The following is a 57,671-nucleotide window of genomic DNA, read 5'->3' as shown; positions in this document are numbered from 1 at the left end:
GGACGTCGTACATGTTTTGCCTCCCAACCGTGATAGGATGGCGCCTATCTGTTTTCCGCTTCTGAAATTGGCGTTCCGCCTACGCCCCAATGGCTTTTGGGGATTTCCGCGACGATGACGCGAATGCGGTCCCTGGGGGAACCCAGTTCGGCCGCCACCGTTTCCGTTACATGGGCAATCAAGGACCTGATCTTTTCCTTCGGTCTTCCCTCCAGGATTTGAATGGTGATAATGGGCATCTGCCTTTCTCCCTCCCTGCAAACGAATTACGCCCGGACGAGAAAGCCGACCGAACCCAGCCCATCCAGTCTTGCGCTGACGGCGTCTCCGGGCTGCAGCATCACCGCACCGGTAATGCCCCCTGTTAAAATCGTTTGTCCGGCCTTCAGCTTCAATCCCTTGCGTGCCAGCATATTGGCCAGCATCGCCACCGAGTTGGCGGGATGCCCCAACACAGCCGCTCCCGCTCCCATCTCCTTCAGCTCACCGTTGATCGACAGCGTGACCCCCACCAGATCCAGCTCCAGTTCGTCGGGCCGCTTCAGCGTCGTTCCAAACACCACGCGGGAAGAGGAAGCGTTGTCTGCGATCACATCGGGAAGGGTAAAGTGAAAGCGTTCATACCGGCTGTCGATGATCTCCAGCGCGGGCATCACATGCGCTGTCGCTGCCAGCACCTGCGCGCCCGTAACGCCCGGCCCCTCAATATCCCGGCCGAGAACAAACGCGATTTCCGCTTCGACCTTGGGATGAATCAGGTCGCGGAAGGAGATCTCGCCGCCGGATACGACCATGTAGTCAAAAATGAAGCCATAGATCGGTTCCTCCACATTCATCTGCTTCATCTTCGCCCGGCTGGTCAAGCCCATTTTGGGGCCGACAATCCGGTATCCCTGTTCCAGCTTTTTTCCCACCAGAACTTCTTGAATCTGATAGGCATCTTCCACCGTAAGCTCCGGGTATTGTTCCGTAATGCGGGTCACTTCCCGTTTTTCCACCTCGGCGCGATTCAGCCATTCTGCAAGCGAAACAGCAGTCGCTCTATCCATACCGTTCCTCCTGGTTGACGGCAGCGCCCGTTTTTTGCCTTGCCAATTCGGCGGCGATGTCCACGATCATGTCTTCCTGACCGCCTACCACTTTGCGCCGTCCCACTTCCATCAAGATATCGCGGGAGTCGAGCGAAAACGTTTGGGCCGCTCGCCGGGCATGCAGCAGAAAACTGGAATAGACGCCGGCGTAGCCCAACACGAGACTGTCCCTGGTGATCTCCTGCGGCGCTGCCAGGATGGGCGCCACGATCTCTTCCGCCGCATCCATCAGCTTGTAGACGTCAATGCCGGTTTTGATGCCCATTTTCTCCAAGACGGCCACCAGCACTTCCGTCTGCGTGTTTCCTGCGCCCGCCCCCAGGCAGCGCATGCTGCCATCGATGCGGGTGGCGCCTTCTTCAATGGCCGCCAGGGTATTGGCCATCGCCAGTGACAAATTGTTATGGCCGTGGAAGCCGACATGGACGCGCAGGCGCTGCCTTAGCGCACGAACCCGTTCGCGAACCTGATGGGGAAGGAGAGCGCCGGCCGAATCCACGATGTACACCGTTTCCGCTCCGCAGCTTTCCATCAGGGCGGCCTGTTCGACCAGCTTCTCCACCGGTGCCATGTGCGCCATCATCAAGAATCCGACGGTTTCCAAGCCCAATTCCCTGGCCGTCTGAAGGTGCTGGGCAGACACGTCGGCTTCGGTCACGTGCGTCGCAATCCGCGCCATTTTCACCCCCAGCTTCGCCGCTTCCTTCAGTTCCCGTACCGTCCCGATCCCCGGCAGCACCAGCACGGCCACTTTCGATTCCCCAGAGACGGAGACGGCCGCTTCGATCAGCTCCATTTCGTTTGTGCGGGACAACCCGTACTGCAGGGACGAGCCGCCCAACCCGTCGCCGTGCGACACTTCGATATAAGGAACATGGGCTTCTCCCAATGCCCGGGCTACACGCGTCACCTGCTCGACCGTAAACTGATGGGCAATGGCGTGGCTGCCATCGCGCAGGGCCACTTCCGTGATGAACAAATCGCGCTCCATGCTCATCCGCAATTCCTCCCCCTTTTCCCGCACGCTACACGACCGTGTTGGACAGTTTGTGTTTGGCGATTTCTTCGGCGACTTTTACCGCTGCCGCCGTCATGATGTCCAGGTTGCCTGCATAGGTGGGCAGGTAGTCTCCCGCCCCCTCCACCTCCAGAAAGACCGTCACCTTGTTTCCGTCAAAAAGCGGCTCGCTGCGCAGACGGTACCCGGGCACATACGACTGGATCGACTCCACCGTTTGATAAATGGACCGGGTGATCGCATGCCGGTCCATCCGCTCCGGATCAACCAGCGCATACACCGTATCCCTCATCAGGATCGGCGGCTCAGCCGGGTTCAGGATGATAATCGCCTTTCCCCGTTTCGCTCCCCCGATCAACTCCAGGCCGCGGGCGGTGGTTTGCGTGAATTCGTCAATGTTGGCGCGTGTTCCGGGTCCCGCACTCCTGCTGGCAATCGTCGCCACGATCTCCGCATAGTCCACGGGAGCCACCCGGTTTACGGCATGAACGATGGGAATCGTGGCCTGCCCGCCGCAGGTGATGAGGTTGACGTTGGGTTCGTCCAGGTGGGCATCCATGTTGACCGTCGGGACGACAAACGGGCCAACCGCAGCCGGCGTCAGGTCAACAGCCGTTTTCCCCGCCTGTTTCAACGCTTTGGCATGCCGGATGTGAGCCTTCGCCGAAGTGGCGTCAAACAAGATGTCCGCCAGTTCAGGCCGCTCCAAAAATCCGCCGAGTCCGGAAGCAATCGCCGCGTACCCCAGCTCGCGTGCCCGCTGCAGCCCATCCGATTCCGGGTCAATCCCGATCACGGCGGTCAGCTCCAACACAGGTGACCGGCGCAGTTTCATCATCAAATCGGTGCCAATGTTTCCCGAGCCGAGAATGGCTACCTTCACCTTAGCCAATTCAATCCCGTCCTTCCCCTTGTTCTATTTCAAAGAGGCAAACCTCACGCTGACTTCTCCCAGGTGGGCAAACCTGGCCTGAAAATGATCGCCTGGCGCGGCATTTACGGCTGCTGACAAAGCGCCGGAGAGAATCACTTCTCCCGCCTTCAGCGGAATGCCGAATTCGAATAATTTGTTCGCCAGCCAGGCCACGCAGGCTGCCGGGCTGCCCAAGGCGGCGGCGCCGACGCCGGTGTTGGCGATTTCCCCGTTTTTGTAGAGAACCATTCCGATCTGAGCCAGATCAACCCGATCCACCGGAACCGGTTTTCCCCCCAACACATAGAGACCGGAGGAAGCATTGTCGGCAATCGTATCCGGCAGGGTAATCTTCCAATCCGCCACCCGGCTGTCGACAATCTCCAGAGCCGGAAGCACGTAATCCGTTGCCAGCAGCACGTCAAGCTCGGTCACCCGCGGCCCGATCAGATCGCGTTTCAGCACGAAGGCGATTTCGCCTTCCACTCGCGGCTGCAGGACACGGTGAAACGGGATTTCTCCGCCATTTTCCACGACCATGTCATCCAACAGGTGTCCGTAATCGGGCTGGTCCACCCCCAGCAGTTTTTGCATGGCCAGCGAGGTGAGCCCGATTTTCTTGCCCACCACCCGCCTGCCTTCCTGAATCTTTCGTTGAATCGTCACCAACTGCACGTCATACGCTTCCTTCTCGGTGATCGCGGGGTCGAGCGCGGTGATGGGCTGTACCCCACGCCCTTCGGCTGCGGCCCTGGCCAGATGGTCGGCCAACTCGACGGCTTTTTGCGAAGCGCTCATCGCCGGTGTCCTCCTTTTTACAGCTTGATGCAAATGTTGGTCAGCTCCGAGTAGAATTCAAAGCTGTGAACGCCGCCTTCCCGCCCGATGCCGCTCTGCTTCATCCCGCCAAACGGGGTGCGCAGATCGCGGAAAAACCACGTATTCACCCAGATGATTCCCGCTTCGATCTGTCCCGCGACGCGATGCGCGCGCCGCAAATCGTTGGTCCAGATCGTCGCGCTCAGTCCGTAGTGGGTATCGTTTGCCTGTTCAATGACTTCTTCCTCGGTATCAAACGGCGTAACGGTCACGACCGGACCGAATATTTCCTCCCGCACCACCCGGCAGCTTCGATCCACTCCCGTGATGATGGTCGGTTCCAGGTAGTAGCCTTTTTCCAATCCTTCCGGACGGCGTCCGCCCAGCAAGATGGTGCCTCCTTCCTGCCGGGCCAGCTCGATGTACTGGGTAACGCGCTGATAGTGCTCCTCGCTGATCAACGCCCCCACCTTCGTCTTTTCATGGAACGGGTCACCCACCAGCAGTTCCTTCGTTTTGGCGGCGAATTTATCGAGAAATTCCTGATAGGCGGCGCGTTCCACATAGATTCTCGAGCCGCACAGGCATACTTCCCCCTGGTTGACAAAACTTGATTTCAACGTGGTGTCGATCACTTCATCCAAATCGGAATCGGCGAAAATGATATTCGGATTTTTTCCGCCCAACTCATAGGAAAGGCGTTTCAGCGTTTTGGCGGCGGCCTGCATGATGATTTTTCCGGTTGTCGTTTCACCGGTAAAGGTGATGCCGTTTACATCCGGATGTTCCACCAGCGCGGAACCGGCGGAATCAGGCCCAAATCCATGCACGACGTTCACGACGCCGTCAGGGATTCCCGCGTCGCGGCAGATTTCAGCCAGCACCGTGGCCGTCATGGGCGTCAGCTCTGCCGGCTTCATCACCACCGTATTACCCGCAGCCAGGGCGGGAGCCAATTTCCACGTCAGCAAAAGCAGCGGCAGGTTCCACGGATTGATGAGTCCCACCACGCCCAAGGGACGGCGAATGGCATAATTGATCGCCACGTCATCCGATTGGGAGGCCTCCGTGCCGATCGTGCGCACATAATCGGCGAAAAAGTGGAAGTTGTAGGCGGCACGCGGGATGTCCACGCTTTTCGAGAGCCACAAGGGTTTTCCCGTATCCAGGGATTCCAGAATGGCCAGCTCCTCTTGTCTCTCCAGGATGAGATCCCCGATGCGCCGCAGGACTGCCACCCGTTCATTGGCCGTCATGCTGCGCCAGGGGCCGCGCAAGGCTTTCCGGGCCGCCTGCACGGCGAGATCGATCTCCTCGGGACCGCCTTCCGCCACCGTGCCCAGCACCTCTTCCGTTGCCGGGTTGATATTTGGAAACACCCTGCCGTTCACGGAAGGAACAAATTGACCGTTGATAAAATGCAAGCAGTCGATCGCTTTCGTTTTTGGCTGCAGACCAGTGGTTGACATCGATTTCCCTCCAAATTGTTTTTATATTGTTTTGATTCCGGCAATTCAGGATGCAAAGGTAATCACCGCGTTCCCGCTTCCCGATGACTGCGCATACCCCAGGAATCTGGCCTGGTACCGACTGTCTAGGACACCCAGCAGCGCGGCCAAATGGCGCCCGCCCGATTCCACGCCGGCAAGCCGGGCGTATTGGGTGAGCATCTCGCGGGCCCGATCGTATTCCCCCGTGAGGAGATACTGGATAAACTGATTGTCCATCGCCTGTTCCGACAAGGTCGGCATTTTGTCCGGCCCTCTGACCAGATTGTGAGACAAGGCCCCGCTGCTTACAAAGACAGCGCGTTTGCTGCTCGACCGCAGGACCTTCCCGATTTGCTGCCCCCACAGATGGCTTTCGTCCAGACTGGATGCCAGGCATACCGAGAGATCGACAACGGGTACATCTCCCTGGGGAACCAGATACCGCAGCGGGACAACGGTACCGTAATCCCAGGTATACGTCGGGTCGTGAAATCCGATCACGGGTATCCCGGCGCTTTTGCCCGCTTCGACAAGCTGGCCTGCCAGCTCCGGGTCCCCCGGATAATCGTAGGGAACATTGGCGATCAGATCGGGGCATTCCACCGCGGTCAATACCCCTTTATGGCGCGGAGCCACATTCACGTAATGATGGAAAGTTGCCGGAAAATGACACGACATCAGCACAATCACGTCTGCCTGAACCTCCCGGATCGCAGCGGCTGCCTGGCGCATCCCCTCGACCAATGCCTTTTGAAAATCGGGAGCCTTCTCCTCATGGCAAATGCGCGGCACATGAGCGGCCAACATCCCCAAAGATAGCGGCATCATGCTCACTCCTTGCTTTCGGTAATGGTGTGGGATGAGATTGTATTCCTACTATAGCTCGCTGAAACCGCTAACAAAACGTCCGCGTTCTGATATGGTGAACGCGGACAAATTTTTTCCCACATTTTTTTCTAGCGTTTTCACTTTAAGTCAAAATATTCGAAATATATTGATATAATGGAGGCAAAATCAGGAGGGAGGTCTCTCGATGGCAGGGAACCACGAAAAACGAATGCTGTCTTCACTGACGAATGCCCTTCGCATCCTTCGCTCGTATTCCCTTGACAAACCCAGTCAGGGGATCACCGAATTGGCCGCTTCTCTCAAGCTGGGAAAAAGCACGGTACACCGGCTCGTATCAACCCTTTCCCACGAAGGATTCCTCGTGAAAGACGCCGAAACGCAAAAATATCGGCTGGGTTTTTCCGTGTTGGCGCTGAGCGGAGTGGTCACGTCTACACTGGACGTTTATCACGAATCCTCGCCCGTTGTTCGCAAACTGGTGGACACGGTGGGGGAAACGGCGCATATCGGGATCTTGGAAGGCAGCGACGTGATCTACATCATGAAAATCGAATGCAATCACCACGTCCGCTTTTTAACCCACGTCGGAAGGCGAAATCCGCTGTACTGCACCAGTTCCGGCAAAGTGCTGCTGGCCCATAAGGAACTGCCCTTTATTCAAAAGGTCATCGAAAACGGTCTGGTCAAACACACGGCCAACACCATCACCGATCCGGCCCTGCTCCTGCAGCACCTGCAAAAAGTCAAAAAAGATGGCTGTGCGACCAGCTACGAGGAGCTGTTGGAAGGCGTCCACTCCATCGCCGCTCCCATCCGGGATTACACAGGACAGGTCGTCGCCGCCATCACCCTCGTGGGTCCGAAACAGCGGATGACCCGGTCCAAAATTCCTTTTCTGATCAAGAAGGTGAAAGAGGCCGGGCAGGAAATCTCGGAAAAATTGGGGTACTATAAACGGCAGTAAAACGAAACAAGCCGACGCCAGTCGAGTGCCGGCGTCAGCTTGCCAACTAGGTGTTTTTCCCAACGTCTGCGAGACAGGGTCTTGCCCACTGCTCTGTTTTCTTCCAATAACCAACGAGAACGGCGGCTACCAGTCCCCATGCACCGGCAAAATAAAATCCCGCTGCCAGCCCCATTGCCGAATTCAGCACGCCGGCACAAAACGGTCCGGCGAACATGCCGATCGCGTACAGCGCCTGATACATCCCCATCGCCGTGGCTCGTTTTTCATGGGGAATGGTTTCGATCGCCATCGCCAACAGCGGCGGAAAAAGCAGTCATCGTGCCCAGCCAGAACGGCGCATGCCATCCCCATTGATTCACAAGATAACCGCTGACACACATACCGGTGAGCTGCGCCAGGACCACCACAAACGAAATCCTGCTCATTGCGCGATGAACGTCCCGGTCTGTAAAGTAGCTGGAATACAGGACGGTGAAAGCCACCCACGTTGCCGCGGCCACTCCGGCCAGAGAGCGGGATACCAGTACCCATCCCAGACTGTCCGTTAGCGCAAACAGCAGACAACTGCACGTACCGATTGCCAGTCCCACGCGAATAAACGGCATCCTTGCCTTCACAAGATCCGAGAAGATGCCAAAGGGCACACGGCATGCACATTGCGCGAGCCCGTAGCTGCTCAACACCAGACCGATCCACGCATACGTGCCCCCCAACGATTCCAGGTAGGGAGACAGAATGGGAACATAGAGAAAATGCGAAACCCAAAACAAAAACGAAACCGCCCGAAACATGTATCGGTCTCTTGCTCGTGAATCCTGCGCCATCCGCTTTACCACTTGTGACAATCCGCTTTTCCCGAAGACCCGAATGCGCGCATGTTCCGCTTCACCGTCTCCCTGACTGCCTCTCTTGCCCGCCCCAGATAGATTCGCGGATCGTACAGCTTCGGATCGTCTTCCAGGGCACGGCGAATCGCTTCGGTACAAGCCATCTGATTCTCGGTGTTCACGTTGATTTTCGCCGTCCCCAGGGAGATGGCTGTCTGGATATCCGGGACGGGAATGCCTGTGCCGCCATGCAGTACCAGCGGAATCCCCGTCGCTTTTTGAATGTCTTTCATGCGGGCAAAGCCGCCCAAATGGGAAAGATATCCGGGACTCACGGCCAGAATGACAGGGGATCGCTCCTCTTCCGCAGCCTGCAGGATCGCTTGCGTGAATTCCAGGTTGTTCAGGTTGAAATGACCAACGGCATAGTGTTCGTCCAGCGCATGCTGCAGCATCTGTTTCATGGAAACCAAAGGCATGCCTCATTCTCCTTCCCCGCTCCGGCACTTCCGGATATAGCGTTCGATCTGCTCCACCGTCGGCATCGCCTCCGAGCAGCTGTGGGAGGAAATGACAATCGCGGCGGCGGCAGCGCCGTATTCCATTGCTTTTGGAATGTCCCATCCCTGCATCAGCCCGTAGATCACAGCGGCTGCATAGGCGTCTCCCGCCCCAAACGTCTTGACCACCTTCGCCGGAAAAATCGTCCCTGCAAAACACTGGCCGTCGTTGGTGTACGCGATGGAACCGTCTTTTCCGTGTTTGATCAAGACGATCCTGGCCCGGCAGTCAAACCACCTTCTCGCCGTGACGGCGTCATCGTGACGATCGTTGCGATCGAAGCGCTCCATCCTGTCGAATTCTTCCAGGGTGCCGAAAATGACGTCGCACTTTTCGGCGGCCAGTTTGTAGTAGATCGCCGTTTCTTCCGGAGAGGTCCACGTGTACGGACGGTAGTCGAGATCAAAAAACGTCACGACGCCGTGCCTTCTCGCATAGTCCAGGGCGAGAAACACCGCTTCACGCGACGGGCTTTTCGCCAGCGCCGTACCGGAGATCAAGATCGCTTTGGCATTCCTGATCGCCTCTTCGTTCACGTCGTTCGGTTCCAGCCGCAAATCCGCCGCATTATCCCGGTACATCAGGATGCTGCATTCGGTCGGGCTCTTGATTTCGGTAAAGGCGAGCCCGGTTACGCTGCCCGATTGGTCAATGATCACCTGGGAGGTGTCAATCTGATTTTGTTTCAGGTAGCCGACGATAAACCGCCCCATCTGATCGTCCGCCACCCGTCCGATAAACCCCGTTTTCATTCCCAACCGGGACAAGCCGATGGCGATGTTGGCCGGGGAGCCGCCCACATATTTGGTGAAGGTCAGCGTTTCTTCCATCGGGCGGTTGATTTCATTGGCATTCAAATCGATGCACAGCCTGCCGATTGCGATGAAATCGGTCGGTTTGCGGCTGTCAAACGTCAGATTGTTCATGGTCACATCCCCTTCCCTTCCAACCCTACCGGCCGGCCTGTTTGCTTGCCATCACCCACTCGTGGGCCGGATCGTTCCGAAACTTCCACGTGCGAACCGGTCCCGCCATGACGTTCAAATAGTAGACGTCATAGCCGGGCGGGGCGGAAACGGGGTGGTAGCCTTTGGGAACCAATACCGCATCACCGCTGTGCACGATCAGCGTCTCGTCCAGCGAACGGTCGTCCGTGTACACGCGCTGTACGGCGAAGCCGTGACCGGGATGGATTTTGTAATAATACGTTTCCTCCAGATGGGATTCATGAGGCAGATTGTCCTGATCATGCTTGTGCGGAGGATAGCTGGACCAGTGTCCTTCCGGTGTGAACACTTCGACCACCAGCAAGCTGTCCGCCGGTTGTTGTTCCGGCAGAATGTTGTGAATTCTTCTCTCGATGTTGCCCGCTCCCCGCTCCTCAACGCCGACGTCTGCGGGAGGAATCAGGCGGGCGGGGTACGTTCCCTTTCCCGGAGCCAGACAGACCGCCAGTTCAACATCCGTTACGGCTTCCACTTCATAGAAATCGCCCGGGGGGACATAGACGGAATAAGGCGGGATTTTTTCAAACACATTCATGCGCTGGCCGATGCTTTCCCACGCTGCGCGGCCGGTGGTGACATGGGCGATGCCCGTCAACAGAACGATGCACACTTCCTGATCGCCGGTTTGCCTTTTCAAGGTCTGCCCTTTTGGCAGCGCGTACACGTCGAATCCGACGTACCTCCACCCTGCCGATTCCGGAGTAACGCATAGAACCTTCCCTTCTTCGTCCGGTCGGGAACCGGGAACAATCAACGTGCTCATCTTCTCCCCCCCTCCTAATTCTTGGTTCACCGCTTTGACTGCCCGGATGGTTGCCTCGAGATAGTCCTTCGCCCTTTGCGCATAGGTGTAGGGATGGGCGGCGGCCGGGTCCTGTTCCGCTTCGACAATCAGCCAGCCCGTGTAGTTGTTTTCCATCAGCTTCTGAATGATCGGCGCAAAGTCAATGCATCCATCGCCCGGCACCGTGAACATTCCCTTCTTCACCGCACTGCGAAAATCGATGTTCTGCTGCCGGACGTGCTCCAGAACATCCCGGCGGACATCTTTCAAATGGACGTATTGGATCCGGTCCCCATGGTTCTCTAAAAGCTCCAGCGGATCGTATCCTCCGTACAGCGCATGCCCGGTATCGTACAGCAAATGCACCAGGGCCGGATCCGTCATCTCCATGATCCGATCGATTTCGTCCGCCGTTTCCACCACAGTGCCGGCGTGGTAATGATAGACGAGCTTCATGCCGTGTTCCCGGCACAGCCGGGCCGCCCGATGCAGCCCCTCCACCAGCGATTCCCATTCGTCTTCCGTCAGTTTGTGGATCGCCATATCGTCCGGCGAACGCCGGGGATCCCAATGCATCGACCCGCCCATCTCGCATGCGATCACATGCTCGCAGCCCATTTCCTTCAGGTACCGCACCCATGTGCCAAAGGCCTGCAGTTCCTCTTCCAGGCGATCGGCGTCCGAAAACAGCGTCCCCACAAACTTGCTGGCAAGCTGTATGCCGTACGCGTCCAGTTTGGCCTTCAGCGTCGAAGGATCCTGCATGAAAAGGCGTCCCATTTCGGTGGAAACATACCCGAGAGCAGACATTTCGGACAAGACCTGATCCTGCGTGTAGTGGTCGCCGAGGCCGGGAATATCGTCATTGACCCAGCCGATGGGGGCGATTCCGATCCGGAAGGGATTGGTTTGCCTCATCTCATACACCCCTGTTCTGGATTAGTATTGTCGTGCGTGTTTCAGGTTCTCTTCCTTTTCCCGATAAGCCGCTCTCACCCTGGGATTGTGCGAAGCCCCCGCGATGCCGACATGCCACCATGATTCATACCCGCCGGTCATCGTCTTCGGCAGCACCTTGATGTCGATCAAGGTCGACACGGTTTGCTGTTTCGCGTCCGCGATGGCTGCCCGGAGTTCATCCGTCGTCCGAACCCGGTATGTTTTCACGCCGTATCCGGCGGCGCTTTGGGCGAAATCAACGGTCATCAGGCCGCCGTCCAAGCGGCCGGTTTCCGGGTTCCGATATCGGAATTCCGTTCCGAAGCTGCCCATGCCGTTTCCCATTTGCAGGTTGTTGATGCACCCGAACGAGGCGTTGTCAAACAGCAGCACATTGATTTTTTTGCCTTCCTGGATGCTCGTCACCAATTCGGAATGCAGCATCAGGTAGCTGCCGTCCCCCACCATGGCATAGACTTCCTTGTCCGGTTCCGCGATTTTGACGCCGAGCGCCCCAGCTATTTCATACCCCATGCAGGAGTAGCCGTATTCCATGTGGTAGGTGTTCGGCCGGCGGCATTCCCACATTCGCTGCAGATCGCCGGGGAGGCTTCCCGAGGCCCCGACGATAATCGCGTCCTCCTCAATCAGGGCGTTCACCAGGCCGATCACTTCGGTTTGCGTGAGGCAGGATTGAAAGGTGTCCGCAAATTCGGGCAGCACCTCATCAAGCTGGCCGGCCACTTCCGGCTTGAACCCTTCCTTCCGGTACTGAACGCGGCGCAGGCGGTCCCGCTCGACTTTCCACGCCTGTTTGGCCTTTTCGATCTCATCCGTGTACCCGGATCGGTATCCGATCTTTTCCAGCTCTGTTTCCAGCGCAAGGAGGGCCAATTTGGCGTCAGCCACGATTTTCACCGCGTCCAGCTTGCTCGCGTGATAATCGGAAACGTTGATGGTGACCACATCCACTTCCGGATGCTGAAACAAGCGCTTGGAGCCCGTTGTAAAGTCGGTAAACCTGGTGCCGATCCCGATTATCACATCCGCCTCTTTGGCGATCAGATTGGCCGCCAGGTTTCCGGTCACGCCAATGCCTCCCAGATTGTACGCATGACCGCTGTCCACCGCACTTTTCCCGGCCTGGGTCTCCCCGTACGGGATGTGAAACTTCTCGGAAAAGCGCCGCAGCGCATCAGCCGCGTCGGCGTAACGAACCCCTCCGCCGCAGATGATGATCGGCTTTTTCTTGTTTCGCAGCAGGTCCACCGCATCGTTCAGCGCCGATTCGCTCGGAACGCGGCGGTCAATCCGATGGACGCGCTTTTGGAAAAAATACTCGGGAAAGTCATAGACTTCTCCCTGTACATCCTGGGGGAGGCAAATGGTTACGGCCCCTGTATCGGCCGGATCGGTGAGCACGCGCATGGCGTTGATCATGGCGGTCATCAATTGTTCCGGCCGGTTTACCCGATCCCAGTATTTGCTGACAGCGCGGAAGGCGTCATTGGTGGTGAGGGTCAAGTCATGGCCGTGTTCAATCTGCTGCAGAACGGGGTCCGGCTGCCTGGTGGCAAACGTATCGCCCGGCAAAAGCAAGACCGGTATCTGATTGGCGGTAGCCGTCGCAGCGGCTGTAATCATGTTGGCCGCTCCGGGACCAACGGACGACGTGCATGCCATGATTTGCCGGCGGTGCTTTTGCTTGGCGAACGCCACCGCGGCGTGTGCCATGCCCTGCTCATTTCGTCCCTGGTACACTTCCAGCTCTCCCGCATCTTCTTCCAGCGCCTGGCCAAGACCCAGTACATTCCCGTGGCCAAAAATGGTGAAGATCCCCTTTACCAACCGCTCCTGCCTGCCGTCCCATTCGACATACTGCTGCTGCAAAAAGGCTACCAACGCTTGCGCCGTTGTCACTCTCCTCGTCTTCATCCCGTTCGTGTCCCACCTTTACTCTGGTGTTGCGCATTCTGCCGGAACTCATCCGATTTCGAAGTATTTGCGCACGATGTTTTCCGTCGTTTCTTTCGCCACTCGGATCGTTCTCTCCACATCCCATTCCCAGTATTCCGGGCGAAACAGTTCGATCGACACCATGTCCCGATAGCCGATCTCTCGCAAGGTACTGAGGATGGATTCCAGATCGATGGCGCCTTCTCCCGGCCATACCCTGTGATGATCCCGCAATGCGCCAACAGGCAGATCTTCACAGTCATCGATATGAACCACAAACAATTTCGTCGGGTCTGCGTTTTGCAGGTCCTGTATGCGGGAGTTCATCGCGTGGAAGTGAAAGCAATCCAGCACGATTCCCACATTGTCTCTGTTCACTTCTTTTACAATGTCATACGCTTGATCAAACGTATTGACGGAACAGTTCGGATATCCGCAAAACTCCAGGGCTAATCTGGCGCCGTACGGTTGGGCCAGCTCTGCCAGCTCATGCAGGACTCTCGCGGTTTCCTCCTTAATCTGTGAGCGGGTATAGTCTCCAATGTCAAAGGTGGGAACAACGACAATGGTGCTGCAGGCGAGGGTTTCGCCCATTTGACACAGGAATTGCAAGTCATCGATGATTTGTTGATACCCGGCCTTGTCTCTGAACGTGACAAACTCCAAGGCATTAAAGGCGTAGGGCTTGATTCTGTGCGTGTCGAAGAAGGATTTCAAATCTTCTGCCGCATGTTCCCGCAAATAGTCCCTTAGCTTATCCAGCCTGATTTCAATGTAGTCATACCCGTACGTTTCACACAGCTCCAGATCGTTTTGAAGCGTCGAGTATTTCATGGTCGTCGCCTGGTTAAACGCTACTTTCATACATCCTCCCCGGTTCCGTTTCAGGATTTTTTGTTTTTCCGGGCATCGAGAAAGACAGCCGTGACAATGATCGCGCCCTTCAAGATCTGCTGCCAGTACGAGGATACGTTGAGCAGGTCGAGACCGTTGTTCATCACGCCGATGATGAGCGCCCCGATAATGGTGCCGCCAATCGTTCCGATCCCGCCGGAAAGGCTGGTACCGCCAATCACCGCTGCGGCGATCGCGTCCAGTTCATACATGACGCCTGCCGTCGGCTGACCGGACGCGATCCGGGACGTCAGGATGATCCCCGCGATCGAAGACAGCAAACCGGCGTACGCGTAAATCATGATTTTATACCTGTCGACCGGGATCCCCGCGATCTTCGCCGCCTGTTCATTCCCGCCCATCGCATAGACGTATTTGCCGAATTTGGTTTTGGTGAGCAGGAGATAGGAAACCAGACCGACCAGCGCAAAAATGAGGATGGGAACCGGTATCCCGAAAACAGCCCCTTGGCCGATGAACTTGAAGGAATCCGATAGATTCCCGATCGGCCTTCCGTCACTGAAAAGCAGCGCCGCCCCTCTCGCCCCGGTCATCATCCCCAGAGTGACGATAAACGGCGCAATATTGCCTTTGGCAATAATCGTTCCGTTGATGACTCCCGCAAGAAGCCCGATTCCCAGTCCGATGGCGATCGGAACCACGAGCGGATAGCTGTCCGGATGCGCGAAGGTGGCGACTGCCACGGACACAAGAGCAATCACCGAACCGGATGAAAGGTCGATCCCCGTGGTGATAATGACCATCGTGACGCCGATCGCCACAATGCCGACGATCGACATCTGCCTCACGATATTCAGCAAATTGCCGGACGTAAAGAAGGTGGGCGACAGAATCGACATCACCAGGATCAACGCGATCAGAATGAAAAGCATCCCGTATCGCCCGAAGATGCGGAAGGCCGTTTCTTTCCAGTGGCGTTTCCCGGCTGCTTCGGACTTTTTTGGTTTGTTTGCGATCGTCACTTCACTGTTCATCCGCACGTCCCCCAGACTTGTATGAATCTAGCTGGCGATCAGTTCTCCGGTCGCCAACTGCATGATTTTTTCCTGGGTCGCCTCCTCTCGGCGCAATTCCCCCATTTTTCGTCCTTCGTGCATCACGATGACCCGGTCGCTCACGCCCAAAATTTCCGGAAGCTCGGAGGAAATCACCACGATGGCTTTGCCTTTTTTGGCCAGATCCGCAATCAGTTGGTAGATTTCAGATTTGGCCCCCACATCAATCCCGCGTGTCGGCTCATCCAGGATCAAGATGTCGGGATCGTGAAGCAGCCACCGGGCAAGCAGCGCTTTTTGCTGATTTCCGCCGCTCAGATACTTGATCGTTTGATGCAGGCCCGGCGTCTTGATGGCCAGTTGATCACACTGCTGCCGACAATCGGCCTGGATCCGCCTGGTATCGAGAAATCCGCAGGTTGTGTAGCGGTCGATGTTCACGGCAATCATGTTGTCCTGCACCGAGAGCGGGAGGAACAAGCCCGTTCCCTTTCTATCCTCTGTCAAAAATCCCATCCCGCACCGAATCGCATCGCGCGGCGAACGAATCACCGTTTTCTCGCCTTTCACCACAATGTCACCCGAATCGGGAGGAACAATCCCGAATACGCTTTCCATTACCTCCGTTCGGCCGGAACCCATCAACCCCGCAAAGCCGACAACCTCTCCTCGGCGAACTTCAAAACTGACGTCCTCGAATTTCCCCTTTCTGGTCAGATGGTTGACTGCCAGCACAACGTCTCCGATTTCCGCACGCTTTTTCTGAAACACGTGATGCAGTTCCCGTCCGACCATCATTTCGATCAAGTGATCTTTGGTGATGCGATCACTCGGTTTTGTGCCCACGTACTTTCCATCGCGCAATACCGTAATCTCGTCCGTGATTTGCGCCAGTTCTTCCATTTTGTGCGTAATGTAAATGATGGACACGCCCTCTTTTTTCAGCGATCGAATGATGGCAAAGAGATGTTGGACTTCTTTTTCGGTGATCGCGGAGGTCGGTTCGTCCATGATGATGAGCTTGGATTGGCGGGAAATCGCCTTGGCGATCTCGACCATTTGCGTATGGGCAATGCTGAGGTCAACCATCTTTGCTCGCGGGTCGATGTCAATCTCCAGCCGCTCAAACAGCCTTCTCGTGTTTTCCTCCAGCTCCCTTTCTTTCACCCACCCCGTAAAACCGTAACTGGGCTCTCTTCCCAAAAAAATGTTTTCGGCGACCGTCATGTAGGGGATCGGGCTGAGCTCTTGGTGAATCATCGAGATCCCTTTGTCGAGCGCGTGTTTTACGTGGGACAGCTTCAGCTCTTCCCCGTCGAAGGTAATGACCCCGCTGTCCGGGCTGTACATCCCGATCAGTATTTTCATCAGCGTTGATTTGCCCGCGCCGTTCTCCCCCAGCAAGGCGTGTACAGTCCCTTTCCTCACCTTGAGCTGTACGCGGTCCAGAGCTTTTACTCCCGGAAATTCTTTTGAAATATTCTCCATTTCCAGGATGTACTTGCTATGCATGACGCCTCCCCCGCTTTACTGCCATTTTTTCACGTACTCGTCCACGTTCGCTTTGGTTACCAGTTCGTACGGAATCCAGTTGAACTTTTCCACCTTTTCGCCTTTCGCGGCTTTGATCGCCACTTCCAGTCCGCCTTGTCCCTGCCCGGTCGCATTTTGAAAAACGGTCACCTGCAATTTTCCGGCTTTTACGTATTCCAACGCATCCGGTGTGGCATCGACGCCCGCCACGACAACGTCTTTCAGTTTTCCTGCCGCTTCGAGCGCCATGATCGCTCCGATCGCCATCTCATCATTGTTGGACACGACGGCATCAATTTTCTTTCCGGACTGGAGCCAGTTTTCCATCAAGGCCATGCCTTTCGCCCGATCCCATTCTCCCGTTCCTTCCAAGACCACCTTCATGTCCGGATACTTTTCAATGACCTGCTTGTTCCCTTCCGTTCGCTTGATTTGCGCCTCATGACCCATCTGGCCATTCATGATCGCGATGTTCCCTTTTCCGCCAAGCAGTTTTGCCACTTCCTCCATTTCCATGAGACCAGCCTTGATGGACTCGGACCCCACGTAGGCGGTAGCTGCTTCCACCCCGTCGTATTGTCGGTTCACGACCACGATCGGCAGATTGGCCTGGTTTGCTTTTTCGACCAGATTGGGCGCGGAGGTGGTGTCGACGGGGATCAGCACGATCGCATCCACTTTCTGCTGGATGAAGTTCTCCACCTGGGAGAGCTGCTTGCTGGCGTCATTCATCGCATCCACGTAAATGACTTCCACATTTTCCTGCGTTTTTTCATACTGTTTCATTCCATCCTGCAGGTAGCTCAACCACTTGTCATCAAAGTCGGGAAGCGCTGCGCCGATCACAATCTTGTCCTTCTTTCCAGAGGTTCCCTGCTGCGCTGTCTCCTGCTTGGCGCCGCACCCCACAACCAAGACAGTCACAAGGCATACCATCATCCACCATGCACCCTTCTTTTGTTTCCTCATGAATGGACCCCTCCTTATTTGCAGGTGACCCTGCCTGTTTGCACGCCAATTTCCTTCACTGACAGGAAAACCCGATCCGCTCGTTTATCCCGGACTTCCCCCCTCTATCTTGACTTTTTTCCCGCTGTCAAATGATTCGGTGGCGGCGATGGCGATTTGCAAATTGCGTCTGCCGTCTGCTTCCGTAACGCATGGCGTTTGCTTGTGTTGGACACAGTGGATGAAATGAACCAGTTCCAATCGGTAGGCATCGTGAAAGCGGGTCTGGAAATCGGGGATGATCTCGTAGTGGCTTCCCTTGTGGTTCAGGTACGTCACATGCTGGTTGCGAAGAGTTCCAATAAACAGCGATCCTTCCGTTCCAATAATTTCCGTCCGGATGTCGTGACCGTAGGGCGAGTTTCGGCTGGCCTCGATATCCCCCGCTGCACCGGAGTCAAATTCGACATACGTGATCGCCTGATCCACATCGTCGAATTCTTTCATGAACGGATGAAGAAGCACTCTCCCGTGTGCGGAAACCGCGCTGATTTCCGCTCCCATCAGATATCGCGCCATGTCATAATCATGAATCGATACATCCAGAAACATCCGCCCGCTGTGCTTGATAAACGCGGCGGGAGGTGAACCGGCGTCACGGGTAATCCCCTTGAAGTAGAGGGGTTTTCCAATATCCCCTGCGTCTATCCTTCGTTTTGCCTCGGCGTAGGCCGGGTCGAACCGTCTCATAAAGCCCACCTGGCAGATCACCCCACTCTCCTTGATGGTTTGGATGATCTCGTCCGCCTCTTCGATATGCTGCGTGAGCGGCTTTTCCACAAACATGGGCTTGCCGTGTTTCGCCGCCTGTTTGATCATGTCGGCATGGGTGCTGGTCGGCGTCACGATAATGACCGCATCGACATCGGGATCCTCGAATACCTCATCCGGATTCTTCGTCCATGTTTCCAGGCCCAATTCTCTTGCAACCTGTTCCGCCCGTCCCTCCATCGGGTCGGCAACACTCACCAGTTGGGCCCCGCTCACTTGATGGGCGGCGATATTTTTCGCATGGTGATAACCCAGGCGGCCCAACCCCAGAACCGCACAGCGAATCGTCATGGAATCACGCACCTTTCCGTGTGGAGTAGTGGAGTAAGCGCTTTCTTTCGGGTATGCCGTTTTTCAGCGCATGCTTTGTTCCTTGAAACCCGGTAAATTACCTGTATATTCAGACACTTTAACCCATTGTCCGGTTTGGACGGATTGTTCAACCGCCTCCAGCACGATCTGGTTGCGTACGCCGTCTTCGAAGTTGGGAGACGGACTGACTCCTGTGGAAATGCCGTTCATCATTTCTGCCAACAAGTTGATAAACGTGTGCTCATACCCGATGATGTGACCGGCAGGCCAGTACGCTGCCGCAAACGGATGCTCCACCTCCGTGCAGGAAATGGTGCGGAATCCCTGCAAGCCGGGTTCGTCCTCTTCCAGATACACCTGCAGGTGGTTCAGATTCTCCATGTCCCAGCGAATCGAGCCTTTTTCCCCATTGATTTCAAACCGGTTTCCCGCGCGGTTCCCTCTGCTGAAACGGGTGGCTTCGAACACGCCCAACGCGCCGTTTTCAAAGCGGGCCAAAAAGGCGGACGCATCGTCAACGGTTACGTCCTCCCGTTGGCCGCTGTCCGCGCGCCCCTTCAAGTGAATGTCCATGTCGCCGAGAGGGCGCTGCTTCACGAATGTTTCCATCATGCCGGCCACTTCGCTGAATTCGCCGACCAGGAAGCGCGCCAAGTCGATGAGATGGGCACCGAGATCACCGAGGGTGCCGGACCCGGACACTTCCTTGCGAAGCCGCCAGGTCAGCGGAAAATCGGGGTCCATCAGCCAATCCTGCAGGAATGTCGCGCGGATGTGGTAAATCCTGCCCAACCGGCCGTCCGCGATCAGTTTTTTTGCAAACTGCACAGCCGGCGCGAACCGATAATTGTGGCAGATCATGTGGACGACACCGGCTTTCTTGACCGCTTCCAGCATGTGCAGGGCCTGCCCGACGGTTAGCGCCAGCGGCTTTTCGCAGATCACATGCTTGCCCGCCTGCGCCGCCGCTATCGCAATTTCCGCATGCGTGTTGTTGGGGGTGACGATGTCGATCAGATCAATATCGTCCCGTTCGATCAGACGGCGCCAATCCGTTTCCCAGGAGGCCCAGCCCATCTTTTCCGCCGCCTCTCGGACCCCCGCTGCATCGCGCCCGGCGATTGCCTGCAGGACCGGAACCGCCTCCGTATCGAAGTAGAACGGAAGATCCCGAAACGCATGACTGTGGGCTTTGCCCATGAACTTGTACCCAACCATTCCGACCCGAACCTGCTTCTTGTTCACAGCCTTCCGCCACTCCCTTCCCGATCCCCGGTCATGGTTAACGTGCCGCTTGGCGAAAATCGATGCGCTTGCCCGTTTTGGCGCTTTCATACACGGCTTCCAGCAGTTGAATCGAACGGAATCCGTCTTCCGCTGTCACGGGCGGCTTCGTCCCATGGACAATCGCGTCAATGAACAGCCGATCTTCCTCCACATACCCCCACTTCTCCTCCATCGGCAGTTGGAAGTAGTCGTGGACGTGTGCCGGCTGTTTCAAGCCAGGGGCGTACATCACCTTCTCCAATTCCTGTGTGGCGACGGTCGCGTATGTTCCGTACACCTCCAGGCTCTCGAACGGAAAGCTCCAACCGGCGTGGGCGTACGTGACAAACGTGGCGACCGTTCCCGATTCAAACGTCAGCAGGATGGCAAACGTGTCCATTTCCGACGCGGAGATATGCTGTCTTCCCTCGCAGGTGACCGATTGGACTTCTCCGAATAAATAACGGCTCAAGTCCATGAGGTGAAAAGGCGTTTCGTACAGGAACCCGCCGGTAACCTTCGGGTCGGCGGTCCAGGCGGGATGCAGCAGTTCTCCCCGGTTCATTTTGAGATGCGCCAGGTACGGGGTGACTTCGCCGGAGCCAATCCACTCCTTCACGCGTTTGTACACGGACGCATACCGGCGATTCATCCCCAGATTGTACACCGCTTTCGACGATGCCGCCGCCTCTCTGATTTGTTCCGCCTCCGCCAACGACGTGGCCATCGGTTTTTCGGAGAACACGTGGATGTTCTGTTTCAAACACGCAAGTACCGGCTCCACGTGCAGCGTATTGGGGGTGGTGACATACACCGCGTCGACGCCAAGATCAAACAGCTCTTCCAGGCTTCCGACCGCTTTCGCCCTCCCCGCCTCAGCCGCCAGGGCCATCGCCCGTTCTTCCAAGATGTCGGCCACGCCCACAATCTCCACCCGTTCATCTCGCTTCAGGATCGAGGCATGTACCTTGGCAATCCCGCCCGCTCCCAAAATGCCAACCTTCACCAGTGCCATGCAGCATGTCTCCCTTCTCTCCACACATATCCCGTATTTCACCAAACCAGAAAGCGCTTACACTTTTTCCATGACAAATCGCATCCTGCTCGTTTTTTCTCCTCGATCGAAACTGATTGACCGGATGGATCATGCCGCGATGTCACCGCGCTCATGGCTGCAGGACACTCCGGGCTGCGGGTTGCGCAAGCGCTTTCTCTAATTTGTCTTCATTTTACATCCTCCGCCCGCGCCTTGCAACATATTTTTTAGAAAATAAAAAATTGAATGAAAAGTAATGGAACTTGCGCATCTGTGACAAAAAAAGCGCTCTGCCATCCCCTGCACGTTCGTGAGGAGAGGCAGAGCGCGTGTGTCCGTCAGGATCGTGATGCTTTCGGAAAACCGCCGGCCCGTCTACGGTATGGCCTTCGTGGACTGGCGAATGATCAGTTCGGGCGGTAAAATGACACGCTGCTTCGTCTTTTTTTCCCCCTCGATTTCACGTACCAGCAAATCCATCACCTGACGTCCCATCTCGTCAATCGGCTGGGCGATGGTCGTCAGCGGCGGATCTACGATGGACGCCAATATCGTGTTGTCGAATCCGACAACGGACACATCGTCAGGGATGTGCAGCCCCAGTTCCTTGGCTGCCTGGTAGACGCCAATGGCCAGGAAGTCAAAACAAGCAAAAATCGCTGTCGGCCGTTTGGGTGACGTCAGCAGTTCCCGCGCTGCCCGCTTCCCGTCCTCCAGCGAATAATCCGTCCGGATCACCAGGTCTTCCTCCAGCTCCAAGCCGTTGTCCTCCAGCACCTGCCGAAACGCCTGCAGTCGATATTTATCACTTGTTCGATTCATGTTTCCCAGCAAGATGGCAATCCGTTTGTGCCCCAGCGAAACCAGATGGGAGGCGGCCTGATACCCCCCCAGATAATCGTCGACGGATACCACGTCGATCGTCAATTCCGGGATGTCCTGCGCAATCAGCGCCACCGGCAGATTCTCCTGCAACAGCTCCTTCAAGACGCGATGATTTCTCGTGGTGGTGCCGATGATGATGCCGTCGACGCTTTTCTGCTTCAACAAGGACAGGTACATGTCTTCCGTTTCCGGGTTGTTGTCCGTGTTGCACATCAACAGGTTAAAGCCCAGTTCCCTTCCCCGGTCCTCCACCCTCCGCGCGACCGCGGCAAAAAAGGGATTGGCAACGTCCGGGATGATGAGGCCGATCGTACGCGTACGCTTTCCCGTCAACGCGGATGCGACCACGCTGGGCTGGTAGCCCAACTGCTCAATCACTTCCAGGACCCGTTTCTTCGTCTTCGCGCTGATCCGGCCGGTATTATTGATCACGCGGGAAACCGTGGATATGGACACGCCCGCTTTCTCCGCAACGTCATAAATGGTTGTCTTCATTTCTCATCCACTTTCGTATCATTCTTTGGCGATTCGAAAATAGGGAAAGCGCTTGCTCTCCTTTCTGTCTTCAGTTTACAGGGTCCCTTTTTGTTTCGCAATTGGATTTTGGGGGAATGATCCCAATTTTCGGGGAATGGTGACGGTCATCGGCGGGATTTTTGCCACAGTTTCCGCCATGCGCAGATGGACTACCCACATACGCATAGAACCCTGGTAACGGATTCGCTCCGGCTCTTGTCGAATCCCTGAATCCCTTGACGAAGGATGGGGGGAATCCTGGGAATCCACTCCATCCATTCGTAAATCGACATGCTTCTCTTCGATTGAAAACAAAAAATACGGATAAAAATAGTAATGGTTTACAATAACGAATGATGGCGGTGTGAAATGGACTCACATATCTTTGACATCGTTCTTCGATCTGTTCTTGCATTTGCTATTATGATGGTCATTGCTCGTACGCTTGGAAAACCGACGGTTGCCCAACTGACGTATCACGATTTTGTAGCTACGATTACATTGGGCGCGATAACAGCCAATTTGACATTTAACAAGCAAACGAGTGTTTCGGAGTTGATCACCGCATTGCTCACTTTCAGCGGCATTGCGTATTTCCTCATGTATCTAGCACTGAAAAACCGAACGCTCCGTAAATGGTTTTCAGGTCAGCCAACGGTTCTCATCCAAGACGGAAAAATCTTGGAGAATAACATGCGAAAATTGAAACTGACATTAGATACGCTAAATCAGGAATTACGGGAAAAAAATATTTTCAACCTTGAAGAAGTTCAATATGCCGTACTTGAACTGAATGGAAAAATTTCCGTACTTCGAAAACCGAAATACCTACCGGTAACACGAAAAGACTTAAAACTGAAACCCAACATAAGGCAACATTTCCCAATTGAACTGATCATGGACGGCCAAATCATTGAGGACAACTTGAAAGATAACGGGATTACAAAAGAATGGCTCCTATCGCAAGTGAGAAAGCGAGGGCTCTCCATCGAGAAGATTAATTATGCCGTAAAAAGTTCGAATGGATCTTTATATATTGATCCATTCGAAGATCACATTAGCCAACCGATCGATCAGGAATAAGAATCTGCCAAGCGATAGGCCTCCTGCCTCAAGATCACCGGCATACGGTCACGGATGTCTGCGCCAACCTTGTTGGGCCGGCTGGCCGGAACCATTCGCCCCCGCTTCCGGGTCAGGCAGGTAAAACAACATTTCCCTTCGACCCGTTTGTGGATTGCGTGCCATATCAACTCCTTTACACAGTGGTATCGACTGGTCGTAACCCTGTGTAAAGAGATTGGTAGCAAGTCCGCTTTCCTATTTTTTATTGTTCCGGAATCGGATACTCTCTATCCAATATGTCATCCTTGTCACAAACATCCGAATCCTCATCTTCTCCGGCCTGTCTTATTCGATTTCTTTCCTTTTTGATCAGGGAATCAAGATTATATTTTTGCTCCACTACGCACATTTTACTGCCGTCCGCCCCTTCATCGAGCTGGATGTAGACAGGAGCGTCACTGTCCAGGTAATAGCTGACCGGAATGACGGGATCGGTTTTCCTGTAAAATCCGATGGTACCGCAGTAGTCGTCCATGTAGTCGGCGACAATAAACTGTCCATTGGAAAGTATGAAATCTTTGGCGGGATCGAAATCTATCCGCGGCACTGCATTCATACGTCTTCCATTCAGGAAGATGACGGGCTTCTTCGCGACCATGTCAACGATTTCAGCCTGTCCCGTATGGACGATCTGGTGGTATTGGTTATAGTGCGCCGTCACTTCGAGAAAGGCAGACACATCATAATAGAGTTTCTTCCTTCCACGCCGGCCAATGACCAATGGTTTTCCCTTGAATAGCTTACCTTCAACGATCTCCAGCGCATTTTTCACATAATAGCCCTTTTCATCTTTCTCATCGTAACTGAACGTATAGTACTCCAGGAATTCCCGGATCCGGTCCGTATCATAATACAAGGGAAACTGCACCGAGACGAACAATGTTTTGTTTTTCAGCTCCAACAACGTGAAGAAGAATTCCAGCATTTGAATGCTCTGGCTTTGAAATGAGTCATATTTCATTTCGTAGTCTGGAAGAAAACAGTACTCGTAACAATCCGGCAGCCTGCGCAAGACTCCCTTTTTGATCGCATGCTTGTTCTTTTCTGATGAGAAGTCGATAATCTCCATGGTTGAGTCTCCTTCCGCCCCATTTTCTTCTCTGGGAAAGATTTTACCGTAACGACAGACAGAAACTGTCAGCGAACAAAAGTTCTGCTGACAGTATGAACATAGTTCGCTTTCAACCAATCAAGGCTTGCAAATCCTCGAGCGTATTCTCATACGTGTCCACTCTGACCGTACGGACGAGGATTTTTTTCTGGGGAGCGAAGGGAACAGACCAGTTCTTTTGTTCGACGGCCTCTGCCGAACGTGGATACAAGAGAATGGCCTGCTGCGCATCGGGATAGGCCGTTACATACGCGTACATCTGATACAAATCGTCCTGCTGATAGTGAGGAAGCTTCCACTTGGTATCAATGATCGTCGTCCATCTTTCGCTCCCGTCTTCCGCCATCTCTCCCACAACAATATCGGGAATCAATGGAATGTTGTACGTTTCTGTATCCTCATTTTTCAGAAGTCTGACCTGGTCATGCTGGAGATAAACGGAGCGCCGTCCATCTGTCACCAGTGATCTCATCGCCTTGCCAATGTAGGTTTCGTACAACCTGTTGACCTCGAACAAGATGGAGCAGGACGCCTGAGAACCGCTGCGATTCAGGACAGACATGCGGGAAAGAATCAGCTTGGCGAGTTCGTACGCTCCTTCAAAACGTCTATTCTGCCTGTCAAATGTGATAGAGTCGAGCAGCTTTGAATCAACCGTAAAAATGGGAGCCACTTCATCAAAAAAGCTCAAAGCATGCTTCACCTGCTGCAACAGCTCCCTGGTCCGGATTTTTTTCCGGAGGTATTCCAACGCGCATTTGAACAGCCGGTTCAGCGGAATATCGATTGTCCGCTCATGAAACCCGCAGTATACTTTCGTCGGATTCGCAAAATTGTTTCGAAGATGGGGAACTGTGAGTATCTTCCCCTTCACTTTGCCAATGTTCTCCTCCATCAACTGATAGTCGGCTGCCGCTCCGCGCACAATCTGATCGTGCAATTCCCGAACGAACGCCCAGGCGATAAACTCGAGAATATCCCATTCAGCCACCTGCAGCAAGGATGTTGACCCAATCAGGTACGGGACATATCCGGCTGCCGTCAACATGTTGACCAGTGCAGCTCTCCCTCGCAAGGCATCTACATGCAGCTTCGGGATGATGTCGATCTGAACCTGCGAAAGTTGGATCGTCCCGACATAATTGATAAATCTGACCTTGCCCCATCCGATTTCGACCATGTCTGTATCCGGATAATGCTCGTCCAGATACAGAAGCAGTTCGTGCAAATCCCTTTCCGTAAACGAACTGCCGGGACGGGCCACCAGCCAATCGAATGATTCACGAACGGTAATGACGCTATTCATAAATCGACCGGTAATCCTCTACCGCGATGTCCTTTTTGATGAAAAATTGCCGAGATTTGCCGCTTCCACTCATGACATAAGCATCTCCAAACAACTTCTGCGCGTCAATGCTCTTCTGGTAGACGATATACGGATCATGTTCACTCTTGCCGATTCCCCCCAATACCAGGCCGATCTTTTCCCAATCATCGTAAAAGTACTCCTGCAGCAAGGGAATGATTTTCTTTTTAAACACGCGGTGCAAATCATCCAGGGTTCGAATCCCGATGAAAAAGGCGTGACCTATCGTATGATCCCGGTCAAGCAGATAGCTGATTCTTTCGTTCATGACACGCAACAGGGAGTCAAGCTGCACTTCGTCCAAAAGATTTTCCAACAATTCCGGTTTGGGCATCATTTCTTCGAAAGAAAAACGCCTGCGCAGAGCCGTATCGAGAAGGGCAATGGAACGATCGGCGGTATTCATTGTCCCAATCAGATAGAGATTGGGAGGGAGTACAAATTTCTCCCGTGAATACGGCAACGTGACAATCGTTTGATTTTCCTCATGTACCCGCTTGTCCTCCTCCAAAAGGGTGATTAACTCCCCAAAAATCTTGGATATATTGCCGCGGTTAATCTCATCGATCACGACGATAAAACGTTCCGCATGTTCAAACGAAAACGGAGTTCCATTTTGCAGCGCCGCCTGCACAACTCGCTTACGCTCTTCGTACGTGGTCTCCTTTTTCCCCTCCTGTTTGAGTCCGCTGTATAATGCTTCGATGGCTGCTCGTTTCAACACCCCGTCATCAGGAACAAAGTTGCCATTGCCATCCGAACGCAATCCTTCCACAAAATCTTCGTAAGCGTACGACTGATGGAACGTTGTAAAAAAGATTTGGTTCTTCTGAATCAATTGGTTGAAAGCATCCTTCATCTTGCTTCGATTGCCCAGCTTACTCAATTCTTCGTACACTTCAGCATCGACAATCTCAAGCGCCTTATTCACAATATGATAGGTCTTGCCGGTGCCAGGCGGACCATATAGGATGATGTTTCTGTCTCCAAACGGCCGGTTCACACGCTTGCTCTGTGCAGGGCTGCTTTCTTCCTCGGTTTGAAAGATCATGCGGATGTGCTCATCTTTTTTTACCTGCTCAATCGTGCGTCTGTAGCTGCCAAGACCAGGCAACTCCCGCTCTTCAAGCGTCCATTCAACGGGCAGGGTATGTCCCAATTCATCGTCATATTGATAACCATCTACCGGATCTTCCCGTACAATGCCGATCGCCCGAATTCTCAGCATGGACTGCCCGTTTTTGGTATAGGTTGCTTTCAGCGCAACACGGTCGCCTTTCCGGATGTTGAAAAAGGCTTTTACCGCTTTTTTCTCCTTGTCTTCCGCATGTTCAGCGTCAATCAGCTGCTGCAATTGTTCCGGTTCGTTTTCCAGCTCTTTGCTAAAATCACGGGACAGATAGTTGGTTGCAATGATCCCTTTATCGATGAACGTCTGGGAATGGTTGATGTCGCCGTATGAGTAACCCACCAGCCAATAGCGTTCCGCTTGATCCACGTGATAATGATCCCAGAGAAATCGCCCCAGGGTCAGCACGTCCCACGAAGAAAAAGGTTCCAGCTCCTGCAGTTTTTTTCGGATCTTGGCGTTGATCACAATGATGTTCGTTTCACGTAACGGCAGTTCCTCATCCAGCTGTAAATCCCTCGCGATCGGGACCAGGACAGCCTTTGAATAGATATTGAAGAAACGTTCAGGTACGTATATGTTCAACAGCTTCAACAAGACCATGTCCCACACAAGGGAATCGGTGGTGTCTATCTCGTCAATCCGGTTCTCCTTCGCCAGGCGAATGACGGATACGATCTTTTTCTTCACCCCTTCAAATTCCCGGGTCAATTCGTCCCCTTCCAGCAATGTCTTCTTGTTCCCGACCCCCTTGTAGTAGCGGCCGTCTTTTCCGCAATAAATTCCGAACTTGGAAGAGTTGCCCCCTCCGATACCTGCCAGAATCTGTTTTCTTTCCAGCCAGTAGACAAATGTATCCTTTGAGTTGCTGCGGGCATATTCCTCGATCTTCATCGACTCCAAACGTTCCAAGGGAAATCGGGCCAGAAAACTGTCACGCCCCGCTTGATCGGATTGGAGCTGTTCGTCGGATACCGTGTACTGTTTCGCCTTTTCCATGAGTTCATGCAATGTCATGCTTGCCTCTCCTTCTCCTGCTGTTCATGTAGATGATGATTACATTGATCCTCTTCCGCTAAATCGATCTCGGTTCCTGCCACCGGGTTTCCATTCTTGATTCGATAGACTGAACAGATAGCGCTCTCGTCCCACCGTTGTCAATTTTTTCTGCATGGATACCTCTATCATAAACGCCACCGTGACAAATCCTGTCACGGAAACATACGTTTTCACCAAGAAAATCCCCTCATCGAAAAGGAGGGGGCAGTGTGCAGACAAAGTGACTGCTGAGGGGAGAAGCACGTTTCCGGCATCCGCTCCGTGCTCGCCACAGCAAGGAAGCATAGACTGCACGCTCCGCACCGATTTGCGGGGGATCGCCAAAGCCGCATCGCTACGCAGCCCATTCAGAGGTGGCGCTCCTTTTTCCCGCAAATCGCTGCTCCGCTCGGTAGGGCTCACAAGTCCTCTGCCTGGAAACATGCTTCTCCTTCGATACAATCGGTTTGTCTTCAGTCTGTCCCCTTCTCGAAAAGGAGGGGGTGTGTCGCACATGCGCTCGCGACCGGCGCCAGCCTGTTGTCGATCGTTCACTCGTCAAGACAGCCCACAATTCCCCTTCCCATCCTTTTTTAGACGTGAACGGTCTCACTGTATGTACGAGCCAATTCTCTGTATTCCTCAAGCAATTGCATGCGGTATTCCTGCGGCTCCACCAATTCGGCATCGTTTCCGTACTGCTTCATCCAGCGCAAGAACTCTTCAGCCCCGCGTGTCGTTACAATCAGCAGCAAGGAACCATCCTGTTCGTCGATGAATTGTGGCGGGGAGTCATAGTGATGTTCCTTGATGTAACGGGCAACTTTGCTGGAAAAGCGGACCTTGAACGTGACTTCGTCTGTTTCGGCCTTGATTCCCCACACTTTATCCAGATAGCGGTCAATGTCGAAGTCATCTTCAATAAAAAACTTCTTGTTCGTCAGTGCGATGGACCGGAATCGGTTTAGCCGGAACGTCCGAATCTCCTCGCGCTCATGGCAATATCCGATCAGATACAAGTAACCGCCCCGAGGCACGAGGTAATATGGATCAATCATCCGTCTTGTCAGATCGTCCCGGTACATCGTGTAGTATTCGCACGTGATCGTCACTTCCTGGATGATGGCCTCAATGATTCGCTGTATGATCAGATCCTGCTCCGGGTTGGACTGTTCCGTATGAATCCGAATGCGTTTACTGATCTGCAGCAGCTGATCATTCACTTGAAAGCGTGTTAGAATTTTGTCCATTGCCGATTGGAACGATCGCTGAAACGGATGCCCTTTCAGTTTCGTTTGGCCTGAGAGTATCGGGTAGAGAGAAATCGCGAGGTATTCTTCCGTCCCCAGCTTCCCCGGTGTCTGAACGTACTTGTCGATGAGATAATACCCTTTGTTTCCTTCCCGCATGATTTGAATGCCACAGTCATCCAACCGCCTAATGTCGCGATATATGCTCCGAACGGAAGTGCCGGCCAGGTTGGCAAGTTCCGGCGCGGTAATGCCTGGACTTTGTTGAATGGTGGTTAGGATGAAAAAAAGGCGTTGAATCAAGTCCATGGTGTTCACCCCAACATCGGAAAAGTCATCCCTCTAACCATTCGTGTCAAAAAGTCTGAAACCTATCATTGCATGATCATTTTGTTTTGGCTTTTTACACCGTGCGAGATCACCGAAGCGGGTTACCGCTTCTATTAGTACCTACTCCAGGCCTAAATTTAGCTATTTGACTGTCATAAGTGACTGCTTCTTGGGGTTGATAACTGACTGTGGCTCCAAGCAGCAGCTCTAATGCAATCGTTACTGAAGAAAGTTTGCGGAACATGTTGTGCTAAAAATTAAAATGCCCACCTTTATTGAAAATGAGTATAATTTGTTGCTGAGATTTCACCGCTGAAGTTAGGACAATGGAAGTGATACATCGTTTGTCCTTCTTTCCAAACCAACGATAAGTTAATAAAAATTTATGCAAATGGTCTATGATAATTTTTGAAAATGCGTTACAATCGAACTAGCAAAAAGGAAAAATTTACGTTAAGGGCAAACTAACCGAAAGGTTAGGACGCAAAGCTACGGGTCTAAAGTCATAACGACCATGATCGCCGGGCTGCCGGAATTAGTTCTATATCACATGCTCTATTTTCGGCTGCCCTTTTTTGCAAAAGGGGGCTTTTTTATTTTCAAAATGTGAAATGTAGGAGGTTCAGCGAAATCAAATAAGTCAAACTCATTTGGCGTACAGTTTATTCCACATTAAAAAACACAGAAAATCGGAGGGAGTACTATGAATTTTGAGTGGACAAAAGACCAAATGATGTGGATTGAAAAGGTCAGACAATTCATGATCGACTTGGATGTAGAAAATGCTTTAAAAAGCGAGAGCGAGCAGCTGCCTTGGCAGATTCGCCAAGCGTCCGGCAAACAGGGACTAATTGGCCTGGATGTTCCGAAGGAATACGGAGGCGAAGGTTTGAGCGCCGTTACAATGGGACTTCTTTACGAGGAATGCGGCAAATTCGGAGTCAACACCCGCGAAGTCATCGGCGCCGGACACGGCAACATGATCGCCAAATTCGGAACTCATGAGCAAAAAAGCAGGTATTTGCCTTCACTCATAAAAGGAGATTTACTGGTGGGCGTCGGTTTGACGGAACCGAACTGCGGTTCCGACCTGGCCGCTATCGAAACGTTCGCTCGTAAAGATGGAGCGAATTACATATTGTCGGGCTGCAAGGAATGGGTAAGCCGTGTGGAGGAGGCCGGCGTATTCGTCGTCTTCGCTCAAACGAAGCACGGTTCCGGAACGAAAGGCTTGACCGCCTTCCTTGTCGATATGAACGATCCCAATATCGAGAAATACGCCCTGGAGCCGATGGGAATGAAAGGTTGGTCCTATGGCGGCTTCCGGCTTCACGATGTCGTGATTCCGGCGGAGAACCGATTGGGTCTGGAAGGGGAAGGCTTCCGGATATTTAACCAACACTTCGGCTATTGGCGGGTACTGATGGGAATCATCTGCGTCGGAGCGGCCAGAAAGGCACTGGAGCAAGGCGTGCAGTATGCCAAAGAACGGATGGCCTTCGGCGGTCCGATCGGCCGGTTTCAGTCCGTCATGCACAAAATCGCCGAGCACGCGACCCTTCTGGAAACGGCAAGTCTGCTCAGCCTGAAGGCGCTGGACGTTTTGGACCGCGGTCATTCCAATACAATGGAAGCCTCGATGGCCAAATGGTATTCGACGACCACGGCCTACAAGGCGATCGACGACATGCTGCAGATCCATGGCGCCCGGGGCTACGTCAAGGAATACGGCCTTGAGCAGAAACTACGCGACGTGCGCGGCCTGATGATAGCCGACGGCAGCACGGACGTGCTGAAATCGTTAATTGGCCGGGATTTGATGGGCAGGGAAATCTACGATGCGATGCTGGGGCGCGCTCGGGAAGAACAACCACTGCGCGTCCTCAATATGGTGCCATAACCTGCCTTACCATATAAAACGGACATCGATATAGACAGGAGAGCGAACCATGACTGTGAATGAAGGACTTGAGAATGTCGTTGTCGCCAAAACCGCGGTCAGCCTTGTAGACGCAGAGAAGGGGAACCTGGTGTACCGGGGATTTCACGCCAGGGATCTGGCCCGCGATAAAAGCTTCGAGGAGGTCGCTTATCTTCTCCTGCACGGAAATCTGCCGGACGTAGACGAGCGCAAGGACACGCTGGAAAAGTGGGCGTCCGCACGGGAGCTCCCCGCTTCCGTCCGAAACGTCATCGACGCCCTTTCCGAAACGCACGACTTGATGAGCATGCTGCGTACCGCTGTCTCCGCGCTGAGCATCGATAGCCCGGAATATCCGCCTACTTTGCAGCAAGCCACCTCCGTCATCATAAAGCTGCCCGTGATCATCGCTTATTGCTACCGTCGGCTCAAGGGCCTGGAGCCTGTTGCTCCCCGGCCCGACCTCGGGCATACCGCTAACTATTTATACATGCTGAGGGGTACGGAGCCGTCCCCCGTCCATGTTCAGGCGCTGGAAGCTTATTTGAACCTGCTGATGGATCACGGGATGAACAGCTCCACCTTTACCGCCCGCGTGATCGCCTCGACCCGTTCGGATCTCGTTTCCGCGATCACCGGAGCCATCGGCGCTTTGAAAGGACCGCTTCATGGCGGAGCCCCTTCCTTGGTGCTGGACATGCTGAAAGACATCGGCACGAAAGATAACGCTGAGCCGTGGATCAAGCGGCGCTTGGAAAGCGGAGGAAGATTGCCGGGCTTCGGACACCGCGTGTACAAAACGAAAGACCCGCGATCCGAAGCTTTAAGGCTCATCGCCACCGAATTGTCAGGCAGTGATGCCTGGCTCGATCTGGCCGTGCACGTGGAGCAAACAGCCCAGGATCTGCTGGCCGTATATAAACCTCACCAAAAGCTGTATACCAATGTGGAGTATTATGCGGCTGCCGTCATGAATGCGATCGGCTTCGAACCGGAGCTGTTCACGCCGACCTTTGCTTTAACGCGGTCGGTAGGCTGGTGCGCGCATATCATTGAAGCCTCCCAAGGCCGTTTGGTGTATCCGGATTCCGCTTACATCGGACGATTGCCTTCTGAATAACTTTTTGGGGAAAAGGAGGCCGATCAATGGCACGCCGACAAATCATTATGTTTTTGGCCACCATGAACGTGTTCATCTTGTTGTACGCGCCTCAGCCGCTGCTGCCGTGGCTGTCCGATAAGTACGGCATCTCGATCGCAACAGCCAGCTTGACGATCTCCCTGACGATCATCGCGCTCGCGGTTTCATCGCTCGCGCTGGCGCCGCTGTTTGATCGGTGGGACCGCAAGAAAGCGATCGGGATTTTTTGCCTGCTGCTGATTGTTCCGAGCGCCATGCTGGCCATAACGGACTCCTTCACCTGGATTTTGGTCTGGCGGGTCGTGCACGGCTTGTGCATCCCCGGAGTGACTGCCGTGCTGGTCGCCTACGTGTCCGAAGAATTTCCGGCCGACCGGCGCGGCCGTGCGCTCGGCGCCTACGTCAGCGCCACCGTAGCCGGCGGGTTGGTCGGCCGTGTCATTGCCGGACCGATCGCCGAAGCGTTCTCGTGGCATGCCGTCTTTATCGCTACCGGGTTCTTTTCCCTATTGGTCACCGTTCTCGTATGGCGGTATTTGCCCGCCTCCCAGAATCAAACCAACAGGGCAATCGGCGGGTTTCTGGCGCATTTCCGCAATCCGGCGCTGATCGGCACTTTTTTGATCGGCTTTTCGCAGTTTTTCGCTTTTATCGGCTTTTTCACGTATCTGCCCTTCTATGCTTCCGGCGCTTCCTTTCATCTCAATGCAACACAAATTTCGTTGCTTTATTTTACTTACCTGTTCGGCATCTTTTCCGCTCCGCTGGCGGGGTACTTCTCCGACCGCATCGGCCGGAGAGCGACCATGGCCTTCGGGCATCTGATCGGGGCGTCAGGCATCCTGCTTACGCTTCATCCATCGTTACCTGCTCTGCTGGCCGGCGCGTCTATTCTCGCGTTTGGAAATTTCGCGTCCCAGTCCGCTACGACAGCCTACGTGACCGATGTCGCGAATGGGTCCAGGGGCGCCGCCTCTTCCCTGTATCTGTTCTTCTTCTATGTCGGCGGAAGTCTCGGCGCTTACATCCCGGGATTATTATGGTCACGTTACGCATGGGACGGTTTGGTCGCGACTACGACATGCATCATTGTACTTGCCCTGCTCAGCAATTATTTCCTGGCAGGAAAAAAGAAGATAACCCATCCCGCAAACACAACGCAAACTTGAGTTATTAGTTAAAGATTACAGTTGGAGAGTGTATGCATCGATGATACGTAAAAAAGTAGAAAGGAACCCCAAGCCATCCTCCTTCAAATCTTGGAAATGGAAAAGCATCCTGTCCTCGTTCGCCAGCGTACGCGGCAAACTGTTTCTGTTCTCCTTCCTCATCTTGTTGATTCCGGGGATTGTCATCGGATGGCTGACCTACGACAAATCGCAATCGCAAATCGAGAAGCTGCTGATGGACAGCGCTACGGAAAACGTGTCTTTAACCAACCGATACATCAACAATTGGATGGATACGAGACAGAAGGAACTCGACTCGCTATCCAAGCAAATCGCTGACAGAATGAAGCAAAATGCGAACCAGAATTGGCAGGCATTTTTACAGCAATTTCTGAACGATCATCCCGGCGCGAGCATGCCTTTCATCGCTATGGACAACGGGACGTACATCCACGGCTCGAAGGATGCCAAAATCCCCGCCAACTTTAACGCCAGGGAAATGCCCTGGTATAAAGAGGCGGCGAATAAAGATACGGTCATTCTGACCGATCCTTATGCCGACCCGATAAGCGGCGGCGAGTTGGTGATCACGGCAGCCAAAGCGGTACCCGGGCAGTCGGCTGTCGTCGGCTTTAACATCAATCTGGAGGAGCTTCGTAACCTTGTGAAAGATGTCCAAATCGGGCAGAAGGGTTACATCGTCATTTACACGAAGAACAAACAATTTTTGCTGCACCCTACGAACAAGATCGGTACGCCAACGGCGCCGCATAACGAAGTGATGTACCGTGAACCGAACGCTTCCGGCTCTTACGAATACATCTTCCAGGGCGAACCTAAGAAAATGATTTATACGACGAATCCGATCACCGGCTGGAAAGTGGCCGGGAACATGTCGACCAGCGAAATTTCGGACTTGGCCAAACCAATTCTGAACCGCACCCTGCTTGTTGTCGCCGTGGCGCTGCTAATCGGGGCGATCACGATTTATTTCATTATCATGTCGATCATCAGGCCGCTGAACAAATTGGTGGAAGCATCGGGAAAAATCAGCCAAGGCGACTTGACGGAACGCGTGGAAATCACACGGGAAGACGAGATCGGCAAAACGGCCATGAGCTTCAACCAAATGGCAGATTCGCTCCATTCTATTATTAAAGACGTTCGCGACAACGCCACCCAGCTTGCCGACTCCTCCTCCCAGCTGTCGGCCAACTCGCAGCAAAACAACAAGGTATCCGAGCAAATCGCGGAGGCAGCGCAGACGCTTGCAGCCGGTTCCGAGAAGCAGGTCCGGTCGGTGGAAGAAAGCACGAAAGCGATCGCCGAAATTTTGTCCAGTTCGCAGCAAATTATGGCCAATGTCGCCTCGGCTTCGGAGAGCTCGAAATTTTCTTCTGACAAAGCGTTGGAAGGGTATACAGTCCTTCAATCCGTTTCGCAGCAGATGAACTCGATCCAACAAACGGTGAACAGATTGTCGGAATCCGTCCGGGAATTGGGCAGCAGGTCGCAAAAGGTAACGGAAATTATCGGGATCATCGGCGATATCTCTTCCCAGACCAAATTGCTCGCCCTGAATGCCGCGATTGAAGCGGCCAGAGCGGGAGAGCAGGGACGCGGCTTTGCCGTGGTAGCCTCCGAAGTGCGGAAGTTGGCTGAGCAGTCGGCTGTCTCTTCCAAGCAAATCGAGGAAGATCTGCTGGCGATTCGCAATGAAATCAGGCAAACCTCCGAAGCGATGGAAACCGCCACGAAAGAGGTTCAAGACGGGATGGACATGGTCCTTCTCGCGGGTCAGTCCTTTGAGGCGATTCAATCTTCCGTACAAACGGTTGTAAGCCAGATTGAAGAGGTCGCCTCGGCTTCAAGACATATGGCAGCCTACACCGAACAGGTGTCTAAATCGATCGAATCGGTGAATGAGGTTTCGGAGCAGTCGTTCGTCTATTCGCAGGAGCTGTCGGCGGCAGCGCAAGAGCAGCTTGCTTCCGTTCAAGAGGTGACGGCGTCGGCGGCTTACCTCAGCAACATGTCGGAAAGGTTAAAAGAATTGGTTGGCCGGTTCAAAATCTGATATCGGGACGTTATGAGTGCACTCCAGAATATGCGGGAGTGCACTTTTTCTTCTGTTTAACGATAACGGAAAACCATCCGGTTGTCGCTTATTCCCGGGCCGCGACGCTCCGACACTTCACGGAGGTTCTGGGAAGAACAAGGCCTGTATGGAGGTCAAACGGTAACGGACCTGCCGATTCGATTTGCGTACTTTCCCAATCATGGCTTCGGTGAACCGGGGGGAGTTGTTCTGGCCAGAGGCCACCGCAACAATCCAATCCTTAGCTGCTGAGGTCCCGGTGGAAAGGAAGTAGTGCAGCCGGACACGAGGTGACTACCCTGGCAGGGTGATTGTCATAAGGACCATGTTAGGTGCATTTCCTTCTCCTCTTCCTTCTCTACTTTGTACATAGCACACTCCTTCACCAGCCGCGGCCAGTTCACTTACGGAGGGTAATAGCCGGAATTGGTCGACTGATTCCCCGAGGTACTTCACTTCAACCAGCGCCCGAGGAATTGACGAATATCGCTCCCCTTTCAAGCGAACGTTCCGGGCGACGTAAGCATTTAGGCATTCTTTTCAATGGAATAATTTCCTATTTCTTTACCATGTATTGTTTTCGTTATTTCGCCCGATTAGCTCTCCCTCTCCACCGTGTCGCCGACGGTATAATCCATAGGGTAAGTCATTTTGCCGTGCTTGAATTCTGTATTGCTGTACACGATTTCGCTTCACTTTTACTCTCGAAATAAATGCAATGGCTGGTAAGCAGGTTTTCAAAAGGACCTCTAATCTCTATAATTGGAATGTAATGGATATGCGAAAGCAGGTGATTGCCTTGATCGACTTTGGGTATAGTAGTTTGAATGCTTTGATGGTTCTTCCTCTTCTTTTTGTTGTTCTATTAAACGTGATAAACATCCTGATCAGCATTTGGGCTTATCGTGATGCTCGAAGGAGAGGCAACAGCAAGGAGTTCGCCATTATTGTCCTGATCGCTTTGCTGTTTTTCCCAATCATTGGCTTGATTGTGTACCTGGTGATTCGCAAGGAGTAGTCTCTTCACCGATTTTGGCAAGGGTCATAACCCCCCAGCAGAGCCATTCCCGTTTCGTGTCCTGCCGTCCAATTTTCGCCCCTTCTGGAATGGTTCTCGGTTCCGGCATGGCGATTGGCTGGATGACTTGTTTGAGGTGATGACCATGCGCCCTCATGAGGGGTTCACTCTATCGATTGGTAAAACGTGTCATTGACGAGTGGGATCCAGTTGATTTGTTGTCTCATGCTCCCCCTGATGAGTATGATCCCGAAATCAGGGAAATTACCAGGCGGATGACCCCATCCCAAACACCTGAAGAATTGGCTGAAAGTATTGAGCGTGTTTTCATTACGTATTTTGGGGAGGCGTACGAGCGCCCGATTGAAGAATGTCTCGCCGTCGCTCAACGTTGCTGTCTTCGATGTCCAAGACGTACCATGATGACTGTGTTACATGACTGAAGTTTCCTACGTCCACAGTTCATATGGTTGTTACGTGTATGCCCAACATTATGGGGGGATGTTTCATGTTTGATCGCTATACCAACAAGTACGCCCGATGGATTCGGGTACTTGCTCTAGTCGTTTTTGGTGTTAGCATTGTTGTTGGCTTCGTTATGTGGATAGAGGATTTTGAGGATCATTTTGGTCCATTTATCACCACCGTGTGCTATTCAGCCATCACCGCCATTCTCATGTATGGATTTGCTGAAATCATCGAAATCTTATCCCGTATTCTTCAAAGACTCGAATCGGTTGACGGTATTGAGAAATTGCCAGAGAAACAGCGTGATCCCGAGTGAGGAGAGCGCCCCGACCATTTATCGACAGATGGAGCCGCAAATGGATGATGGTTTGTTCCCAATGGTCTCGCGGGGTGGTCTTTCTGCTTCCACTCATCATGCTGCTGCTGGAGAATCTTGAACCCTGGCATATTTACGCGGTACAAATCGTCACCGGACTCATTCAACCTTTGTATGTACCCGCGAGCCTGGCCATAACCCCGACAATCCTTCCCAAACACCTGCTGCACCGTTCCAATTCGTATATGGAGGGAACCGCTCGTTTGATGAGTGTTTTGGCACCGGCGCTTGGGGGCATTGTAACCGAACGTGCAGGTGTCACGTTCACCTTGCTGTCGATTTGCATCTGTTTTATGGGAAGCGGGTGTTTGCTGCTGTTCTTGCAAGAATCGCGATCCCCCCAACCAATCAGAGCCACATGGTTGCAGCAATTTCTGGAGGGAATCACGTACTTCCTGAAACAGCCCATTTTGGTTTGGCTCGGTGTGTTTCTGGCTTTTGTTCAATTTGGAGTCGGCGTGACCATGGTCGTGAATCTGCCTTATGTGACGGAAGAACTGCATGGCAGTTACGCGGAATATGGTTACGTTATGGCGAGTTTTCCCCTTGGGTACGTACTGGGTTCCATGCTTGTCGGAAGAATACAGATTCAGACGGGGAACCGAAGGATGGTCATGATCGGTTCTTTGTTGATCGGCGGGCTGACATTCATGGCACTCGGGATCAATCCCCATATCGAATGGGCCATCCTTACCGAAACGATCGCCGGCATGGCCATGCCCTTTTTTCATGTGTACAGTACAAGCCTGTATCAGCAAACGGTACCGAATGAGGTCATGGGGAGCGTGTTTTCCGTTCGGTTATTTATCATTCGCAGTGCAATGCCCTTGGGAGTTCTTGCAGGTAGTTCTCTAAGTGAATGGTGGGGAGTACGGCCCCTCTATCTGCTGATTGGCGTTTTGATTTCGACGATGGCCCTAATCGGAATGGTGTCCCCTTTCTTTCGCTTTCTGGATGAACCGCTTGACAAACAGCGCGATGTAAACTAGACGTCGTATGAAAGGATGCCGGGAACCAGCCCCTCTCCCCATGAAGCAGATCAAACGCGTGCAGGATAACTAACAGGAAACATCCGCGAAAGCAGTCTGAAACGGTACGGTTCCGTTTCGACTGCTTTTTGATTTTCGCCACTTGTCATCGTGCATCCATTCTCGCAGCGAAGAGTGCGTCCGCCGGCACGGGACCGCATCCGAATTTTTTGTTTGCCTGTATACATATGTTCTGTTCAATCGTCGTTGTAAGTGAAAGGAGGTTGAAAATGGACAATGAGATGCAGCCACTATTGGAAGAAAAGATGGAGCAAATCAAGCGATATCTGATCCGTCTCGGAGCCGACCGGAACGACGCGGAAGACATTGTGCAGGATGCCGTCTATAAAGGGCTGCTGTACATTGATTCGATTGTTCCGGAGAAGTTCTTCGCCTGGCTGTTCAAAGTCGCGTTGAATCGATATTACGATCTGTGCCGGAAGAGAAAGCGCATCCAGATTCCCATCGACTCCGTGATCGTCGAAGATGCCGAAACCCCCGAAGCATTGGTTCTGCAAAAAGAGAACCAGGAAGAAATCGAACGAGTCCTGAACGAATTGCCGCCGTTTCACAAGCAGCTCCTGATCATGAAATACGAGCTGGATCTCTCCTACCAGGAAATCGCGGGGCTGCTCGGCGTCAAAATGGAGTTGGTGAAGACCTATCTGTTTCGGGCGAGAAAACAATTTCAGAAAAAATACAGGAGGGACGAATCGTGAACGACAAAGCATTCATCCAGGACGGAACGGTGACGTCGCTTGTGAAAAAAGCGAGACGCGCAACGCTTTTTCGAAATATCGGGATCTCGCTGGTAGTTTCGCTGCTGGTGCTGGCCGGCGGTTTTTTGGGAAGCAGGCAGTTGCTCGGCAAAAGCGCCGATGATGCCTTGCGCGACATTGCGTTATTCAAACAGATCAGCGGTCCCAATGTACACGAAGCCGGCTATCGGATCAACTTCGGTCTCTTCAGCGGCACGCTTGAGTACCAGACATACAAGCTGGTGGAAGGGATTCCCGTGGCGTGGAACCAGGAAACGTTCGAGTTCAACGCCCTGGGCAGCGTTTCCAGGCTGCCGGGAAATTATTCGTCGATCCAGCTTCCCGATCCGGCCATGAAGGATTTCCATTATCAAAGACCGTTCAATCCGCAAACGGGCCAACGGGAGATGCTGTTTTACCTGCCCGGCATCGACTACGGACACTACCTGAACGATCTGGCGTCTCTGAATGAAATCGGAAGCGGAAGATACGTGGAAATGGCGATTTCCTTCGACAAGAGTTACACCGCTGCCCAAATCAACGCCATGCTGCCGGAAGGGGTGCATCCCGTCTGGTACTGGGTCGACACGTATTACGACAAGGAAGCATACACCCCCAAAACAGTCGTCGAGGAGCAGAAAATGCCCGACGGTTCCATCAAGCAGGTGGAACGGGTTACTCCTCCTGCTCCCGATTCGGCGCGTGACGTTTACGGCTTTGATGCGAACATGGGCGATAGCGAAGAGGGACAGGGGACTGAAAAAGATTTCTTGCGCTCGCTTGAAAACGGCTTGACCTACGGAAAAAAATATTACGCCGAATACAAAAAAATCTACGATTACCTCAAAGGCGGCAAAGAAAAGCCAACCGAACGCGACGTCAAAATACTGGGGGTCGTGGTCACGGGAAGCCCCGACAGCCTGAAAGCCTTGCAGGGACAGCCATATGTAAAGGCTGCTGTCTTGGGAGCCGTTGTGGACAAATACTGATCTGCAGCAAAAGACTTGGTACGTTGCAAGGTCTTTTGCTGGTTTGATCCCCTTGTCGACTTTCATCCAACCATGTCACGGCAGCCGGCGAATGGTTGGCGGGCAGCCATGTTGTGCGGCAGGTGGTTTACACGTCTGGGGAGAACTGCCTCCTTACTCAACAGAAAAACCTCACCGTAAAGCGATGAGGTTCTTTACAAATTCCAGCAGGACGCTTTTGAAGGGGATATGCCGCAATTGTGGAGTTTTCAGTTTCACGATGGGAAAGACAGCGTCATCATGCGCGTAGAGGATTTCACGGTGTGTCTTTGTTGGATGTCTGACGAGATGATTGCTCTCATGGAACAAAGAGAGCTCTTCCCCTGTGAAGAACTGGAAGCGGTAGACTAGTCCCCAACCAAAACAGGCAAACGGCACACAACCGGTTGCGGCTCTCCCAGAGTTTGGCCGGCTATTTCGCTGTTCCAGGGTTCCTCAGGTGTACATTTGCCGTTGCGGGTACCAGCAAGCTTGACCAATCTGTTCTTGAGACATACTGCGCCGGTCGCCTGCTCTTTTCAGGTGGTGCCGGTCGTTGTTCATCCTGATGCGGTACGGCGTGATATCCCCTCCGCCCGCCTTTCAGTCCGGCCATCAGGTGTTGTTCAGGCAGAGCGTTTTTCAGAAGCGGACTGTCCGGCACATAAGACTCGCGTTGCTGTCCGGCCAACCGTCACTGATTCTGCAGACAAGCAGCAGAGGCATATGAAAAAGAGCGGGATCGTGATATTGTTACATACCATGAGGATGACGACAGCACCGTCTTGTTTCACACAATACAAGGTAACGTTAGCGAACACATCATCCAGCCATGTTCTTGCGATCCACACAAATGGTGATTCGTTCCCCCGTTATATTTAAGTCAGCCGGCCATGAAAAAACCGTAGATGGCTTCACCTACGGTTTTCTTTACGAGGGTCCGGGGAGATGCCGGGCACCATCCCCTTACTTGTTTTCTACTTGAATAAACGGAGTGGCCCCGCCTGTCACATTTGGCAATTTCCCGTCCCAACGGCGAATGGCCTCTAACTGCGCTTCAATCTGCCTGAGCTGAATCAATTCCGGCGTGACTTCTTGTTTTTGCAGCCGTAATGCTTCTGCCTGGGCTTGTGCTTTGGTGATTTCCTGTTCCTTTTCAATCTTGATCCGTTCCAGGTCGAGTTTGGACTTGAGCGCCTGCTGCTCGGCCACCTGTTTGGCTTCAATGGCACGGTTAAACTCTTCACTGAACATGAACTCGCGGATGTTGATTTCGTCCAGGATGATATGATAGGCGGACAGTTTTTGGGCCAGGACCTCTTTTACCTTGGTACTCACTTCCGATCGTTTCGAGACCAATTCTTCCGCTGTATATTGGGCCGTGACCGCTTTCAAGGCTTCTGCAATGGCCGGGTCGACAATCCGGCTTCCGTACTCAAACCCCACCTGCTGATACAACTTGTTTACGTTGTTGGCATCCAGATGATGGTTTACCGCGATAGTGGTGGATACCGTCTGCAAGTCGCGCGAGGCTGACGTTTGACTGGTCTCTGATTTTTGCACTCGTACTTCCATGGGGATAACGGTTTGGATAAAGGGAATCTTGAAATGAAGCCCCTCATCCAACACCTTTGGCTGAACGGCTCCCAACTGAAGCACAACCCCGCGATGCCCTGCGCTGATGATGGTAAATGATTGAAACGCGATGAGTGCCGCAAGCGCAACGACGATGATCGTGATGATCGCCTTGCCGACGACGGGTCGCAACGGACTCAATTTTATTACGTTCTTCTCGTCCATGTCTGCCTCCCTCTTTCTGTGATCCTTATGGGATACGAACGGGAAGGGATAGAGTTTCGAATGTTATTCTTTTTCCGATTTGTCCAGTCTTTAAAATAGGAAAGAAAAAACCCTTGAATTTCTCAAGGGTTTCAGCTTCTTATAGTGATTCAGACAGGTTCGAACTAGTGATTCCGATCCTGTCAATAGTGTAAAGGTGGAAAACAGCTTATTGTTTTTTACACATTTATTGTCGTACTATCCGTTCACTGTGTCCAATGTTCTAGCACTATCAATGACAGGTTTGCGGTTGAAAGTGTTCAGTTAATACAAATAATAAACGCTCTTGCCATTACAATATATGAGTGAAGCACTAGTCAATGGCACAAAACTTATTGTATCTATAAAAGTCTCTGTCACATAAGGATTATAATACGCTTTTTTCCAAGACAGGGCATTTCCTATTTCTTCTTTACAACATACTGTACCACGAATGAAAGCATGGACGTTTTTTCTACGTTCTTTGAGTACTCTTTCACGTCCTTTAGGGTACACAATAAACGTAGCAGAGTTTAATAATATGTCTTTAACATAGGCAATAACCCTTCTTGTGGTAGCATCCCGAACGGAAACACATTGTTTCGGAATATGATACGCGATAAGCACAGTTTTCCCACTCAAGGAACAACTATCAATTAAATATGGAACAGACATACTGATCAGCACTCCAAACTTATAATACTAATCAGTATGCTTTAACAGATGCTTTTTATACCTCATTGATAATTTTAATCAACTTACGGAATTTACACTGTACATACGCATGGTACAGTGTCTTCCTCCTGGCAAAGGTATTTATCTACTCCTTCACGTTCTAATAACTCACGGAACTGCCGTAATGTGAATGGTCCTCCATTCCGTTTGAGGATTGATACGTCTTTATTAAAAGTCTGTCGAAATCGTTCCTCCATCTCTTCCTGTTCATAATATACATCAGGCCAAATCTTGTAAAGTTGAGCATAATGCCTATATCCCCCTCGGACACATCTCCCACCACAATTGGCATGCGCAAAACCTAATTTATACATTTCCGGTAAACGAATTCCCCACTCCTCCTCGATGATTTGCTTAACATTTACTTCTTCCTTAAAGGTTGTAATCAGCGGGAAACGGGTTTCAACCGGTTCCAATGGATAATGTTCATAAAATTGCTTTAAATTTTCCGCACGATGTTGTTCATGGCGACCAATCCCAAAGTAAAGGATTGGTTCTAGTCCATGATCAGAACGCAGTTCTTCTATAAATAGTACTGTTTGTCGCACTTTTAATTCTTCAGAGCATTTTGCTAATCGGGAATTCCCCATATAACGGTAATCGTAGAATACTTCCTCTGGAGTTCTACCATCCGTTCGGTACGTAATCTCTAACCCAATATAGTCTGCAACTTCGTGCATAAAACGATAATTGTCTTCATGTTCCCATAAGGTATTCGTAAAGAAAAGAATGCAGTTTTCTTTCCCAAACGTTTGAACCATATGGTATGCAACGAAGGCCGAAGAGGCACCCCCACTGAACATTGAGACGTGTACAGGTTTTCTCTTCATTAGTACTTACTCCTTTAGATTTCTTGTAAAAGTTTCCATAAAAGATATTTTAATTCTTGTTCTGTAATATCACGTCCAGCGTACTTTAGCATATTTTTAATATTTGCATACAAAAGCTGTGACTTCTTGGAAAGCTCTATAGGTGTCATACTGCCTATGGACGCTGCCGCCTGTTTAAGCAAATATTCGCTTTCAGCCTTTCCGGTCTGTATCGTTAAAAGCTCCCATTCATGCTTAAATTGTTTTAAAAACATTGTTTGAGTAGTATCCGACCATTCGCTTCGATGAACACCTACCAAATGTTCCGCAATCTCATCAATTCCCCGTTCCTTAGCTCTCTCAATCGACAAAGTAACAAGTTTACTGTTCATCTCTACCGAATCAATTGCTGTTTGACTAATAGTTTCCAATAGCGATTCAAAAGATTGAAAGCCTGTCATCTCTAAGAGAGTTTGGGTTAACACCAGGCGGTTCGTTTCCATAAATGTTTCAATTTCGCTTTTTATCGCATCCAAACGATCTTGCACATCCATTAATTGCTCAATAAGACGGAAAGGATCGATTTCTCCAGCTCGAATGATAGATTTAAATTGAATCGCATCTTCAGACATTTGATTAGAAATTTGTGTAAATTTTGGTAGGGAACGTAACCATTTTACCAATATTTCTGCCACAACAGTGAAGTGAATGGACTCCTTGTCAATTTCAAATAAATGTCCAACGCTCTCTAGCACACTTCGATGTTCGGGTTTTATCTCAATAAAAATGTATTCGTAGTCTTCAGAGCGCTCGAACATTTCGAAGATAACTTCTCCTCTCAAATGAGGAACATGCATACCGTACGAATAAAAGATTAGTTGATCCCAAAAATCTCGCAACAAAGCTACGCACAACAAAGGGATAATCGGCTTTCTAATTCCGAACGGAGAATCAGAGAACAATCGAACAACTTCGCTTAAACAACCCCTAGGATATTGTTTTAAATACTGTATCAGACAGTTTCGAAGTTTCTCTAATGAAAGCGAATTGCATTGAATGTTGCCATCCGTACTTACCTTATAACCATGGTTTTTTAGAACACTAGCATAAATCAAATAGTTAGGCCCGAATCCTTCAATAGCAAGGTTTGGCTCATAAGGACAGGTAATCAACCTATTTATCACATCTATCGCCGCTCTCTTTTGAACGTGCGTGATATGGTTACGGTTGAACGACTCATTTCGTATTTCGGGTGTATCCGGGTAAAGTTCAAACATTAATTCAGAAACATAATGTTCCAAATGCGCTTGCGAATGCACATTGATCTTTTCTTGGTTCTTCCACCACCTCAAAGTTTCATCAAATTGTTGATAGCGTCGAGAAAACTGGCAAATAAAATGAACAGTCTCCTGCATCAGATGGGCAAGTTCGGATCGGACTCGATTATCTGCTGCCGAGAGAGATGGGTCCTGAAGCATTCCCTCTAACGCTCCATAACGATAGAGAAACTGCTCAATCTCTCGTACTGTAAAGTTTGGAACACAAAATATTCCCTTCACAGGCAAAGTACTATCTTTTAACTTTTCCTGTATGGCTTCTCTCTGTTCTAAATGATCTAATAAGATGTAAAAAATGTACCCGTCAGCATGCGTTTGACTATCTTGTTTGATACTACTGTTAAGCAATTCTGTAGCCCAAATCCAGCAAACCTGAGCGTAACGGGTCATGCTTTTTTCATCATTATATTCTTGTGCCAACACATATCGATTTTCTAAAACATGTTCTAAGATTTCTCCTTTTCTCTTGTTACTCATGGCACAAGTTTGAATTCGTTGATTGATGAGAGATTCTAAATCAAGTGAACTACCTTCTACAAGTTCCCACTGGCCTAGTATTTTATTAAATCTAACAACTTTTAATCTCACCATTTCATTCAATACTTTTTCCATTTCGGAAATATTGATTCCTAAAGCATAGGCCATAAATTCAGATGTTAAAGACTGTTTGGATCTGGCATTTACGATATTCCAAAGTGTCATAAGCTTCAAAGTACGATGTATTACTTTATTCGTTTCAGAGGTAACAGAAACGAGTTTATTGTACAGTGCAACTTCAGGTATTGTACCGCCACTTTCTCCTTGAAAAAAGTACAAGAATAGCTTGTCAGCAAAATAATACCCTTGATCATGTTGAACATGATGCGGTAAAGAATAAGGATCTCTACTTTCAAAAAACGAGAACATCGTACGCTCATTTTGTCCCAAAACATGAGAAAGTAAAGGAAGCAAAAATACCGAAACTGGGTGTAATGGATACATGTTATAAATAATATGCTGTTCAACTTGATAGGGTGACATTTCCGGAAACAACGAATACTGTAGCGTATTTCTGACAATTTCTTCAATGAATACTGCATCAATTTCTTTTCTACTAATAGTTGCAATGGCCTGTTGTGCTAGTCGTAAGAAAGTTGAAGAATCTGTCTCTACCTGATATATTCGGAATCGTTTTTCTACCTTCTCAAACTCCGATTGAATCCATTCACTATGCGCGAGAGAATAATATCGTATGTTTTTATGTCCAATAAACACAACATGAAAATTATCCCGACTGTTGGCCAGTTCAGCCATCTCTTGTAAATCTTGCATAGTATCTAATACACGTGAATCAGAAATAGACTGTAGTAAACGTCCAAATTCGTCATAGACAATAAACAGTCCAAGTCCTCTATCTCGTAATTCATCTAATAAATGCTGTAAATGTACAACCATTGGACCGTCAAATTCACTAACAAAAACGGCCCCTGCGCATAGTTCTGAATATATTACTTTAAAATTTTCGATCAATTTTTCATCAAATCGCTGTATTGCACAAAACCAATCATTTACAGAGTAACCTAAACTAGATACATATTGACAAAAACGATTATAGGTTACAGGATATTCTTTTTCCCACTTTTGTATGACATGTTGGATAGTCTTGACCTCGCTTAAAACATTGATTTCAATTTGGTGCTCTCGTAATGCCTTCATTATGGCAGATAGTACAGCTTGTTTAAAATTACCCCTATTTCCACTAAGAATAACAGGTATGTAACGAACCTTAGTCTTCGTTCTCAACCATTGACATAACTCTGGATCAATCGTTTGAGCTTGTTCTATTAATCGATTACTACCTTCGTTAGACAACCGTCCAACAAGCCAATTGATTAGCAGAACTGATAACAAGGATTTTCCAGTACCATAAGGGCCTATCACAAAATGAGAATGCATTCCGTTTTCGGTTTGCAGCCCTTCAATTATTCCTCGAAAAATTTGAGAATGGGAAGGTGTTAGGATATAGTAGTCAACTAAACTTGGATCCTGGAGATCTAATTGCAAATGAATGCTCGATTTAAAGGTTTTCACTTACAGCGTCACTCTCCTCTGATACGCCATTTCCAAGAAGTTATATCTATCAGTTGAAGGGACATGAAGTTCATAAATCTGATTTGTTCTCACAAACTTGATTTCATAGACATCGTCCGCTTCCATTTGTTCGATTACTTGTAACATTTGATTGATCGACAAATTAAATATTTTTCCCCACAAACCACTTCTAAGTTGCAATTCATCCAGCGTGACGCTGAATGAATTCGATTTAAAACACCAGTCTAGTAACAAAAAATACAATGCATCTAAACCTATTCGCTCCAATTTTGGTTGACTTTTCATCCACACACCACGTTGTTCTTCTATAAGCCCCAAAGATGCCAATGGACTTGCGATAACCTCTTCTGGATCGGCGGACTGGACTGTCCCCATAGTGTAAACTTGTTTTATGCATTCAATATCGCGTCGGATGGAACTGTCTGAAACCGGGCGTCTAGATATCATCGACGCCCAGTTTCGTAATTGTTCTTGAAGTTCTTGTATTGTGCTTGTTCCCATGGAGTATTCATTAAAAAACCAATACCAACTTGTAGCCAAATCCTTTCGAGAAATTAAAAAATAATGAAGTAAAGCCCGGGTTAGGGGTAATCGTATGAAACGATCATACTTATAAAATAGTCGCCCAAATTCCGTTAGTTCGTGAACAACATATTTGCCTGAAACCTTATTTTCCCGAATAATGTTTGTTGCTAATGCCCAAAATTTAAGTGACTTAAACATGTTGCGGCCTAAGCCTATTTTTTCGAAGCCGAAATCATCAAAGAAAAAGCGTGGGTCTTGATCAACCATTTTCGCCGCTTTTGATAACCAGTTTACTCGTAAGTGAAAACTTTGATGTTGACCGAATCCCATCGTCTCGACAGCCTTTCTCTTATGTTGTCAATGTTTTTGAACTAAAATGTTGCAGTAACGCTCGTTTAACAGTAGTTGTTAGGAAGGGACTTTTACCACGCAACACTTGCCCTGATGTGATTTTTGCTAAAAAGTCTCCTCTGCCACCTAATTTCTCCGCTCCTTCTTCATCTAAAATTACCCCAGATGCATTGTGATCTGCCATTTTTAGTGCTAATCGTGCGCCAAAGTTATTGCGAATGTTGGTTGGTATAATATCCGCCTTTGGATTCTGGGTACAAACAAGGAGATGAATACCAGCTGCACGTGCTTTATTCCCAAGACGTTCAATAGCATTCTCCACTCGTTTCTTTAAGGCACCGTCTTGTAACATAAAATCAGCAAACTCATCAAAAATCACGATCATACGTGGTAAAGAACTTTTTGTCGCCTCAATATATTGGTCGATGCTAGTAACATATTCGTTTTTAAACATTTCGTAGCGCTGTTCCATCTCTTGAACTACTTGCTCTAACATATCAACAGCTTCCCTTAAGTCAGTTAAAACCGCTCTTGTATGAGCACATTTTTCAAATATGCTAAATTCCACTTTTTTTGGATCGATAAAAATAAACCTTACATCCTCTTGGGTATACAAACACATGATAGCTAGAATTATAGAGTTGATCGTTACACTCTTTCCGCTACCTGTTTGACCTCCAATTAATAGATGTGCCGTCTCAGAGTTTGCGAAGTCAAAATAAATTATGTCATTAAGGGGACCAACACCCAAAGGTGCAACCATACGACCTGATAATCTGACTTTTTCTGAAGCGAACTGTTCTCGAACCAAGGCCATAAACTTCTCAAAAAAGATGGTTTGTGGCTTTTCGCGATTAATATCAATGTTTAACCCCTTATTATTGATAAAAATGTGTGGACTGGAGTTTAATTGCAGCCACAATTGGACATCATCGGCCTTATGTTTGATTTTGTTCACGGACAAATTACTAGGGATATCCACAAGCATTCGAATGACACTCGAACCGATAATAGTCTCTCGCACACGAATCGGTATGCCATTCGCGTCAAAATTGACCCGCAATTTCTTGGCATAGCGTTCAGCAAGTTCTGCTATATTCTCCTCCTCATCATCGTATGTTAGTTGCAAGTGCTGTAACGCAAATTGTTCTGGATACAATGCTATTTCTTTCATCTCTGTTAACTCAATTTCATTTTGTAATGTCTCAACACATTTTTCTTTTGTTACAGCTACTAGATCGAACACAGAAGTTTTATCTTCATGAGAAATCACATCTTGATCAACTTTTTCACTACCAAATTCATAGTTTTGTTCTTGTAGCTCTCGATACTCAGGCTCGATAATTTCGTGCTTAGCCCCCAAAGCTTTCAAAATGTATGAACGATTGTAGATATTCGTTACTGTGTCTTCCGATTGCTGTTCAGAAACCTTTCCGTCAATCATACCGGTAGCGAACGGATATTCCACTAAATTAGAAGTATACACAAAAATATCAATCGAACCTGAAACAGTAGTGTAAATTCGTTCCAGAGGTAATTGTTGTAATTTCTTTAACAAATGTGCATCGGAAACAGAGTAGGTACTAAGCTCGACCAAATATCGAACCAATTCTTTGCGCCAATATTCAGCGCTAATTCTTAGCTCAGACAAATTAAACAGTCGCTTGTACTGTTCATTACCGGCTCTGATTTGCTTAATTGCATCATAGCGTTCCTTATCTAATAGCATATGGTTAATAAATTTAACCTCAATTAGCTCAAATTGAATTGAAATACCATTATCGGATGGGTGAATATAAATTCGAATAACATCTGGACGCCGTTGATTTTTTTGGAACCAGGGTAATTCATCGCAAAGTGCCCAAACCTGTAAACCATTGTCACTTCCGGCACGAGCCTCACAAGCCAGGTACAACCCTAAAAGTTCATGTGCGAATTTACCCGGACCGATAGCTTTCATGACGACGCCACCAGAAATGTCCTTTACCCGATCAATGGCGCGAATTATAATGTCTCGTTCAATTTCTTGATTCTTTAATAAAGCAACATATTTATGGTACAAACGATCATAGTAATCATGATCCTTCGTCTGATTAGCTAGTTTTCGAATGTATTTAGAGGACGAGAGTATCGATTTATATCTTCTTTGTTTACCTGCTCCTGATTTGTATCGAATTATTTGCGCCTTGGAAGAGACTTTCCTAAGCAACGATTTATCCATGAACCGATCAATTATCAAAGACCAGTTAGCTTTTCCGTGGATATAATTAATTAGATACATATCTTCCTGACTTGATATAGAAACGATACTTTTCAGTAGATAGTGCTCGTTCACCGGTAAAATTTGCTGTGTATGCAATGTATATTGCAACTTATAAAAATGTTGCATCACCTCAGGCAACTGCTCACTGACAATAGCTAAGCGCTTAACGGCTTCCTCTTTGTTCAGTGGTTCTTGACAGATAGTACCAAACCAATTTTCAGTAGCCTGTACGGAAACCTTTTCGAATTTATACTGTATATTATTGCTTTGACCAAAATAGTTGAGCAAAATGGCTATATCAACATCACTCATCGCACTATCAATAGCTTCGGTGATATTGTTAACATTTTGTTCTCCTATCACTTGGATCTCTAGTAATGGAACCTTACCATTGGAAACAATAAATTCTTCGCGCAGTGCCATCCATCCATTTAAATGTTGATGAAATTTTGCAGCCTCCCTATCACTATGAACAAGAATCTTCATTTTACGAACATCCGTTTGCTTAAATAAAAGTTCTACTGCGTGCGTGACGTACTCGGGATGGGGACAATATAAGAATAAAATGTCTAAACAGTCTTTCGCATATGGATATACTTCTAAGTAGTTTTTTACACAAGCTACCATTTCCTCTGCCATCGCATCCATCAAATGTTCCGTATCTTCACTATGTCCATTTAAAATAAACGTCCCTTCTCCACACAATTCTTGTTGTTCAAGTAGGAAAGCATCATAACCTTCCGCGGTAAAATACTGAGGCGCTAAAGCAGAGTTCTTCTCTAATACATATTGTAAATAATCATCTAATTCCTCCACGGTTATAGACTGAGCAAAATTTGGATCCTTCCACTTTAGTAATTCTTCTTGTATTAAAGTTAGCCGTTTTACAAAGCTAAGAAGTCGTATCGGATTGAGCAATGTTAGAACTCGTTTTAACGGTTTACCAACTTGTCCCTTTTTACAAGAATATGTGTCGATACTTCCTAAACATCCAATGTATTGAAAAATATGTCGGGATATTAATACAGACTGGTTAACGCGTGAAAGAAGATGGTATAGTTCGCTCTCTAATTCGTTTATAGGAATCGAACTCATCCCATTTTCCAATGATTCCCACACCCAATTATTAAAACGACTAATAAATTTAACAAAAGCTTGGATATCGTCCTGCTTAATTTCGCCTGTTGTCACATATTCTTTTACTTGTTCTTGTACTGTAGTAGCGAGATCAATGGTTTCAGCCTGTTCATCTGCATACGTTTTTATGTACGGAACAAATCCGTTTTCTTGAAAGGTTTGAATTAAGGCAAGGAGTTCACTTCGCTTTGAATTTACCCATTTATACCTTCTTGTGTTTCTTTCGTCCCTAGTAATCAAAGAGAGTTCAAATTGGACACCATCATCTTTGGATCTTGTATCTCTTTCCTCGAGTTGGTCCAAATGTTCCGAGTTAAGTTTAATAAGAGGAATATGTCGCGTGATATTTTTTAGATAGAACTTTAATAATTCTTTACTCCCCTTTGGTACATCACCAATAATGGTTAATTCAAAGCACCAGTTATCAGTAGTGCTTTCAGAGAGATTCTCTTCTAATAGTGAAATACTTTCGCAAATCAATCCGTGCAACCAGTCTGTATATACATGCGGATTTCGCACTTTCTCTATAAAGCGGGTTAATTTTTTCTGCAAAGCTGGTGCTGCATTTAGCTCTTCAGAAAACTCCTCCATGAATATCTGAATAGACTCTATTTGTTCTTCCATCTTGATGTCTTCAATGACTTCTTGAACCAATTGTTTCTGTGATTCATTAAGATTAAGCTGTTCGGTAAACTCAGCAATTTCAGCATCAAGCTTTTTCTTTCTTGTTTTGAATGTGAACAACATGCTTACAAAATCAAATTCATAAGACAACAATTCATTACTTTGTCGGTGTATAAAACTTAATGCTTGATCACGAAGAGTTTCTGGAGTTGTCTTTTCCCATATATCATTTTCGAAATTATTATTTTGTTCTGCTTCCAAAAAGTCATAAACGCGATCAATTAATTTATCTGTATCTAACTCTCTCCCTTCCTGCTGTAACCGCGACAAATAGTAATTTTTTTTGAGTCGCGCTAAAGAAGATTTTTGGATTGTTAGTCTGGTATCAACGAACAATTGCAATTTGGGTAGATTGCTTTGGATACGATCAATGATCGATTTGGACTTCTCGTCCGAAATAATTGAATAAGTAAATGCCAGCAAATGTTGCAGCTGAGGATCAGCTACTTGTTTATACAACTCAAAAAACTCAGTGAGTTTCTCGGCTTCTTGAGGATACACTTCATACTGTTGCACTAAAAGTTCCATCAGAACTTCCAATCCATCTTTACTAAGTAAACGTGCTTCGTCGATGGAAAAGATGTTCTCGAGGCTTTGAGCTTCTGTAGACACATCATTTAGAATTAGTAACAATGCTTGCTGATGTTGAGTGTTATTTCTCAACCATGTGGTCGTTTCGTGTTGCTTACATGCAAAATGAGGAAATTGTTCAATTTGAGAAATGGTACGGATAATTGGTTGATAATATTTTTTTAGATCTTCCTCTCTTCTTTCCATCCAATACAATAACCCGTGAACTGCAGACGGATGTATTCCTGTTATTTTGATAAATAGTTTATCTGCATTATTTTGCTTTTGTTTTTGAAAGTATTTAATTACAAGCTCTGTGGTCCACTGTCCTAACAATTGGTACATGTCAAGCATAGCTTACTTCCTCCATCCGTTTTATTGGAGAATATGGGTTTCGAATCATAGCAGTTGCATCGGAATATTCCACTAATAAACCATTGCGACGTAGTTTCTCACGCAGGGCTTTCTCGTTTTCCTGAAAGTATCGGACATTTAGTCTTGATCTTTCGTATAATCCGCTTTGACGAGCTTGAACTTCCCCAATTACGATACCAAATCGTTGGTAGATTTGATGCAAAAATGCGTGAAACTCCATTTTTTTACCTGGGCCAACCATAGTAAAAACGAGTGACTGAATAAACGTATCGGAAATTGTATATCTATAATTTACTCCTGAACCCCTGCGATATGTCGCTAGCCCTCCATCTCGAGTTAAAACTCTGGTAATATTTAGCTGATCCTTTTTCAATCTGTTTGAAACAACATCTTTAACTACGTCGTATAACCGACCGTACAGATCATTTTCCGAATTGCATGATTTTAGAACTGATTCGATTACTTTTTTAGCTGTCCTAAGCTTATCCAAGCCAAGACGCTTGAAAAACGCATCAGTGTCGTTTTTCCATTCGTTTAATTTTTCGTTCACTGAATCAGTATTTCCAACTGCTTCCTTGTACTTTCGTTCAAATTCCTTTTCAAATCGCTTCTTAATAAGGTTTTCATGCTCTTTAAATGTTTGAGCCGATAACTGGGTCACATGTGTATTGAGCCCATCTAAACAATCAAAGAAATAAAGCAAATCCTTTTCTCCAACGTCTTGGGCTCTTACGTGCATATATCTTGTCAACTGAAAACAAACAAGGCTTACTAGCAACCGAAATAATTCATAAATGTCCACATCGTTCTGAAGCAATAAAGCTAATTCATCGGCAAAATCTTTAAATATTGGCATCCTTGTATCTGGAAGGTACGGAACATTCTCTTCGTTTTGAATACTCGATCTAAGTTTGGAGTATTTTTTATCCGCATGATCTTCTTTTTCGCCTAACGCACTTTGAATACTTTCCACTACGCGATAAATCATTTTGTTTTTATTCAGAAGTTCTCGGAATCTTTCCTCAATGAAACGACGCTGTACATCATTCTCTTCGGTTCCATATGCCAGCATTAAAAAATACAATTCTCCACCGCGAGCAAAAAAGTTTCGTTCAATCGACATTTGTGATGATTCTTTTTTTCGAAGCTCAAAAAACAATAATGACTCATGAAGCGGGTACAATGTTCGTGCATACCACGATCGATCGGCTTCTTCACCGTTCACATTATAAAGTTCCACTTCTAAACTTCTTAAAAACTTTCGAAGAACAGTTAAATTATTCTCATCAGGAAACGTCTCTTTTAATTTTTCAAGCTCTGCTTCTTTTAGTGTGACAATGTCACGAACACTCCCCTCTTTCACTCCTTGAAAGATAAATTTTCGCAAACTTACCGATTTACGTTGTTTATATTCATGAGCATCAAAATTATAGTCCGTTCCATAAAGAACATTTAAAAACTCAAGAACATATTCTGGTCCTCTTTGTCCTTCCTTAAACCGATGCCCCCATATATGGGCGGAAAGTTGCGAAGTAAATTTGTCAATAGAATGATTTGATTGGTTAAGCCCCATTGATTTCCCTCCCAATAAAAAATCTAGTATTACGGTAAGTCGATTATATGGGGTACATACACACCTGTATCGTTATCCAACGCAAGAACTGTCAATTGATATTCATCTACGTCGCTGTTCTTAATTAACTCGTTTTTAAACGTATTAATTAAGATTTCAACATCCTGTTTTAATGTGACAAATAGGCCGCCATTTGCAATGCGGAGCAAATATTCGAAAACTGGTAATTGAACTTCTAGATTGCAGCCGTTTACCTGCAAAATGAACTTAGATTGCAGATAATCTATGTCGTCACGTCCCTTAATTTCTTTAAATTTTAAAGATGAATGTGAAATAGCTTGATGAATCATTAGATGTTCGTTGACCACAAGTAATTGGGTTTCACTTTTTGAAACCAACTTTTTAGAAAATATTCGATTCAATCCACTAATAAGATCTTTTCTGATATTGTATTGTGCTTGTTTATCATTCAATGCTTTTAGAAAGCGATAGAAATAACGATATGGTATTAAAAGCTCACGCGTATCATTGACTTGTGAACCAATTTCAAAGAAATACTTCCTTCGAAATCGAGGCATATACTTAAATAAAACCTTTTGCTCATCTTCCCGATGATGAGTACGATACAAATTAATATGCTTTTTAAAAAAACCAAATAGCATGTCTAAGTCATTATTAAATATTTGACTATGTAATTGTTCGACTTGCTCATCCCCGCTCATATCTCCATTTAAAATGAAGTCATCAACAATGGAAACGGAGGTGTTACCGGGATCAAACAAACGAAAATGACGAATTGCACCCAATTCACCTGAACTAACATCTGGCATATGTAAACCATAAAAGTTTTCGTAATAGACATAATTAGATAGGAGCCCTAAATCCTTATAAGATGCGTTTAAAATATCTTGGCACGTCAGTCCTCCCGTCAAAACATAACTAAATATGAATCAATATCTCTCGCATGGTTACGTGGATTCCCAGACAGTCCAATAGTCGGTATTGTTCAACTAAGCGCTCTTTAATTTGATCGACTGAAGTCCGAACGTGATTCAGATAAATGACACATTGAGTTTGCTTTGGGCATTTTTGACAAGCAGACCAATTCTCATTTTTATTCCATTCGTCTAATATTCTTTTTGCATAGATGGATGATGTTACATCTTGAAGATTGATTAAATGTAAACGATCATCATTATGTTCATGTGAAGAAAAACGATTAGAAACCATGTGATTCAGCTGTTGTAGTTCTGGATGACTAATTAAAGACTTCGTTAATTTCCCCTCGTTGGCGGCAATTAAGTAATACACACGGTTTGAATGATCGTTTAATACATGATTCTGAAGAGAGTGCAACTCTTTAAAAATAATGTCTTCCTTCAATTCGGATAAATCTTTTACGATGCGTATGCAGCCATTTACATATGGTACTTCCACTATTCCACACTCGGGCCATACCGTTAGAGTCTGACCAGAAAACGTTTCGTAAACCGTACGACAAAGACGTGTTTTGCCGTCACCAGCATTTCCAGTCAAAATTAGACTTCTTGGGTGTTTTGCAAACATCTCAATGATAAACTCTTCAATTTTTGTCTTAATCTTGAATTGAAAAGAAGCCATTGAATCTGTATACTCATCATAGATCTTAGCGTGATTTGGAGATAAGACATTATACTGATCTAAATAGTTTACAAATTCATTCATTCTCGCCATACCCCCGCCACTACATTCTTGACTCAAAAATATCATCACTCAAAATGTGCATAATTACAGCTAAAGATATTGAAAAACACGAATATATTCTGTCTTATAAAGCTTTTTTATATATAATCATTCAATAATTGAGACTTTTTTCCTATAACATAAATACCATATATTTAGATGAATATCTAGACTGTAAATCATTAAGATATAGCAATTTCCATCCTCGGTCTATTGTGTATATTTCCTGTGAAGGTGCCTTGTTTCTTTGGAAATCGTTATTCAAACAAACGGATTTTGGAATTCATCCCTCTCAAGGTAATCAAGTCCTCATGAACTGGCGTCCGAATCTTCGGTATAAACATCATAAAGAGGCAAAGAAACTTCCCCTTATTAAATTGTTTTGGAAGAGGTCTGATACTGAGGTTATAAATAAAGGGCAGCCGTTAGCTGCTCTGAAAAAACTATGTAAGCACGTACAATTCTAGCGCGTTACTTTAGATTACATAATATACTCTAGTATTTGAAAACACCTGTCTAATCTTGTCACTAATGAAGCAGAAATGCGTCAGCCTTGAATCATAGATACTCCCTGTTGCGAGTAAAATCTTTCGTTATTACATGATCTTTTATTAACCGTGCAAGTTCTGTCAACGCCGACTTTATTTTGACCCACCATCGCCGGTTTAGAACTGACCCACCCGGCGATTTTTTGTTGGTTAGGTGGTAGAGGGGGAGCCGTAGGCTCCAGTCCTCATTTTTTCACGAAGTCGGTAACTATTCCCCCTAATGTTGACGATGTGGGAATGGTGTAAGAGTCGATCCAGAATAGCTGTAGCAAGAATCGGATCGCCCATCAGTTCCCCCCATTCACCGAAACTCTTGTTGCTGGTCAACAGAATACTCCCTCT

Annotated in this window: 48 protein-coding genes, 1 pseudogene and 1 riboswitch (1 of these 50 running past the window's edge); of the genes and pseudogenes, 12 read left to right on the top strand and 37 right to left on the bottom strand. The window is 49.2% G+C overall.

All coding sequences use genetic code 11. The features are described from left to right. The 8 genes in view from FOI68_RS14870 to FOI68_RS14835 are tightly spaced (at most 45 nt apart) and all read right to left on the bottom strand, a layout consistent with a single transcriptional unit that may run on beyond the window. Window positions 1-13: the 5' end (the start) of an amidohydrolase family protein gene (locus FOI68_RS14870; RefSeq protein WP_143863636.1), read on the bottom strand. Its footprint begins 926 nt before the window's first position; the window shows 13 of its 939 coding nt (coding positions 1-13); its start codon is at window positions 11-13; the stop codon falls past the left edge of the window. A gap of 31 nt (window positions 14-44) precedes the next feature. Further along, window positions 45-239, bottom strand: a complete 195-nt coding sequence (locus FOI68_RS14865; protein ID WP_035295333.1) for a 4-oxalocrotonate tautomerase — start codon at window positions 237-239, stop codon at window positions 45-47. Between the two features lie 27 nt (window positions 240-266). After that, complete coding sequence (locus tag FOI68_RS14860; protein ID WP_065066894.1) at window positions 267-1,049, bottom strand: 2-keto-4-pentenoate hydratase; 783 nt, start codon at window positions 1,047-1,049, stop codon at window positions 267-269. Beyond that, window positions 1,042-2,082, bottom strand: coding sequence for a 4-hydroxy-2-oxovalerate aldolase (gene dmpG / locus FOI68_RS14855; RefSeq protein ID WP_143863691.1), 1,041 nt, complete (start codon window positions 2,080-2,082; stop codon window positions 1,042-1,044). Before dmpG ends, FOI68_RS14860 begins: the two co-directional genes overlap by 8 nt. A 34-nt stretch (window positions 2,083-2,116) precedes the next feature. Further along, the gene (locus tag FOI68_RS14850; RefSeq protein ID WP_143863635.1) at window positions 2,117-3,001 is read right to left on the bottom strand and encodes an acetaldehyde dehydrogenase (acetylating); all 885 of its coding nucleotides are present in this window, start codon (window positions 2,999-3,001) and stop codon (window positions 2,117-2,119) included. Window positions 3,002-3,025: 24 nt separating this feature from the next. Further along, window positions 3,026-3,820 (bottom strand): 2-keto-4-pentenoate hydratase, encoded by a 795-nt coding sequence (locus FOI68_RS14845; protein ID WP_143863634.1) that lies wholly within the window; start codon window positions 3,818-3,820, stop codon window positions 3,026-3,028. A gap of 17 nt (window positions 3,821-3,837) precedes the next feature. After that, a complete protein-coding gene (locus FOI68_RS14840) occupies window positions 3,838-5,310 on the bottom strand; it encodes an aldehyde dehydrogenase (protein WP_044897853.1) in 1,473 nt (490 codons plus the stop codon). 45 nt (window positions 5,311-5,355) lie between these two features. Continuing rightward, a complete protein-coding gene (locus FOI68_RS14835; RefSeq protein ID WP_029099859.1) occupies window positions 5,356-6,156 on the bottom strand; it encodes a DODA-type extradiol aromatic ring-opening family dioxygenase in 801 nt (266 codons plus the stop codon). A 208-nt stretch (window positions 6,157-6,364) separates the two neighbouring features. Here FOI68_RS14835 and FOI68_RS14830 point away from each other — a divergent pair, with 208 nt between their 5' ends. Beyond that, window positions 6,365-7,144: an IclR family transcriptional regulator gene (locus tag FOI68_RS14830; protein ID WP_143863633.1), complete on the top strand. Its 780-nt coding sequence runs from the start codon at window positions 6,365-6,367 to the stop codon at window positions 7,142-7,144. A 46-nt stretch (window positions 7,145-7,190) separates the two neighbouring features. Here the strand turns inward: FOI68_RS14830 and FOI68_RS24370 are convergent, their stop codons facing one another. The 15 genes and pseudogenes from FOI68_RS24370 to FOI68_RS14760 all read right to left on the bottom strand — a co-directional run bounded on the left by FOI68_RS24370 (window position 7,191) and on the right by FOI68_RS14760 (window position 22,437). Continuing rightward, window positions 7,191-7,436: an MFS transporter gene (locus FOI68_RS24370; RefSeq protein ID WP_483296173.1), complete on the bottom strand. Its 246-nt coding sequence runs from the start codon at window positions 7,434-7,436 to the stop codon at window positions 7,191-7,193. Next, a complete protein-coding gene (locus tag FOI68_RS14825) occupies window positions 7,411-7,938 on the bottom strand; it encodes an MFS transporter (RefSeq protein WP_483296172.1) in 528 nt (175 codons plus the stop codon). The genes FOI68_RS24370 and FOI68_RS14825 overlap by 26 nt, the downstream gene beginning before the upstream one ends. Before the next feature lie 38 nt (window positions 7,939-7,976). Beyond that, a complete protein-coding gene (locus FOI68_RS14820; RefSeq protein ID WP_143863632.1) occupies window positions 7,977-8,453 on the bottom strand; it encodes a class II fructose-bisphosphate aldolase in 477 nt (158 codons plus the stop codon). Between the two features lie 3 nt (window positions 8,454-8,456). Continuing rightward, window positions 8,457-9,461 (bottom strand): 5-dehydro-2-deoxygluconokinase, encoded by a 1,005-nt coding sequence (gene iolC, locus FOI68_RS14815; RefSeq protein WP_143863631.1) that lies wholly within the window; start codon window positions 9,459-9,461, stop codon window positions 8,457-8,459. Window positions 9,462-9,486: 25 nt separating this feature from the next. After that, window positions 9,487-10,305, bottom strand: coding sequence for a 5-deoxy-glucuronate isomerase (gene iolB, locus FOI68_RS14810; RefSeq protein WP_143863690.1), 819 nt, complete (start codon window positions 10,303-10,305; stop codon window positions 9,487-9,489). Between the two features lie 60 nt (window positions 10,306-10,365). After that, a pseudogene (gene iolE, locus FOI68_RS14805) lies at window positions 10,366-11,244 on the bottom strand (myo-inosose-2 dehydratase); the annotation flags it as partial. A gap of 21 nt (window positions 11,245-11,265) precedes the next feature. Continuing rightward, the gene (iolD, locus tag FOI68_RS14800) at window positions 11,266-13,200 is read right to left on the bottom strand and encodes a 3D-(3,5/4)-trihydroxycyclohexane-1,2-dione acylhydrolase (decyclizing) (RefSeq protein ID WP_143863630.1); all 1,935 of its coding nucleotides are present in this window, start codon (window positions 13,198-13,200) and stop codon (window positions 11,266-11,268) included. Window positions 13,201-13,248: 48 nt separating this feature from the next. After that, window positions 13,249-14,085 carry a sugar phosphate isomerase/epimerase family protein gene (locus tag FOI68_RS14795; protein ID WP_143863629.1) on the bottom strand — a complete coding sequence of 279 codons (837 nt, stop codon included), beginning with the start codon at window positions 14,083-14,085 and terminating at the stop codon, window positions 13,249-13,251. A 20-nt stretch (window positions 14,086-14,105) separates the two neighbouring features. Then, window positions 14,106-15,116, bottom strand: a complete 1,011-nt coding sequence (locus FOI68_RS14790; RefSeq protein WP_483296171.1) for an ABC transporter permease — start codon at window positions 15,114-15,116, stop codon at window positions 14,106-14,108. Window positions 15,117-15,137: 21 nt separating this feature from the next. Next, the gene (locus FOI68_RS14785; protein WP_035295354.1) at window positions 15,138-16,643 is read right to left on the bottom strand and encodes a sugar ABC transporter ATP-binding protein; all 1,506 of its coding nucleotides are present in this window, start codon (window positions 16,641-16,643) and stop codon (window positions 15,138-15,140) included. A 15-nt stretch (window positions 16,644-16,658) separates the two neighbouring features. After that, the gene (locus FOI68_RS14780) at window positions 16,659-17,633 is read right to left on the bottom strand and encodes a sugar ABC transporter substrate-binding protein (RefSeq protein ID WP_143863627.1); all 975 of its coding nucleotides are present in this window, start codon (window positions 17,631-17,633) and stop codon (window positions 16,659-16,661) included. Between the two features lie 84 nt (window positions 17,634-17,717). After that, complete coding sequence (locus FOI68_RS14775; protein ID WP_143863626.1) at window positions 17,718-18,734, bottom strand: Gfo/Idh/MocA family oxidoreductase; 1,017 nt, start codon at window positions 18,732-18,734, stop codon at window positions 17,718-17,720. 63 nt (window positions 18,735-18,797) lie between these two features. Continuing rightward, window positions 18,798-20,000 carry a Gfo/Idh/MocA family protein gene (locus FOI68_RS14770; RefSeq protein WP_143863625.1) on the bottom strand — a complete coding sequence of 401 codons (1,203 nt, stop codon included), beginning with the start codon at window positions 19,998-20,000 and terminating at the stop codon, window positions 18,798-18,800. A 37-nt stretch (window positions 20,001-20,037) separates the two neighbouring features. Beyond that, window positions 20,038-21,036 (bottom strand): Gfo/Idh/MocA family protein, encoded by a 999-nt coding sequence (locus FOI68_RS14765; protein ID WP_143863624.1) that lies wholly within the window; start codon window positions 21,034-21,036, stop codon window positions 20,038-20,040. A gap of 396 nt (window positions 21,037-21,432) precedes the next feature. Then, a complete protein-coding gene (locus FOI68_RS14760) occupies window positions 21,433-22,437 on the bottom strand; it encodes a LacI family DNA-binding transcriptional regulator (RefSeq protein ID WP_035295358.1) in 1,005 nt (334 codons plus the stop codon). Between the two features lie 390 nt (window positions 22,438-22,827). Here FOI68_RS14760 and FOI68_RS14755 point away from each other — a divergent pair, with 390 nt between their 5' ends. Further along, window positions 22,828-23,541 (top strand): DUF421 domain-containing protein, encoded by a 714-nt coding sequence (locus FOI68_RS14755; protein WP_143863623.1) that lies wholly within the window; start codon window positions 22,828-22,830, stop codon window positions 23,539-23,541. Between the two features lie 244 nt (window positions 23,542-23,785). Here FOI68_RS14755 and FOI68_RS14750 read toward each other — a convergent pair whose 3' ends face one another. From FOI68_RS14750 to FOI68_RS14735, 4 genes are all read right to left on the bottom strand, one after another. Further along, window positions 23,786-24,652 carry a hypothetical protein gene (locus tag FOI68_RS14750; RefSeq protein WP_035295360.1) on the bottom strand — a complete coding sequence of 289 codons (867 nt, stop codon included), beginning with the start codon at window positions 24,650-24,652 and terminating at the stop codon, window positions 23,786-23,788. A 112-nt stretch (window positions 24,653-24,764) separates the two neighbouring features. Continuing rightward, entirely contained in the window at window positions 24,765-25,874 is a 1,110-nt protein-coding gene (locus tag FOI68_RS14745; protein WP_185973962.1) for an McrC family protein, read from the bottom strand. A 118-nt stretch (window positions 25,875-25,992) separates the two neighbouring features. Further along, window positions 25,993-28,206: an McrB family protein gene (locus FOI68_RS14740; protein WP_035295362.1), complete on the bottom strand. Its 2,214-nt coding sequence runs from the start codon at window positions 28,204-28,206 to the stop codon at window positions 25,993-25,995. A 614-nt stretch (window positions 28,207-28,820) separates the two neighbouring features. Continuing rightward, a complete protein-coding gene (locus tag FOI68_RS14735; RefSeq protein WP_143863622.1) occupies window positions 28,821-29,786 on the bottom strand; it encodes a helix-turn-helix transcriptional regulator in 966 nt (321 codons plus the stop codon). Window positions 29,787-30,255: 469 nt separating this feature from the next. After that, window positions 30,256-30,341: riboswitch (cyclic di-GMP riboswitch) on the top strand. Window positions 30,342-30,510: 169 nt separating this feature from the next. On the opposite strand from FOI68_RS14735, the gene FOI68_RS14730 reads away from it, so the two are divergent. From FOI68_RS14730 to FOI68_RS14680, 10 genes are all read left to right on the top strand, one after another. Further along, window positions 30,511-31,707, top strand: coding sequence for an acyl-CoA dehydrogenase family protein (locus FOI68_RS14730; RefSeq protein ID WP_035295364.1), 1,197 nt, complete (start codon window positions 30,511-30,513; stop codon window positions 31,705-31,707). Window positions 31,708-31,756: 49 nt separating this feature from the next. Next, window positions 31,757-32,848, top strand: a complete 1,092-nt coding sequence (locus tag FOI68_RS14725; RefSeq protein ID WP_143863621.1) for a citrate synthase/methylcitrate synthase — start codon at window positions 31,757-31,759, stop codon at window positions 32,846-32,848. Between the two features lie 26 nt (window positions 32,849-32,874). Then, entirely contained in the window at window positions 32,875-34,038 is a 1,164-nt protein-coding gene (locus FOI68_RS14720) for an MFS transporter (RefSeq protein WP_051967802.1), read from the top strand. A gap of 40 nt (window positions 34,039-34,078) precedes the next feature. After that, a complete protein-coding gene (locus FOI68_RS14715; protein ID WP_143863620.1) occupies window positions 34,079-36,115 on the top strand; it encodes a methyl-accepting chemotaxis protein in 2,037 nt (678 codons plus the stop codon). An 856-nt stretch (window positions 36,116-36,971) separates the two neighbouring features. Beyond that, window positions 36,972-37,154 carry a PLDc N-terminal domain-containing protein gene (locus FOI68_RS14705; protein ID WP_051967815.1) on the top strand — a complete coding sequence of 61 codons (183 nt, stop codon included), beginning with the start codon at window positions 36,972-36,974 and terminating at the stop codon, window positions 37,152-37,154. A gap of 155 nt (window positions 37,155-37,309) precedes the next feature. Further along, entirely contained in the window at window positions 37,310-37,597 is a 288-nt protein-coding gene (locus FOI68_RS24270; RefSeq protein WP_143863618.1) for a DUF1871 family protein, read from the top strand. A gap of 65 nt (window positions 37,598-37,662) precedes the next feature. Beyond that, entirely contained in the window at window positions 37,663-37,938 is a 276-nt protein-coding gene (locus tag FOI68_RS14695; protein ID WP_143863617.1) for a hypothetical protein, read from the top strand. Further along, window positions 37,935-38,987 (top strand): MFS transporter, encoded by a 1,053-nt coding sequence (locus tag FOI68_RS14690; protein ID WP_255433510.1) that lies wholly within the window; start codon window positions 37,935-37,937, stop codon window positions 38,985-38,987. The genes FOI68_RS14695 and FOI68_RS14690 overlap by 4 nt, the downstream gene beginning before the upstream one ends. A gap of 269 nt (window positions 38,988-39,256) precedes the next feature. Beyond that, window positions 39,257-39,745, top strand: coding sequence for an RNA polymerase sigma factor (locus FOI68_RS14685; RefSeq protein ID WP_143863615.1), 489 nt, complete (start codon window positions 39,257-39,259; stop codon window positions 39,743-39,745). Beyond that, complete coding sequence (locus tag FOI68_RS14680; protein WP_185973960.1) at window positions 39,742-40,773, top strand: anti-sigma factor; 1,032 nt, start codon at window positions 39,742-39,744, stop codon at window positions 40,771-40,773. Before FOI68_RS14685 ends, FOI68_RS14680 begins: the two co-directional genes overlap by 4 nt. Window positions 40,774-41,757: 984 nt before the next feature. On the opposite strand, the gene FOI68_RS14675 is transcribed toward FOI68_RS14680, so the two are convergent. The 10 genes from FOI68_RS14675 to FOI68_RS14635 form a co-directional block, all read right to left on the bottom strand. After that, window positions 41,758-42,591 (bottom strand): prohibitin family protein, encoded by an 834-nt coding sequence (locus tag FOI68_RS14675; protein ID WP_029099853.1) that lies wholly within the window; start codon window positions 42,589-42,591, stop codon window positions 41,758-41,760. A gap of 303 nt (window positions 42,592-42,894) precedes the next feature. After that, window positions 42,895-43,284 (bottom strand): hypothetical protein, encoded by a 390-nt coding sequence (locus FOI68_RS24365; protein ID WP_445438462.1) that lies wholly within the window; start codon window positions 43,282-43,284, stop codon window positions 42,895-42,897. A gap of 92 nt (window positions 43,285-43,376) precedes the next feature. Further along, a complete protein-coding gene (locus FOI68_RS14670; protein WP_255433507.1) occupies window positions 43,377-44,174 on the bottom strand; it encodes a phosphoadenosine phosphosulfate reductase domain-containing protein in 798 nt (265 codons plus the stop codon). Between the two features lie 14 nt (window positions 44,175-44,188). Beyond that, a complete protein-coding gene (locus FOI68_RS14665) occupies window positions 44,189-47,560 on the bottom strand; it encodes a hypothetical protein (protein WP_143863613.1) in 3,372 nt (1,123 codons plus the stop codon). Continuing rightward, the gene (locus FOI68_RS14660) at window positions 47,561-48,436 is read right to left on the bottom strand and encodes a DUF4007 family protein (protein WP_143863612.1); all 876 of its coding nucleotides are present in this window, start codon (window positions 48,434-48,436) and stop codon (window positions 47,561-47,563) included. Window positions 48,437-48,455: 19 nt separating this feature from the next. Next, on the bottom strand, window positions 48,456-53,465 hold the full coding sequence (locus FOI68_RS14655) for an FtsK/SpoIIIE domain-containing protein (protein ID WP_143863611.1): 5,010 nt from the start codon (window positions 53,463-53,465) through the stop codon (window positions 48,456-48,458). Then, window positions 53,458-55,059, bottom strand: a complete 1,602-nt coding sequence (locus tag FOI68_RS14650) for a hypothetical protein (RefSeq protein ID WP_143863610.1) — start codon at window positions 55,057-55,059, stop codon at window positions 53,458-53,460. Before FOI68_RS14650 ends, FOI68_RS14655 begins: the two co-directional genes overlap by 8 nt. 29 nt (window positions 55,060-55,088) lie before the next feature. After that, window positions 55,089-55,865, bottom strand: coding sequence for a hypothetical protein (locus tag FOI68_RS14645; RefSeq protein ID WP_185973959.1), 777 nt, complete (start codon window positions 55,863-55,865; stop codon window positions 55,089-55,091). A gap of 133 nt (window positions 55,866-55,998) precedes the next feature. Next, the gene (locus FOI68_RS14640) at window positions 55,999-56,763 is read right to left on the bottom strand and encodes a hypothetical protein (protein ID WP_143863608.1); all 765 of its coding nucleotides are present in this window, start codon (window positions 56,761-56,763) and stop codon (window positions 55,999-56,001) included. A gap of 716 nt (window positions 56,764-57,479) precedes the next feature. Then, the coding region (locus tag FOI68_RS14635) for an ATP-binding protein (protein WP_185973939.1) at window positions 57,480-57,671 on the bottom strand (192 nt) is incomplete at its 5' end.

The organism is Brevibacillus sp. LEMMJ03, assembly GCF_007197875.1.
Taxonomy (GTDB): Bacteria; Bacillota; Bacilli; order Brevibacillales; family Brevibacillaceae; genus Brevibacillus; species Brevibacillus thermoruber.
This window is presented reverse-complemented; position numbering and strand designations above follow the sequence as displayed.

Coding starts and splice junctions, on each gene's coding strand:
- FOI68_RS14865 (WP_035295333.1), bottom strand. CDS start 239: ATGCCCATTATCACCATTCAAATCCTGGAGGGAAGACCGAAGGAAAAG.
- FOI68_RS14860 (WP_065066894.1), bottom strand. CDS start 1,049: ATGGATAGAGCGACTGCTGTTTCGCTTGCAGAATGGCTGAATCGCGCC.
- dmpG (WP_143863691.1), bottom strand. CDS start 2,082: ATGGAGCGCGATTTGTTCATCACGGAAGTGGCCCTGCGCGATGGCAGC.
- FOI68_RS14845 (WP_143863634.1), bottom strand. CDS start 3,820: ATGAGCGCTTCGCAAAAAGCCGTCGAGTTGGCCGACCATCTGGCCAGG.
- FOI68_RS14840 (WP_044897853.1), bottom strand. CDS start 5,310: ATGTCAACCACTGGTCTGCAGCCAAAAACGAAAGCGATCGACTGCTTG.
- FOI68_RS14835 (WP_029099859.1), bottom strand. CDS start 6,156: ATGCCGCTATCTTTGGGGATGTTGGCCGCTCATGTGCCGCGCATTTGC.
- FOI68_RS14830 (WP_143863633.1), top strand. CDS start 6,365: ATGGCAGGGAACCACGAAAAACGAATGCTGTCTTCACTGACGAATGCC.
- FOI68_RS24370 (WP_483296173.1), bottom strand. CDS start 7,436: ATGGCGATCGAAACCATTCCCCATGAAAAACGAGCCACGGCGATGGGG.
- FOI68_RS14825 (WP_483296172.1), bottom strand. CDS start 7,938: ATGTTTCGGGCGGTTTCGTTTTTGTTTTGGGTTTCGCATTTTCTCTAT.
- FOI68_RS14820 (WP_143863632.1), bottom strand. CDS start 8,453: ATGCCTTTGGTTTCCATGAAACAGATGCTGCAGCATGCGCTGGACGAA.
- iolC (WP_143863631.1), bottom strand. CDS start 9,461: ATGAACAATCTGACGTTTGACAGCCGCAAACCGACCGATTTCATCGCA.
- iolB (WP_143863690.1), bottom strand. CDS start 10,305: ATGAGCACGTTGATTGTTCCCGGTTCCCGACCGGACGAAGAAGGGAAG.
- iolD (WP_143863630.1), bottom strand. CDS start 13,200: ATGAAGACGAGGAGAGTGACAACGGCGCAAGCGTTGGTAGCCTTTTTG.
- FOI68_RS14795 (WP_143863629.1), bottom strand. CDS start 14,085: ATGAAAGTAGCGTTTAACCAGGCGACGACCATGAAATACTCGACGCTT.
- FOI68_RS14785 (WP_035295354.1), bottom strand. CDS start 16,643: ATGCATAGCAAGTACATCCTGGAAATGGAGAATATTTCAAAAGAATTT.
- FOI68_RS14780 (WP_143863627.1), bottom strand. CDS start 17,633: ATGAGGAAACAAAAGAAGGGTGCATGGTGGATGATGGTATGCCTTGTG.
- FOI68_RS14775 (WP_143863626.1), bottom strand. CDS start 18,734: ATGACGATTCGCTGTGCGGTTCTGGGGTTGGGCCGCCTGGGTTATCAC.
- FOI68_RS14765 (WP_143863624.1), bottom strand. CDS start 21,036: ATGGCACTGGTGAAGGTTGGCATTTTGGGAGCGGGCGGGATTGCCAAG.
- FOI68_RS14760 (WP_035295358.1), bottom strand. CDS start 22,437: ATGAAGACAACCATTTATGACGTTGCGGAGAAAGCGGGCGTGTCCATA.
- FOI68_RS14755 (WP_143863623.1), top strand. CDS start 22,828: ATGGACTCACATATCTTTGACATCGTTCTTCGATCTGTTCTTGCATTT.
- FOI68_RS14750 (WP_035295360.1), bottom strand. CDS start 24,652: ATGGAGATTATCGACTTCTCATCAGAAAAGAACAAGCATGCGATCAAA.
- FOI68_RS14745 (WP_185973962.1), bottom strand. CDS start 25,874: ATGGTCGAAATCGGATGGGGCAAGGTCAGATTTATCAATTATGTCGGG.
- FOI68_RS14740 (WP_035295362.1), bottom strand. CDS start 28,206: ATGACATTGCATGAACTCATGGAAAAGGCGAAACAGTACACGGTATCC.
- FOI68_RS14735 (WP_143863622.1), bottom strand. CDS start 29,786: ATGGACTTGATTCAACGCCTTTTTTTCATCCTAACCACCATTCAACAA.
- FOI68_RS14730 (WP_035295364.1), top strand. CDS start 30,511: ATGAATTTTGAGTGGACAAAAGACCAAATGATGTGGATTGAAAAGGTC.
- FOI68_RS14725 (WP_143863621.1), top strand. CDS start 31,757: ATGACTGTGAATGAAGGACTTGAGAATGTCGTTGTCGCCAAAACCGCG.
- FOI68_RS14720 (WP_051967802.1), top strand. CDS start 32,875: ATGGCACGCCGACAAATCATTATGTTTTTGGCCACCATGAACGTGTTC.
- FOI68_RS14715 (WP_143863620.1), top strand. CDS start 34,079: ATGATACGTAAAAAAGTAGAAAGGAACCCCAAGCCATCCTCCTTCAAA.
- FOI68_RS14705 (WP_051967815.1), top strand. CDS start 36,972: ATGGTTCTTCCTCTTCTTTTTGTTGTTCTATTAAACGTGATAAACATC.
- FOI68_RS24270 (WP_143863618.1), top strand. CDS start 37,310: ATGAGGGGTTCACTCTATCGATTGGTAAAACGTGTCATTGACGAGTGG.
- FOI68_RS14695 (WP_143863617.1), top strand. CDS start 37,663: ATGTTTGATCGCTATACCAACAAGTACGCCCGATGGATTCGGGTACTT.
- FOI68_RS14685 (WP_143863615.1), top strand. CDS start 39,257: ATGGACAATGAGATGCAGCCACTATTGGAAGAAAAGATGGAGCAAATC.
- FOI68_RS14675 (WP_029099853.1), bottom strand. CDS start 42,591: ATGGACGAGAAGAACGTAATAAAATTGAGTCCGTTGCGACCCGTCGTC.
- FOI68_RS24365 (WP_445438462.1), bottom strand. CDS start 43,284: ATGTCTGTTCCATATTTAATTGATAGTTGTTCCTTGAGTGGGAAAACT.
- FOI68_RS14670 (WP_255433507.1), bottom strand. CDS start 44,174: ATGAAGAGAAAACCTGTACACGTCTCAATGTTCAGTGGGGGTGCCTCT.
- FOI68_RS14660 (WP_143863612.1), bottom strand. CDS start 48,436: ATGGGATTCGGTCAACATCAAAGTTTTCACTTACGAGTAAACTGGTTA.
- FOI68_RS14655 (WP_143863611.1), bottom strand. CDS start 53,465: ATGCTTGACATGTACCAATTGTTAGGACAGTGGACCACAGAGCTTGTA.
- FOI68_RS14650 (WP_143863610.1), bottom strand. CDS start 55,059: ATGGGGCTTAACCAATCAAATCATTCTATTGACAAATTTACTTCGCAA.
- FOI68_RS14640 (WP_143863608.1), bottom strand. CDS start 56,763: ATGAATGAATTTGTAAACTATTTAGATCAGTATAATGTCTTATCTCCA.